Origin of the sequence: Serratia sp. root2 (genome assembly GCF_031931805.1) — a bacterium.
GTDB classification, from domain to species: Bacteria; Pseudomonadota; Gammaproteobacteria; order Enterobacterales; family Enterobacteriaceae; genus Serratia; species Serratia inhibens.
Window position 1 is genome coordinate 230,311 of the sequence record NZ_JAUJXB010000005.1, and the last position, 56,048, is coordinate 286,358.

The 56,048-nt window shown below is 57.6% G+C and carries 55 protein-coding genes and 1 other RNA gene (2 of these 56 only partly in view); 40 read left to right on the forward strand and 16 right to left on the reverse strand.

All coding sequences use genetic code 11. The features are described from left to right. Nucleotides 1–569, reverse strand: the 5' portion of a protein-coding gene (gene rhtB, locus QZQ97_RS20485; RefSeq protein WP_311994939.1) for a homoserine/homoserine lactone efflux protein. Its footprint begins 52 nt before the window's first position; the window shows 569 of its 621 coding nt (coding positions 1–569); it begins with the start codon at nt 567–569; its stop codon lies off the left edge, out of view. A gap of 217 nt (nt 570–786) precedes the next feature. On the opposite strand from rhtB, the gene pldB reads away from it, so the two are divergent. Together pldB and yigL are read left to right on the forward strand one after the other, a co-directional pair. Beyond that, nucleotides 787–1,824, forward strand: a complete 1,038-nt coding sequence (pldB, locus tag QZQ97_RS20490) for a lysophospholipase L2 (protein ID WP_311994940.1) — start codon at nt 787–789, stop codon at nt 1,822–1,824. 11 nt (nt 1,825–1,835) lie between these two features. Continuing rightward, nucleotides 1,836–2,636 carry a sugar/pyridoxal phosphate phosphatase YigL gene (gene yigL / locus QZQ97_RS20495; RefSeq protein ID WP_311994941.1) on the forward strand — a complete coding sequence of 267 codons (801 nt, stop codon included), beginning with the start codon at nt 1,836–1,838 and terminating at the stop codon, nt 2,634–2,636. Nucleotides 2,637–2,671: 35 nt separating this feature from the next. Here the strand turns inward: yigL and glpQ are convergent, their stop codons facing one another. Continuing rightward, nucleotides 2,672–3,751 (reverse strand): glycerophosphodiester phosphodiesterase, encoded by a 1,080-nt coding sequence (glpQ, locus tag QZQ97_RS20500; protein WP_311994942.1) that lies wholly within the window; start codon nt 3,749–3,751, stop codon nt 2,672–2,674. Nucleotides 3,752–3,841: 90 nt separating this feature from the next. Continuing rightward, nucleotides 3,842–5,197, reverse strand: a complete 1,356-nt coding sequence (gene glpT, locus QZQ97_RS20505; RefSeq protein ID WP_004950940.1) for a glycerol-3-phosphate transporter — start codon at nt 5,195–5,197, stop codon at nt 3,842–3,844. Between the two features lie 362 nt (nt 5,198–5,559). Here glpT and glpA point away from each other — a divergent pair, with 362 nt between their 5' ends. Genes glpA through glpC form a run of 3 tightly spaced genes read left to right on the forward strand, consistent with a single transcriptional unit; the run spans nt 5,560 to nt 9,660 of the window. Continuing rightward, entirely contained in the window at nt 5,560–7,203 is a 1,644-nt protein-coding gene (gene glpA / locus QZQ97_RS20510) for an anaerobic glycerol-3-phosphate dehydrogenase subunit A (RefSeq protein WP_311994943.1), read from the forward strand. Next, nucleotides 7,193–8,464 carry a glycerol-3-phosphate dehydrogenase subunit GlpB gene (gene glpB, locus QZQ97_RS20515; RefSeq protein ID WP_311994992.1) on the forward strand — a complete coding sequence of 424 codons (1,272 nt, stop codon included), beginning with the start codon at nt 7,193–7,195 and terminating at the stop codon, nt 8,462–8,464. Before glpA ends, glpB begins: the two co-directional genes overlap by 11 nt. After that, nucleotides 8,461–9,660 (forward strand): anaerobic glycerol-3-phosphate dehydrogenase subunit GlpC, encoded by a 1,200-nt coding sequence (glpC, locus tag QZQ97_RS20520; protein ID WP_311994944.1) that lies wholly within the window; start codon nt 8,461–8,463, stop codon nt 9,658–9,660. Before glpB ends, glpC begins: the two co-directional genes overlap by 4 nt. A 47-nt stretch (nt 9,661–9,707) precedes the next feature. Here glpC and QZQ97_RS20525 read toward each other — a convergent pair whose 3' ends face one another. From QZQ97_RS20525 to QZQ97_RS20535, 3 genes are all read right to left on the reverse strand, one after another. After that, on the reverse strand, nt 9,708–10,271 hold the full coding sequence (locus QZQ97_RS20525) for a DcrB family lipoprotein (RefSeq protein WP_311994945.1): 564 nt from the start codon (nt 10,269–10,271) through the stop codon (nt 9,708–9,710). A gap of 80 nt (nt 10,272–10,351) precedes the next feature. Continuing rightward, complete coding sequence (locus tag QZQ97_RS20530; protein ID WP_311994946.1) at nt 10,352–10,786, reverse strand: GNAT family N-acetyltransferase; 435 nt, start codon at nt 10,784–10,786, stop codon at nt 10,352–10,354. A 42-nt stretch (nt 10,787–10,828) separates the two neighbouring features. Further along, nucleotides 10,829–11,494 (reverse strand): 7-cyano-7-deazaguanine/7-aminomethyl-7-deazaguanine transporter, encoded by a 666-nt coding sequence (locus QZQ97_RS20535; protein WP_004950952.1) that lies wholly within the window; start codon nt 11,492–11,494, stop codon nt 10,829–10,831. A gap of 220 nt (nt 11,495–11,714) precedes the next feature. On the opposite strand from QZQ97_RS20535, the gene tusA reads away from it, so the two are divergent. From tusA to QZQ97_RS20550, 3 genes are read left to right on the forward strand one after another with little or no spacing between them, the layout of a single operon-like run. After that, nucleotides 11,715–11,960 carry a sulfurtransferase TusA gene (tusA, locus tag QZQ97_RS20540; protein WP_004950955.1) on the forward strand — a complete coding sequence of 82 codons (246 nt, stop codon included), beginning with the start codon at nt 11,715–11,717 and terminating at the stop codon, nt 11,958–11,960. A gap of 60 nt (nt 11,961–12,020) precedes the next feature. Then, entirely contained in the window at nt 12,021–12,218 is a 198-nt protein-coding gene (gene relB / locus QZQ97_RS20545) for a type II toxin-antitoxin system RelB family antitoxin (protein ID WP_311994947.1), read from the forward strand. Then, complete coding sequence (locus QZQ97_RS20550; RefSeq protein ID WP_311994948.1) at nt 12,219–12,482, forward strand: type II toxin-antitoxin system RelE/ParE family toxin; 264 nt, start codon at nt 12,219–12,221, stop codon at nt 12,480–12,482. Nucleotides 12,483–12,553: 71 nt separating this feature from the next. On the opposite strand, the gene QZQ97_RS20555 is transcribed toward QZQ97_RS20550, so the two are convergent. After that, nucleotides 12,554–14,869 carry a zinc/cadmium/mercury/lead-transporting ATPase gene (locus QZQ97_RS20555; RefSeq protein ID WP_311994949.1) on the reverse strand — a complete coding sequence of 772 codons (2,316 nt, stop codon included), beginning with the start codon at nt 14,867–14,869 and terminating at the stop codon, nt 12,554–12,556. 616 nt (nt 14,870–15,485) lie between these two features. Between QZQ97_RS20555 and QZQ97_RS20560 the strand changes: the two genes are divergently transcribed. Together QZQ97_RS20560 and QZQ97_RS20565 are read left to right on the forward strand one after the other, a co-directional pair. Beyond that, a complete protein-coding gene (locus tag QZQ97_RS20560; RefSeq protein WP_311994950.1) occupies nt 15,486–16,949 on the forward strand; it encodes a serralysin family metalloprotease in 1,464 nt (487 codons plus the stop codon). Nucleotides 16,950–17,001: 52 nt separating this feature from the next. Next, the gene (locus QZQ97_RS20565) at nt 17,002–17,379 is read left to right on the forward strand and encodes an AprI/Inh family metalloprotease inhibitor (RefSeq protein WP_311994951.1); all 378 of its coding nucleotides are present in this window, start codon (nt 17,002–17,004) and stop codon (nt 17,377–17,379) included. Nucleotides 17,380–17,416: 37 nt separating this feature from the next. On the opposite strand, the gene QZQ97_RS20570 is transcribed toward QZQ97_RS20565, so the two are convergent. Then, nucleotides 17,417–18,043 carry a lysoplasmalogenase gene (locus QZQ97_RS20570; protein WP_311994952.1) on the reverse strand — a complete coding sequence of 209 codons (627 nt, stop codon included), beginning with the start codon at nt 18,041–18,043 and terminating at the stop codon, nt 17,417–17,419. Between the two features lie 161 nt (nt 18,044–18,204). Here QZQ97_RS20570 and QZQ97_RS20575 point away from each other — a divergent pair, with 161 nt between their 5' ends. After that, complete coding sequence (locus QZQ97_RS20575) at nt 18,205–18,558, forward strand: DUF2500 domain-containing protein (protein ID WP_311994953.1); 354 nt, start codon at nt 18,205–18,207, stop codon at nt 18,556–18,558. Between the two features lies 1 nt (nt 18,559). On the opposite strand, the gene QZQ97_RS20580 is transcribed toward QZQ97_RS20575, so the two are convergent. Further along, a complete protein-coding gene (locus QZQ97_RS20580; protein ID WP_006317223.1) occupies nt 18,560–18,832 on the reverse strand; it encodes a DUF1145 family protein in 273 nt (90 codons plus the stop codon). Next, nucleotides 18,822–19,442, reverse strand: a complete 621-nt coding sequence (rsmD, locus tag QZQ97_RS20585) for a 16S rRNA (guanine(966)-N(2))-methyltransferase (protein ID WP_311994954.1) — start codon at nt 19,440–19,442, stop codon at nt 18,822–18,824. Before rsmD ends, QZQ97_RS20580 begins: the two co-directional genes overlap by 11 nt. A 345-nt stretch (nt 19,443–19,787) precedes the next feature. Between rsmD and ftsY the strand changes: the two genes are divergently transcribed. The 4 genes from ftsY (at nt 19,788) to rpoH (ending at nt 24,144) form a co-directional block, all read left to right on the forward strand. Beyond that, a complete protein-coding gene (gene ftsY, locus QZQ97_RS20590; protein WP_311994955.1) occupies nt 19,788–21,350 on the forward strand; it encodes a signal recognition particle-docking protein FtsY in 1,563 nt (520 codons plus the stop codon). Nucleotides 21,351–21,355: 5 nt separating this feature from the next. After that, nucleotides 21,356–22,027, forward strand: a complete 672-nt coding sequence (gene ftsE, locus QZQ97_RS20595; protein WP_004950974.1) for a cell division ATP-binding protein FtsE — start codon at nt 21,356–21,358, stop codon at nt 22,025–22,027. Beyond that, nucleotides 22,017–22,970 carry a permease-like cell division protein FtsX gene (ftsX, locus tag QZQ97_RS20600; RefSeq protein ID WP_311994956.1) on the forward strand — a complete coding sequence of 318 codons (954 nt, stop codon included), beginning with the start codon at nt 22,017–22,019 and terminating at the stop codon, nt 22,968–22,970. The genes ftsE and ftsX overlap by 11 nt, the downstream gene beginning before the upstream one ends. A 316-nt stretch (nt 22,971–23,286) precedes the next feature. Beyond that, nucleotides 23,287–24,144, forward strand: coding sequence for an RNA polymerase sigma factor RpoH (rpoH, locus tag QZQ97_RS20605; RefSeq protein ID WP_004950979.1), 858 nt, complete (start codon nt 23,287–23,289; stop codon nt 24,142–24,144). Nucleotides 24,145–24,209: 65 nt separating this feature from the next. On the opposite strand, the gene QZQ97_RS20610 is transcribed toward rpoH, so the two are convergent. Genes QZQ97_RS20610 through panM form a run of 3 tightly spaced genes read right to left on the reverse strand, consistent with a single transcriptional unit; the run spans nt 24,210 to nt 27,884 of the window. Beyond that, complete coding sequence (locus QZQ97_RS20610; protein ID WP_311994957.1) at nt 24,210–26,291, reverse strand: hypothetical protein; 2,082 nt, start codon at nt 26,289–26,291, stop codon at nt 24,210–24,212. Continuing rightward, on the reverse strand, nt 26,278–27,495 hold the full coding sequence (locus tag QZQ97_RS20615) for a DUF3142 domain-containing protein (protein WP_311994958.1): 1,218 nt from the start codon (nt 27,493–27,495) through the stop codon (nt 26,278–26,280). The genes QZQ97_RS20610 and QZQ97_RS20615 overlap by 14 nt, the downstream gene beginning before the upstream one ends. Next, entirely contained in the window at nt 27,492–27,884 is a 393-nt protein-coding gene (gene panM, locus QZQ97_RS20620; protein ID WP_006323076.1) for an aspartate 1-decarboxylase autocleavage activator PanM, read from the reverse strand. Before panM ends, QZQ97_RS20615 begins: the two co-directional genes overlap by 4 nt. Before the next feature lie 406 nt (nt 27,885–28,290). Between panM and QZQ97_RS20625 the strand changes: the two genes are divergently transcribed. The 13 genes from QZQ97_RS20625 (at nt 28,291) to QZQ97_RS20685 (ending at nt 40,983) form a co-directional block, all read left to right on the forward strand. Continuing rightward, nucleotides 28,291–29,406 (forward strand): branched-chain amino acid ABC transporter substrate-binding protein, encoded by a 1,116-nt coding sequence (locus tag QZQ97_RS20625; protein WP_006317237.1) that lies wholly within the window; start codon nt 28,291–28,293, stop codon nt 29,404–29,406. 241 nt (nt 29,407–29,647) lie between these two features. Further along, entirely contained in the window at nt 29,648–30,574 is a 927-nt protein-coding gene (gene livH / locus QZQ97_RS20630; protein WP_004950984.1) for a high-affinity branched-chain amino acid ABC transporter permease LivH, read from the forward strand. Beyond that, nucleotides 30,571–31,842, forward strand: a complete 1,272-nt coding sequence (locus tag QZQ97_RS20635) for a high-affinity branched-chain amino acid ABC transporter permease LivM (RefSeq protein ID WP_311994959.1) — start codon at nt 30,571–30,573, stop codon at nt 31,840–31,842. Before livH ends, QZQ97_RS20635 begins: the two co-directional genes overlap by 4 nt. Further along, the gene (gene livG, locus QZQ97_RS20640) at nt 31,839–32,606 is read left to right on the forward strand and encodes a high-affinity branched-chain amino acid ABC transporter ATP-binding protein LivG (RefSeq protein ID WP_065505713.1); all 768 of its coding nucleotides are present in this window, start codon (nt 31,839–31,841) and stop codon (nt 32,604–32,606) included. The genes QZQ97_RS20635 and livG overlap by 4 nt, the downstream gene beginning before the upstream one ends. Nucleotides 32,607–32,610: 4 nt before the next feature. Then, a complete protein-coding gene (gene livF, locus QZQ97_RS20645) occupies nt 32,611–33,312 on the forward strand; it encodes a high-affinity branched-chain amino acid ABC transporter ATP-binding protein LivF (RefSeq protein ID WP_004950991.1) in 702 nt (233 codons plus the stop codon). A 135-nt stretch (nt 33,313–33,447) separates the two neighbouring features. After that, the gene (locus tag QZQ97_RS20650; protein ID WP_311994960.1) at nt 33,448–34,635 is read left to right on the forward strand and encodes an aminotransferase-like domain-containing protein; all 1,188 of its coding nucleotides are present in this window, start codon (nt 33,448–33,450) and stop codon (nt 34,633–34,635) included. Nucleotides 34,636–34,825: 190 nt separating this feature from the next. Next, nucleotides 34,826–36,145, forward strand: coding sequence for a sn-glycerol-3-phosphate ABC transporter substrate-binding protein UgpB (ugpB, locus tag QZQ97_RS20655; protein ID WP_311994961.1), 1,320 nt, complete (start codon nt 34,826–34,828; stop codon nt 36,143–36,145). Between the two features lie 55 nt (nt 36,146–36,200). Then, nucleotides 36,201–36,276, forward strand: a non-coding RNA gene (locus QZQ97_RS20660) — sX9 sRNA. A gap of 80 nt (nt 36,277–36,356) precedes the next feature. Continuing rightward, a complete protein-coding gene (gene ugpA, locus QZQ97_RS20665) occupies nt 36,357–37,244 on the forward strand; it encodes a sn-glycerol-3-phosphate ABC transporter permease UgpA (protein ID WP_065505717.1) in 888 nt (295 codons plus the stop codon). Then, entirely contained in the window at nt 37,241–38,086 is an 846-nt protein-coding gene (gene ugpE, locus QZQ97_RS20670; protein WP_065505718.1) for a sn-glycerol-3-phosphate ABC transporter permease UgpE, read from the forward strand. Before ugpA ends, ugpE begins: the two co-directional genes overlap by 4 nt. A 16-nt stretch (nt 38,087–38,102) precedes the next feature. Then, the gene (locus QZQ97_RS20675) at nt 38,103–39,179 is read left to right on the forward strand and encodes a sn-glycerol-3-phosphate import ATP-binding protein UgpC (protein WP_311994962.1); all 1,077 of its coding nucleotides are present in this window, start codon (nt 38,103–38,105) and stop codon (nt 39,177–39,179) included. Next, nucleotides 39,176–39,922, forward strand: a complete 747-nt coding sequence (gene ugpQ / locus QZQ97_RS20680; protein ID WP_311994963.1) for a glycerophosphodiester phosphodiesterase — start codon at nt 39,176–39,178, stop codon at nt 39,920–39,922. The genes QZQ97_RS20675 and ugpQ overlap by 4 nt, the downstream gene beginning before the upstream one ends. A gap of 104 nt (nt 39,923–40,026) precedes the next feature. After that, a complete protein-coding gene (locus QZQ97_RS20685) occupies nt 40,027–40,983 on the forward strand; it encodes an AEC family transporter (protein WP_311994964.1) in 957 nt (318 codons plus the stop codon). Here QZQ97_RS20685 and QZQ97_RS20690 read toward each other — a convergent pair. Beyond that, on the reverse strand, nt 40,964–41,293 hold the full coding sequence (locus QZQ97_RS20690; RefSeq protein WP_311994965.1) for a hypothetical protein: 330 nt from the start codon (nt 41,291–41,293) through the stop codon (nt 40,964–40,966). The genes QZQ97_RS20685 and QZQ97_RS20690 overlap by 20 nt on opposite strands. A gap of 152 nt (nt 41,294–41,445) precedes the next feature. Between QZQ97_RS20690 and QZQ97_RS20695 the strand changes: the two genes are divergently transcribed. Continuing rightward, a complete protein-coding gene (locus tag QZQ97_RS20695; RefSeq protein ID WP_311994966.1) occupies nt 41,446–42,306 on the forward strand; it encodes a carboxylate/amino acid/amine transporter in 861 nt (286 codons plus the stop codon). Nucleotides 42,307–42,342: 36 nt separating this feature from the next. Here the strand turns inward: QZQ97_RS20695 and metR are convergent, their stop codons facing one another. Next, entirely contained in the window at nt 42,343–43,293 is a 951-nt protein-coding gene (gene metR / locus QZQ97_RS20700; RefSeq protein WP_311994967.1) for an HTH-type transcriptional regulator MetR, read from the reverse strand. 105 nt (nt 43,294–43,398) lie between these two features. On the opposite strand from metR, the gene metE reads away from it, so the two are divergent. Together metE and QZQ97_RS20710 are read left to right on the forward strand one after the other, a co-directional pair. After that, nucleotides 43,399–45,675, forward strand: coding sequence for a 5-methyltetrahydropteroyltriglutamate--homocysteine S-methyltransferase (gene metE / locus QZQ97_RS20705; RefSeq protein ID WP_311994968.1), 2,277 nt, complete (start codon nt 43,399–43,401; stop codon nt 45,673–45,675). 188 nt (nt 45,676–45,863) lie between these two features. Beyond that, on the forward strand, nt 45,864–46,724 hold the full coding sequence (locus tag QZQ97_RS20710) for an AraC family transcriptional regulator (RefSeq protein ID WP_311994969.1): 861 nt from the start codon (nt 45,864–45,866) through the stop codon (nt 46,722–46,724). A 34-nt stretch (nt 46,725–46,758) separates the two neighbouring features. Here the strand turns inward: QZQ97_RS20710 and QZQ97_RS20715 are convergent, their stop codons facing one another. Further along, complete coding sequence (locus QZQ97_RS20715) at nt 46,759–47,595, reverse strand: dienelactone hydrolase family protein (RefSeq protein WP_311994970.1); 837 nt, start codon at nt 47,593–47,595, stop codon at nt 46,759–46,761. Between the two features lie 508 nt (nt 47,596–48,103). Between QZQ97_RS20715 and udp the strand changes: the two genes are divergently transcribed. The 9 genes from udp to tatB form a co-directional block, all read left to right on the forward strand. Continuing rightward, nucleotides 48,104–48,865, forward strand: coding sequence for a uridine phosphorylase (gene udp / locus QZQ97_RS20720; RefSeq protein ID WP_311994971.1), 762 nt, complete (start codon nt 48,104–48,106; stop codon nt 48,863–48,865). Between the two features lie 218 nt (nt 48,866–49,083). Further along, entirely contained in the window at nt 49,084–49,866 is a 783-nt protein-coding gene (locus tag QZQ97_RS20725; protein ID WP_311994972.1) for a tyrosine-protein phosphatase, read from the forward strand. An 86-nt stretch (nt 49,867–49,952) separates the two neighbouring features. Beyond that, complete coding sequence (locus tag QZQ97_RS20730; protein ID WP_311994973.1) at nt 49,953–50,483, forward strand: DedA family protein; 531 nt, start codon at nt 49,953–49,955, stop codon at nt 50,481–50,483. A gap of 140 nt (nt 50,484–50,623) precedes the next feature. Next, complete coding sequence (rmuC, locus tag QZQ97_RS20735; RefSeq protein WP_311994974.1) at nt 50,624–52,171, forward strand: DNA recombination protein RmuC; 1,548 nt, start codon at nt 50,624–50,626, stop codon at nt 52,169–52,171. A 79-nt stretch (nt 52,172–52,250) separates the two neighbouring features. Continuing rightward, nucleotides 52,251–53,006 (forward strand): bifunctional demethylmenaquinone methyltransferase/2-methoxy-6-polyprenyl-1,4-benzoquinol methylase UbiE, encoded by a 756-nt coding sequence (ubiE, locus tag QZQ97_RS20740; protein ID WP_004951027.1) that lies wholly within the window; start codon nt 52,251–52,253, stop codon nt 53,004–53,006. 13 nt (nt 53,007–53,019) lie between these two features. Beyond that, a complete protein-coding gene (gene ubiJ / locus QZQ97_RS20745; protein ID WP_311994975.1) occupies nt 53,020–53,628 on the forward strand; it encodes a ubiquinone biosynthesis protein UbiJ in 609 nt (202 codons plus the stop codon). Next, the gene (gene ubiB, locus QZQ97_RS20750; protein WP_311994976.1) at nt 53,625–55,256 is read left to right on the forward strand and encodes a ubiquinone biosynthesis regulatory protein kinase UbiB; all 1,632 of its coding nucleotides are present in this window, start codon (nt 53,625–53,627) and stop codon (nt 55,254–55,256) included. Before ubiJ ends, ubiB begins: the two co-directional genes overlap by 4 nt. A gap of 79 nt (nt 55,257–55,335) precedes the next feature. Further along, complete coding sequence (tatA, locus tag QZQ97_RS20755; RefSeq protein WP_311994977.1) at nt 55,336–55,599, forward strand: Sec-independent protein translocase subunit TatA; 264 nt, start codon at nt 55,336–55,338, stop codon at nt 55,597–55,599. 3 nt (nt 55,600–55,602) lie between these two features. Further along, nucleotides 55,603–56,048: the 5' portion of a Sec-independent protein translocase protein TatB gene (gene tatB, locus QZQ97_RS20760; protein ID WP_311994978.1), read on the forward strand. It continues 133 nt past the right edge of the window; 446 of the gene's 579 nt are visible here — the first part of the coding sequence; the start codon lies at nt 55,603–55,605; its stop codon lies off the right edge, out of view.

A 56,048-nucleotide genomic window follows, 5' to 3' on the forward strand; every position in this document is an offset into this window, starting at 1 on the left:
CCGAAGATACGGTTCAGCAACTGCATTTGGCGCGGCGTCTTCAGCCAGCCGGCAATGCGGGTCGCCAGTGTGGCATAGCCAATCATCACCACAATATCCACCGCCACGGTGGTCACGCCGAGTACCAGATACTGCTCGGCCTGCGGCTGGTGGGGTAAAATAAACTGCGGGAACAGGGCGGCCAGGAACACGATGCTCTTCGGGTTGGTCAAATTGACCAGCACTGCGCGGCGGAACAAACGGCGGCGCGGCATGCTGCCCGCCAGGGTATGCAAATCCAGCGAGCCGGCGGCGCGCCATTGTTGGATACCTAGCCATACCAGGTAAGCGGCACCCAGCCATTTCAGCATTTCAAACGCCAGCAGCGACTGAGAGACCAGCGCACCGAGGCCGATGCCCACCAGCACGATATGCAGACTCAACCCGACCTGTAGCCCAGCGATGGATGCCGCCGCGCCGCGATACCCGTGGCTGATACCGGTGCTCATGGTGTTGATTGCGCCAGAGCCGGGTGACAGGCTCAGGATAAGGGTTGTCAGCAGATAGGTTAACCACCAGTCCAAGGTCATCGTAAAGCTCCCTGAAAGTACCAACTTGTGCCAAAATGGCTATACCCGTCGTCTTTCAAGCTGCAGCGTTGTTACCTGCACGCGTTCACCCAAGTCACTTACCGGAGTAAGCTCCTGGGGATGAACGAGCTGGGCGCCTAGCTGCAACTTGAAATCCATAGGGTATAGTAATATTTATCACATTTTTATAGGCACTTCCCCCGCTAAAAGGCATGTAATGACGTCGTTCACCCACAGCACCGATGACTGGTTAATGCGTGAAACGCAGTTCGCTGCTTTCGCTACCGGCCCGCTGCTGGCCTTTTGGCGGCTGCGTGAAGAAGGTGAGTTCATCGGCGTGGGTGGCGTGCCGATCCGCTTCGTGCGTTTTAGCTCTGCACGTCACCAGCGGGTGGTAGTGATCAGCCCCGGCCGTATCGAAAGTTACGTTAAATATCCAGAAGTTGCCTACGATCTGTTCCACTGCGGTTTTGATGTGATGATCCTCGACCATCGCGGACAAGGCCGTTCCGGCCGCTTGCTGGCTGATACGCATCGCGGTCATGTGGTAAACTTTGCCGATTATATTGACGATTTCGCCCAGTTTTATCAGCAGCAAGTGGTGCCGCACGGTTACCGGCAGCACTTTGCGCTGTCGCATTCGATGGGTGGCGCGATACTGGCGCAGTTTTTGGCGCGTCAGCCGCAGGCGTTTGATGCCGCCGCGTTTTGCGCGCCGATGTTCGGCATTCATCTGCCGATGCCGGGCTGGATGGCGAATCGCATCCTTAACTGGGTGGAGAAACACCCGACGGTGCACGATTACTATGCGATAGGCACTGGCCAGTGGCGGCCGCTGCCCTATGTGGTCAACGTTTTGACTCATAGCCGCGAGCGCTATCGCCGTTGTTTGCGTTATTACGCCGATTACCCCGAGTTGCAGGTGGGCGGTCCTACCTACCACTGGGTACGAGAAAGCATTCAGGCCGGGCGGCAGATTGTCGCGCAGGCGGCTAAAATCACCACACCGCTGTTATTATTGCAGGCCGGTGAGGAACGGGTAGTCGACAACCGTTCCCAACAGGCTTTTTGTCAGGCACTGTCAGACGCGGGGCACCCTTGTGAAGGGGGGAAACCGCGGGTTATCAAAGGCGCACGCCATGAGATCCTGTTCGAGCGGGACGCGATGCGCGCCGAAGCATTGAACGCAATCCTGCGTTTCTTTGCTAAACACTTAGGTGGCTCCCCTGCCGCCGACCACTCCATCAGAGGTTAGAACATACCCTTATGTATCACGTCGTCGCTTCCGATTTAGATGGCACGCTGCTATCACCTGACCACACCTTGTCGCCTTATGCCAAAGAGACGTTGAAGCTGCTGACCCAGCGTGACGTGCACTTTGTGTTTGCCACTGGCCGGCATCACATCGACGTTTCGCAGATCCGCGATAACCTCGAGATCAGCGCCTTTATGATCACCTCCAACGGTGCCCGCGTGCATAACACCGCCGGCGAGCTGATTTTCAGCCACAACCTGGCGGAAGACATTGCCCGCGATCTCTACGGCATGTTGCATGATGATCCGGACATCACCACCAATGTCTATCGCAACGACGACTGGTTCATCAACCGGGAAAGCCCGGAGCAGAAAGAGTTCTTCCGGGAATCGATCTTCCAGTATCAGCTGTTTGAACCGGGCCTGCTGGAAACCGACGGCGTGTGCAAGGTGTACTTCACCTGTGACGACCATGAAAAGCTGCTGCCGCTGGAAGATGCCATCAATGCGCGCTGGGGCGATCGGGTTAACGTCAGTTTCTCGTTCCCGACCTGTCTGGAAGTGATGGCGGGCGGCGTATCCAAAGGTCATGCGCTGGAAGAAGTGGCCAAAATCATCGGCTATTCGCTGAAAGAGTGCATCGCCTTCGGTGACGGCATGAATGACCTGGAAATGCTGGCGATGGCCGGCAAGGGCTGCATTATGCGCGATGCGCACCAGCGCCTGAAAGACAAGTTGCCGGAGCTGGAAGTGATTGGCTCCAACGTCGACGACGCGGTGCCGCATTACCTGCGCAAGATGTTCCTGGCCTGAGGCAAGAAGGGCGCCTTGCGGCGCCCTTGTCCGGGTTACTTGTGCTGGCCCTGCTTTTGCAGGAACTGCACGCCCTTGTCAGGGAAGTCGGTGAACACGCCGTCAACGCCTGCCTGATTGTAAATCACGTCATACAGCTGATTCACGTCGGTCACATAGTTTGGCAGCGCATCGGCGCGGATGGTGAACGGATGCACCGCCAGCTTGTTGGCATGGGCTTCCTTCACCATATCGGTCAGCACCACGTGGCCCGGTTTGGATTTCTCCGCTTCCACCAGCATGTGGTAGTCTGGCCCGATACCGTCGGCGTACTGGGCAATCTGCTTCATCGCGCCCGGCTTGAACATCCAGTCATAGTCGTATTCCACCCATTTGCCGTCGGCTTTCTGCTCATAGGTTTCCTGCCACTTGTTGTAGGCGATCAGTTGGATCAGCTTCAGATCCATGCCCATCTTCGGTTCCAGCTCGGTTTTAATCCGTTTCAGTTCGTTGGCGTCGAAGCATTGCAGATAAACATTGTCACCCTTGCCGGTGTAACCATACTGCTTCAGTACCGCCAGCACTTTGCTGGAGATATCCTTGCCTTCCTGCTTGTGGAACCACGGCGCCTTGATTTCCGGGTAAATACCGATGTTTTTGCCGGTCGAATGGTTCAGCCCCTGAACAAACTCGATCTCTTCCTGGAAGGTATGGACGCGGAAGTCCGATTTGCCCATCGGGAAGCGGCCAGGGTAGCCCTGCACCTTTTTACCGTTTTCGATCTCAAAGCCTTCCGTGAACTTCAGCGACTTGATTTCCGCCAGGGTAAAGTCGATGGCGTAATAGCGGCCGTCTTTGCGTGCCCGATCCGGGAAGCGTTCGGCCACGTCGGTAACGCGATCGAGGTAATGGTCATGCAGTACCACCAGCTCGTTGTCCTTGGTCATTACCAGATCCTGCTCGAGGAAGTCCGCACCCTGCGCGTAGGCCATCGCCTTCGCCGGCAGCGTGTGTTCCGGCAGATAGCCGCTGGCGCCACGGTGGGCAATTACCACCTTGTCCGCCGCCTGTACGGCGCTGACCATTGAGGTGGCCAGGATAATCCCCGTCAGCAGGGCTTTGACTTGAGTCCGCATTCCGTAATTCTCCATGTTGTAGGTGCAGGGTAATAAAGTAGTAAAAAGGCCGCAGCGCGGCCTTTAAATAATGCGAAATTTGTATGACGCTTAGCCGCGTTTGTTGGCTGCGATTTCCGCGTGGTGCTTTTTCTCGCTCAGCATGGTCAGCAACAGCAGCACTACCGCGCCGATACTGCCGCCAATCATCACCATAAAGCCGCCGTCCCAACCGAAGTAGTCCACGGTGTAACCGACGATGGCGCTGGCCGCAACGGAGCCGCCCAGGTAACCGAACAGACCGGTGAAGCCCGCTGCGGTGCCGGCCGCTTTCTTCGGTGCCAGTTCCAGCGCGTGCAGACCAATCAACATCACCGGGCCGTAAATCAGGAAGCCGATGGTGATCATACAGGCCATGTCGATGCCAGGATTACCGACCGGGTTGAGCCAGTAAACGACGGTAGCGATGGTCACCAGCGTCATAAAGAACACGCCGGTGGCGCCGCGATTGCCTTTGAACACTTTGTCCGACATCCAGCCGCACAGCAGGGTGCCCGGGATACCGGCATATTCGTACAGGAAATAGGCCCAGGAGGACTTATCCAGCGCGAAGTGTTTCACTTCTTTCAGGTAGGTCGGTGACCAGTCCAGAATGCCGTAACGCAGCAGGTAAACGAACACGTTGGCTACGGCGATGTACCACAGCAATTTGTTCGGCAGAATGTACTGCATGAAGATCTGCTTGGCGGTCAGCTCTTCTTCCGCTTTCTCGCTGTAGTCGTCCGGGTAATCGTTTTTGTATTCTTCGATTGGCGGCAGGCCACAGGATTGCGGCGTATCGCGCATCAGCGCAAAGGCGATCAGAGCCACCAGAATGGCGCCGAAGGCCGGCATATACAGCGCCGCGTGCCAGTCGTTGAACCAGGCCATGCCCAGCAGGAACAGCAGCGGCGGCAGGCCGCCGCCCACGTTATGGGCGCAGTTCCAGACCGAAACGATACCGCCGCGTTCCTTCTGCGACCACCAGTGCACCATGGTACGGCCACAAGGCGGCCAGCCCATGCCCTGGAACCAACCGCACAGGAACAGCAGCACGAACATGACCGCGATGCTCGATGTCGCCCAGGGCACGAAGCCCATGAACAACATCACTGCGGCAGCCAGAATCAAGCCGGCGGGCAGGAACACGCGTGGGTTGGAGCGGTCAGAAACCGACCCCATGATGAATTTGGAAAACCCGTAGGCGATGGAAATACCCGACAGCGCGAAACCGAGGTCGCCGCGGCTGAAACCCTGGTCGATCAGATAAGGCATGGCCAGGGTGAAATTCTTACGCACCAGATAGTAGGCGGCGTAACCGAAGAAAATCCCCATAAAAATTTGCCAGCGCAATTTACGGTAGAGCGGGTCGACTTTGTCGACCGGCACACGGGAAATGTGTGCTGCCGGCTTAAAGATACTCAACATGAGCGCCTCCGATGGCTTTTAGTTATCACATCAATATGATCGTCTACGTTCATTTGATGATTGAGCGGATAGATAATGTGGTGTTTTTTTGTTCCATAACGAGCGCCATCCTAGTCAAAACAGCCTGGTGTCGCTGTGATGAATGGCGCAAATGTTACACTTTTATGAAACTACGGCGGATTTTGAGCGATTAGTTAACGATATGAAATAGAAAAACGGCCAAAAATCGTGATTCTGATCACATTCATGGCTTTTTGTGGACATTTTGTTTTCGTTTTAAGTTCGTTATTGTTCCTTATCAAACAAAGACCCCAGTAACCGTGGCCCAATAGGGTAATAACCACGGATCCTGAGGAAGCGTAATGAGCAGCCATTCACCGGACAGCGAAACGGATGTGATAGTCATTGGTGGCGGTGCGACCGGGGCGGGTATTGCCCGTGACTGCGCGCGCCGTGGCCTGCGTTGCATACTGCTGGAGCGCCATGATATCGCCACCGGCGCCACCGGCCGTAATCACGGCTTGTTGCACAGCGGAGCGCGTTATGCGGTGACCGACGGCGAGTCGGCGCGTGAGTGTATAGAAGAAAACCTCATCCTCAAGCGCATCGCGCATCACTGCATCGAGCGTACCGACGGGTTATTCATTACCCTGCCGCAGGATTCGCTGGCCTACCAACAACAGTTTATTGCTTCCTGCCACAGTGCCGGTATCAACGCCGAAGCCATTGATCCGCAATTGGCGTTGCGCCTGGAGCCGGCGGTTAACCCGGCGCTGATCGGCGCCGTGCGGGTGCCGGATGGCACCGTCGACCCGTTCCGTCTGACCGCCGCCAATATGCTCGATGCCCGCGAGCACGGTGCGCAGATCCTTACCTATCACCAGGTGGTCGGTTTGTTACGCGTGGGCGATCGCGTGACCGGCGTGCGCGTTTTCGACCATCAGGCTGCACGCCGCTACGATATCCACGCCGAGGTGGTGGTCAACGCTGCCGGCATCTGGGGCCAGCAGATTGCGGAATACGCCGATCTGCGCATCCGCATGTTCCCGGCCAAAGGCGCCTTGCTGATCCTCGGCCACCGCATCAACAACATGGTAATCAACCGTTGCCGCAAACCGGCAGACGCCGACATTCTGGTGCCGGGCGACACCATCTCGCTGATTGGCACCACCTCCACCCACATCGACTACGACCAGATCGACAACATGGTGGTGACGCCGCAGGAAGTGGACATTCTGATCCGCGAAGGTGCGCTGCTGGCGCCGGAACTGGCGCAAACCCGCATTTTGCGCGCCTATGCCGGGGTGCGGCCGCTGGTGGCCAGTGACGACGATCCCAGCGGCCGCAACGTCAGCCGTGGCATCGTGCTGCTCGATCACGCCAGTCGCGATGGGCTGGAAGGATTTATCACCATCACCGGCGGCAAGTTGATGACCTATCGCCTGATGGCGCAGTGGGCGACCGATAAAGTGTGTGAAAAGCTTGGGCTGGATAGCCCATGCACTACCGCGGTGGAACCGCTGCCCGGCTCCCGGCAGACGGCGGAGGAAACGGTACGCAGCGTGGTGGCGTTGCCGGCCAGTATCCGCGGCTCGGCGGTGTATCGCCATGGCGATCGCGCCAGCCTGGTACCGACCGGCGATCGGCTGGACAACAGCCTGGTCTGCGAATGCGAGGCGGTCACCGCCGGCGAGGTACGCTATGCGGTAGACTCCCTCACCGTCAATAATCTGGTGGATCTGCGCCGCCGCACTCGTGTTGGCATGGGCACCTGCCAGGGTGAGCTGTGCGCCTGCCGTGCGGCCGGGCTATTGACGCGCTTTAACGTCGCCACCCCGCAGCAGTCGATCGATCAGTTGTCGCATTTCCTCAACGAACGCTGGAAGGGCGTACGCCCGATCGCCTGGGGTGACGCGCTGCGCGAAAGTGAGTTCACCCGTTGGGTATACCAGGGATTGTGCGGGCTGGATGCCCGGGAAAAACAGGAGGCGGATGATGCGATTTGACGTGGTGGTGATTGGCGGCGGTTTGGCGGGCATGGCCTGCGCCATCGCGCTGGCGGAACAGGGCAAGCGCTGCGCCGTGGTCAGCGCCGGCCAGAGCGCGTTGTATTTTTCATCCGGCTCGCTCGATTTGCTGGCGCAACTGCCCGATGGCACGCAGGTCGACGCACCGCTTATGGCGTTGCCTGAACTGGCGCGGCAGGCACCGCAGCATCCTTATTCCTTGATGGGTGCAGACCGGGTGGCGCAGTTGTCTGATGAAGCGACCCGGTTATTGAGGCGCTGCGGCCTGGATCTGCAAGGCAGCAATGCAAGGAATCATCTGCGCGTTACGCCGCTCGGTACGCGTCGGGCCACCTGGCTTAGCCCGGAGGCCATTCCGGTAACGCCGCTGTCCGGTACGCTGTCGTGGGAAAGCGTTGCGGTGATTGGCATTGAGGGATTTTTGGATTTTCAGCCGCAGTTGGCCGCCGATTCACTCATGCAGGCGCTGGGAGTGCGTACCGGGGTCGGCTGGTTGCATTTACCTGCGCTGGACCGGTTGCGCAACAATCCCAGTGAATTCCGGGCGGTGAATATCGCCAGAGTGCTGGATTTGCCGGAAAACCGGATGCCGATGGCGGACGAGCTGCGCCGGCTGGTCGGTGATGCCGAGGCGATTTTTCTGCCGGCTTGCCTGGGGCTGGAGGACGATGCCCCACTGGTGGCGTTGCAGGCGGCGGTGGGCAAACCGGTGCGTCTGTTGCCGACGCTACCGCCTTCGGTGCTGGGCATGCGCTTGCACCAGGCATTGCGCCAGCGTCTGCAACAGCTGGGGGGCATCTTTATGCCGGGGGACAGCGTGCTGCGGGCGGATATCGACGCCGGGCGTGTTACCGGCCTTTATACCCGCAACCACGGCGATATTCCGTTGCAGGCGCAGCAGGTGGTGCTGGCCAGCGGCAGCTTTTTCAGTAATGGGCTGGTGGCGGATTTTGACGGCGTGCGCGAGCCGGTGTTTGGGCTGGATGTAGAAAGCCGTGCGGATCGCGCCGACTGGAGCTGCAGCGATCTGTTTGCTCCGCAACCTTATTTGCAGTTCGGCGTACGCACCGATAGCCGGCTGCGTGCGTTAAGGCGCGGCGAGGCGCTGACCAACCTGTATGCCATCGGGGCGGTCACCGGCGGGTACGATCCGCTACAGCAGGGCTGCGGTGCCGGCGTTTCGTTGATCGGGGCGTTGCACGTCGCGCAACAGATTGCCTCAGAGGAGGAGCGACCATGAGTCTGCAGAAAGACACCAGCTTTGAAAACTGTCTCAAGTGCACCGTTTGCACCACCTATTGCCCGGTCGCCAAAGTCAACCCGCTCTACCCGGGGCCAAAACAGGCGGGGCCAGACGGCGAACGCCTGCGGCTGAAAGATCCGGCGCTGTACGATGAAGCGCTGAAGTATTGCACCAACTGCAAGCGCTGTGAAGTAGCCTGCCCGTCCGACGTCAACATCGGCGATATCATTCAGCGCGCCCGTGCCGATTACGCTCAGAGCAAACCGACGCTGCGCGACGCCATCCTCAGCCACACCGACCTCATGGGGTCGCTGTCGACGCCTTTTGCGCCGATAATCAACGCCGCCACCGGCTTGAAACCGGTGCGTGCGCTGTTGGACAAAGCGCTGAAAATTGACCATCGCCGCGAGTTGCCAAAATACTCGTTCGGCACCTTCCGCCGCTGGTATCGCCGGCAGGCGCAGGCCCAGCAGCGTTATGCCGAACAGGTGGCGTTTTTTCACGGCTGCTTCGTCAATTACAACCATCCGCAGCTGGGCAAGGATCTGATCAAGGTCTTTAACGCGATGGATATCGGCGTGCAGCTGCTGAAGCGCGAGAAATGTTGCGGCGTGCCTTTGATTGCCAACGGTTTTATCGCCCAGGCCAAAAAGCAGGCCAAAGTGAATGCCGAATCGTTGCATGAGTCGGTACTGGAGCGCGGTATTTCTGTGGTAGCCACCTCGTCGAGCTGTACCTTTACCCTGCGCGATGAATATCCGCACCTGCTGGGGGTGGATACCTCGGCGGTGCGCGAGCGGGTAGAGTTGGCGACGCGTTATTTGTATCGTCTGATCAACCAGGGCCGCACTCTGCCGCTGAAACGCACGCGGTTGCGGGTGGCCTATCATACGCCCTGTCATATGGAGAAAATGGGCTGGACCGCCTATACGCTGGAGCTGTTGCGGCAAATTCCGGGGCTGGAGCTGGTCGTGCTGGATTCGCAGTGTTGCGGCATCGCCGGCACCTACGGATTTAAATCGGAGAACTATGCGACTTCGCAGGGGATCGGTGCGTCGTTGTTTCGCCAGATAGAGGACAGCGGTGTGGATCTGGTGGTGACCGACTGCGAAACCTGCAAGTGGCAAATCGAGATGTCGACCAGCAAGCGCTGCGAACATCCGATCACCCTGCTGGCACAGGCATTGGCGTAATCGGTAATGGGGGCGCTAAACGGGGCCGGCGTGCCGGCCCCTTGGGATTACGGCTTCAGTTTCAACGTGTTGATGATGCCTTCGGCTTCACTTTGCGCCTGCTGCTGGTTATCCGCCGGCAGCGTGACCTGAATGGTCAGCATATTGTTATCCAGTGTGCCGATCAGGATCGAAGAATAGGCTTTTTCGCCGCCGCTGGTGATGATGCTGTCCAGCTGACGCAGAGGGACGCCGTTAATCTCGATGGCTTTGTTGGTAATTACCTGCAGATTGGCGTCACGCGAGCGCTGGGTGTCTTCCAGACGTTTGGCCAGGGTTTCCAGGTTGTCGGCGGTCTTGTCGCCGAGGATCACGATCACCGCGCGCTGGCCGGTGCTGTCGGCGTAAACGTGCATGTTGTTCGCCTGGTTGCCCAGCTTACCGCTCTGGTCCGCCATGCCGACCGGCAGAGTGAACGCCAGTTTACCGTCCAGTAAACTCACCTGTTGCCCGGCCGGTGCGCTGGCCGCAGTACCGTCCGTCGGTGCCTTGGTGTCTTTGGTGTCGCCGTCACAGGCCGCCAGGCCAAGCACTAACAGGCTGATACCCATCAATTTTGCTACTTTACGCATTGGGCTTCCTTCTTCCTTTCAGGTAGGTTTTTACTGCCGTATCGCAACCTATTCCACGTTGAAATGCAAGGCAGATGTTGTCACAAGGTTTTTTCAAGTAATAGCCGATAATCAGCCACTTCGCCTTTCTTTTCCAGCTGAACAATCCGATAGTGATTGCCGATGAGCATCATTAGCATCGGCTGGAACCGATTACGTGTTTTTACCCTCACCTGGCGATAGCCCTGAGCCTGTGCCCAGCGTTCCTGTTCAGCCAATAAGGCCTGCGCCACGCCGTGGCGGCGAAAGGCCGGCAGCACGCCGCCCAGCCAGCTGTAAAATACCTTTTCTTGCGTCTGATAGCCCAGCTTGAAACCGGCGGGTTGGCCGTCAATCTCGGCGAGCAGCAGGTGGCAGGCGGACGGCCCGATGCGTCGCTGTAAATCGGCCAGGCTATGCAGGCCACCGAATTCGGGGATTTGCTGGTACAGGGTGTGGATTTCTTTGAGGGTGGCGTGGCGGGTCATTACTGTCATTGGCGGCCTCCGTAGGGTGCAGGCCACCAATGATAACACGGGTCAGTTCGCTTGCAGGCCGCCGTCATTGCGGCGGACGGCAATGCGCTTAAGGAGCATGTTCAGCAGTACGCCGTACATCGGCAGGAAGAACAGCAGGCAGATCAGAACCTTGAAGCTGTAATCCACCAGGGCGATCTCCACCCAGTTATTGGCCATAAACGCATCGCTGCTCTTATAAAACGCAATAAAGAAGAACGACAGGGTATCGCTGATATTGCCGAGGAACATTGCCGCGGCAGGAGCAACCCACCAGGCGCTGCGTTGGCGCAGGCGGTTGAAAACGTGTACATCGAGGATCTGACCGAGCACGTAAGCCATAAAGCTGGCGATGGCGATACGTGCCACAAACAGGTTAAAGCTGCCCAACGCGGCAAAGCCCTGCCATTCGCCCTGATAGGTTACGGTAGAAATCACGTACGAGATAAACAGCGCCGGGACCATTACCGAAAGAATGATACGCCGTGCCAGCGGGGCACCGAAAATACGCACCGTCAGATCGGTTGCCAGGAAGATGAACGGAAAGGTAAACGCGCCCCAGGTGGTATGGAAGCCGAAAACGGTAATCGGCAACTGCACCAGGTAGTTACTGGAGGTAATGATGACAATATGGAACAGCGATAGCCAGACCAACGCGGTGAGGCGCTGCTGAGCGGTAAACGAATACATGTTGTAGCCTTTTTAGTCGTGGGGTGAGGGAACCCAGAGTTTCTTGTCGCAACAGCAAAATGCGCTGCGCGGCGGCATGATACGCGTTTGCGCAACCAATGCAATGGTTAAATTTAACGCAAACGTTAACGCATCTTGCGCAGAAAAACTACCGGCGTAAACTAGGCGCCAATGAGATGCGGCGGGCGTTCGCCGATCGCTTTTGATCGAGAAAAATTGCATGACTGACTTATTTGCCCAGGCAGACCAGACGCTCGATGCGCTGGGGCTGCGCTGTCCGGAACCGGTGATGATGGTGCGCAAGACCGTACGCCATATGGATGACGGTCAAACCCTGCTGATTATTGCCGATGATCCGGCCACCACCCGCGACATTCCGGGCTTCTGCCGCTTTATGGAGCACACGCTGGTGGCGCAGGAAACCGACAAGGCGCCGTACCGCTACCTGTTACGCAAGGGCGTATAGTTTTTGACCGCTTTGTGCGGTAGGCTGCTTGAAAGGGGCTACAGGAAAAAGGGGTAAGCAATGATTATCTTACGCTCGCCTGTTGTCTCAGAATATGAGACACAAGAGCAGACGGAAATCTACGATCGCTGGTTTCGGGAAAAGGTTCGGGAAGCCATGGATGATCCCCTGCCTGGCATTTCCCATGACGAGGTAATGGCCGAGATGGATGCTCTTATCGCTGTAGCGGAAGCAAGGAAGAAAACCAAGCAGGTATAAATGCTCGTCATCGAATGGAGTCGATCTGCTCGCCAGGACTTGGCGGATATACTGCTTTTCATTGCCAATGACAATCCTCGGGCAGCCAGAAAAATGAAGGTGTTAATTTCAGAAGCAATGCTTCCTGCCGCTGAACATCCTCATATTTTTCGCCGTGGCAGGGTTGATGGCACGCACGAAATCATTGTTCATCCCAATTATCTTCTGTTCTACCAAGTGGTTGCCGATCGTATCCGGGTGATGCGAGTCCTGCATGCACGCTGACGCTATCCCTGAAGGCACTGTCGCTGATGAAAGTAGCGCCGGAGCCCAGGGATGGGCTCCGGCGCAGAGCATCACTGACGTTTCTTCAGCAAGCGCAGTGCGTTGGCGGTGACCAGCGCGGTAGCGCCCGAGTCCGCCAGCACCGCCAGCCACAACCCGGTCATCCCCAGCAGCGTGGTGATCAGGAATACCCCTTTCAGACCCAGCGCAATGGTGATGTTTTGCCGAATATTGGCATGTGTGGCGCGCGAGATGCGGATCATCTCCGCCACACCGATCAGCCGGTTATGGGTCAGTGCCGCGTCTGCGGTTTCCAACGCCACGTCGGTGCCGCTGCCCATGGCGATACCGATGCTTGAGGCTTTCATCGCCGGTGCATCGTTGATGCCGTCACCGATCATCGCCGTCGGGCGCAGTTCGCTCAGTTCGGTTACCGCTTTCACTTTATCTTCCGGCAGCAGCCCGGCTCGGTAATCGATCCCCAGTTCCGCGGCAATCGCCGCTGCCGCACGCGGGTTATCGCCGGTCAACATCACCCCGTGGATCCCCAGCGCGTTCAGTTCGGCAATGGCCTGTTTGGCGTCGCTACGCAACGTATCACGCAGTGCCAGCAGGCCGATCGCTACGCCGCTTTCCAACACCACCACCGCCGTTTTGCCGGCGTTTTCCAGTTTTTCTACCTGGCTTTGCAACAAGGCGTCGAGCTGACCTGCCGCCAGTTTACCCGGCGCGCTGATCAACAGAGTTTTGCCGTCAACCACGCCTTCCACCCCAACCCCCGCCAGAGCGCGACGCGCCTGTGCCGGTGGCAGAGGTGCACCATATTGCTCGGCCCGTTTGACAATCGCCTGCGCCAGCGGATGATGAGAGCCGGTTTCTACCGCGGCAGCCAGGGTCAGCAACTGCTGTTCGCTGATACCGTTGATCGGCAGTACATCCGTGACCCTGGGTTTGCCTTCCGTCAGCGTACCGGTTTTATCGAAGGCGATGGTTTGCACCTGGCCCAGCTGTTCCAGCGCCGCACCGCCTTTAATCAGGGCGCCGCGCCGAGTGGCCGCCGCCAGCCCGGAGGTAATCGCCGCCGGGGTGGATATGACCAGCGCACAAGGACAGCCGATAAGCAGCAGGGTCAGGCCGCGGTAAATCCAGATATCCCAGGGCTGTGACAGCAGCAGCGGCGGCACCAGGATCACCGCAACGGCCAGCAGCATAATCGCTGGCGTGTAATAACTGCTGAACCGGTCAAGGAAACGTTCGATAGGTGCACGGCGTTCTTCGGCCTCTTCGATCAACTGCAGAATGCGGTCGATGGCGTTTTTGCCCGGCTCGGAAATCACCTTCATCTGCGCGGCCTGATCGACCGACAGGCTGCCCGCCGCGACTTTCTGGCCCTGCTGACGTTCGACCGGCACCGATTCGCCGGTCAGGGCGCTTTCGTCGAAACTGGCGAACGGGTTGAGCAGTTCGGCATCAGCCGGAAGGCGGCCGCCGGGGGCAATCTCAATCACATCGCCGGGGCGCAGGCTGGCGACCGGCACGCGTTTACGCTCCGAGCCTTGCAGCAGCAGCGCATCTTCCGGCACCAGCTCCATCAGTGCCGTCACGCCACGGCGGGCGCGGTTGGCGGCGTAGGATTCCAACAGCTCACCAACCATAAACAGCAGCAGCACCATGGCCGCCTCGGCGGTGGCACCGATAAACAGCGCGCCTATTGCCGCCACGCTCATCAGCGTTTCAATGGCAAACGGCGTACCGGAGCGGATCAGCCGCAGCGCTTTGGTAGCGACCGGCGCCAGACCGACCAGCGTGGTGGCGATAAACGCAATGCGGCCCAGTTCGGGATTGACCATATCGAGCACCCAACTGACCACCATCAGCGTGGTGAGCAACAGCAGCGGGCCGAATTCCTTCAGGCGCGATGCCTGGGGTGACTCGGCTTTGGTTGCCTGGGTGCCGAGCAGGGTAAAGCCGGCCTGTTGCACTGCGTCCTGGATGCGCAGGCTGACATCGGATTGGGCATCGACCACCAGTTTTTCAGTGGCGAACAGCACGCGAGCGTTGTCTACGCCGGGAATGCCCGTCACGGCGTTCTCTATTTTTTTTGCGCAGCTTGGGCAGTCCATGCCGGTGACTTTCCAACTGTAACGTCGGCTGCCGGAAGGAGGGGCGTCAGCCAGCCTGTCGCTTTCCTCATCCGGATCCTCATGATTGTCCGTGCTGCAACAGCTGGCGCCATGATCGTGCGAGTGAGCATGATCGGCTTCGGTGGCTGGGTTTTTTTGCTCGCTGCTGCAACCGTGCTGGGTTTTACCGTGGCTGTGATTGCAGCCGCAGGCACCTTCTGCAGGGTTATGTTCCTGATGATTATGGTTTTGATGGGTATGCATAACGTCCCCCTCCGGGCAGTTAATGATATTCATTGCGCCGACTCTACACCCTAGAGTCAACTCCAGAGTCAAGCGCCGGGATGAGAATTATTGCTAACTGTGAGGTGGGCATCATCGCGGGTGGCGCAAGGCCGTTAGAGCAAATAGGAAAATGTTATTTCTATACAAACTAAAAAGTCTCGCCTGCTAATAATAAAGAGTTATTAACCTATAACTCTTTAACTAAATTTACCTTTTTGGCACCTAAATGCCAGCACGATCCGCTTGCATCTGCAGGCCGCATTTTTGTTGAAGTTTGTTGCTGACTTGTGATTATTAAGTTTAATTTACATTGTAAGGATCGCCAAAAACCAGCACAAGTCTCCTTCGTTACATGAATATATAGCTGATTATTTCATGTTCAGTTTTTGAGTGTCTGCCTATAATTGGAATCGATTACCATTTATGGAGGTAATCTTATCTATTGATATATATGCATTAATTCTATCTAACACACTGCCGGAAACGGCGCATAAGCCCCTTCCTGTTAGCTGGCGGATCGTTATCCATGGCTGACTGGCAGGTTATGTCTATCTGTCTGATTGATAACAATCAGCTAATGAGTGGAATCGAACCAATGCAATCTACCAAAAAGGCAATTGAAGTTACTGAATCCAGCCTCGCAGCAGCAGGATCCGGCTACAATGCTGTAGACGATCTGTTGCATTACCACGAGCGTGGCAACGGGATTCAGGTTAATGGCAAGGACTCATTTTCTACCGAACAAGCTGGGTTGTTTATTACCCGTGAGAACCAAACCTGGAACGGTTATAAGGTTTTTGGTCAACCGGCCAAATTAACGTTCTCTTTCCCCGATTATAAATTCTCTTCTACCAACGTTGCCGGCGATACCGGGCTGAGCAAGTTCAGCGCCGAACAGCAGCAGCAGGCTAAACTGTCGCTGCAATCCTGGTCCGACGTGGCGAATATTACCTTCACCGAAGTTGCCGCCAACCAGAAGGCCAATATTACCTTCGGCAATTACAGCCAGGATCGCCCCGGCCATTACGACTACGATACTCAGGCTTACGCTTTCCTGCCGAACACGATTTATCAGGGGCAGAATCTGGGCGGCCAGACCTGGTACAACGTCAATCAATCCAATGTTCAACATCCGGCCAGCGAAGATTACGGTCGTCAGACGTTCACTCATGAAATTGGCCACGCGTTGGGCCTGAGCCACCCGGGCGATTACAACGCCGGGGAAGGCAACCCAACCTACAACGATGCCAGCTATGCCGAAGACACTCGCGAGTTCAGCCTGATGAGCTACTGGAGCGAAACCAATACCGGCGGAGACAACGGCGGCCACTATGCCGCGGCACCGCTGCTGGATGACATTTCCGCCATTCAACATCTTTATGGCGCTAACCTGTCTACCCGCACCGGCGATACCGTGTATGGCTTCAACTCCAATACCGGCCGCGATTTCCTCAGCACCGCCGGCAACGCGCAGAAAGTGATCTTTGCGGCCTGGGATGCGGGCGGCAATGATACCTTCGACTTCTCCGGTTACACCGCCAATCAGCGTATCAACCTGAACGAGAAGTCCTTCTCTGACGTGGGTGGGCTGAAAGGCAATGTGTCTATCGCGGCGGGCGTCACCATTGAGAACGCCCTTGGCGGTTCGGGTAATGACGTTATCGTCGGCAACGCGGCCAACAACGTGCTGAAGGGCGGCGCGGGCAGCGATATCCTGTTCGGCGGCGCAGGTGCTGATGAGCTGTGGGGCGGCGTTGGCAAAGATACTTTTGTTTTCGCCGCCGTCAGCGATTCCAAGCCGGGCGCTTCTGACTGGATCCGCGATTTCCAGAAAGGTACCGATAAAATTGACCTGTCGTTCTTTAATCAAGGGGCGCAGAGTGGTGATCAGATCCACTTCGTCGATCACTTCAGCGGTGCAGCGGGCGAAGCCTTGCTGTCTTACAATGCGTCAAACAACGTCAGCGATTTGGCACTGAATATCGGCGGCCAGCAGGCGCCGGACTTCCTGGTGAAGATCGTGGGGCAGGTAGACGTCGCCACTGATTTTATCGTGTAACAGTGAGGGTAACGCCCGGTGCTGCCTGGCCGGGCGTTATGCAGGAGCCGAGATGAAAGGCAGCTTAGCGCGTGCCGCCGTCATGGCGGGGAACATCATGGTTACGGGGGCAGTTATGGCCGGCAGTTTGGTTCTTCCTTCCGCAAAGTCACTGGCGGGGCAATGGTCGATCGCCGACGCCGAACAACAGTGTCAGATTGAATTTTTGGCTGTCGAACAAAGCGAAACCAATGGCTATCGGCTGGTGGATCCTCAGCACTGTCTGAAAAAGGTGTTTACGGCAGAGGTCGTTGGTTGGCGTCCGGCACCGGATGGCATCGCTTTGTTGCGGGCCGATGGCAGTACGCTGGCGTTCTTTTCGCGTGACGGCGAGAGTTACCGCAATCAACTCGGGGCGGATGATGGCCTGACTCTGAAGGCGCTGACATAATAAAACGGGTTCGGTAGCCCGAACCCGCCTTGGACATTTACAGGTACAACGAGCGTACGATCAGGAAATGGCCGGAGAAATAACAAAACGCCACCACCGCATCCGCCGCCCTGAAGCTAAAGCGGTAGCGGTTAAGCAGCCATACCACGTTGGCTAACAGCAGCAGCGAGGTGCCCGCCAACAGCGAGAAACCAAAATCGGTGCTGCGCATAAAGTAATGCTCACCCGCCAGCCACACCATCAGTAACGTCATCGCTACGTAGGTGGCGATTGGCCAGCGCATTTCCTCCAGCCGCGTCCAGATCGTCGCCAACAGCAACACACCGATAATCAGCAGCGCCAACGGCAGCGGCCAAAACAGGCTGAAAGTCATCTGGCTGGCGAAGCTCAGAGTATAAAGCAGGTGCGAAAGGAAAAATGCGCCGATGGCGTACAATACACGCTCACGCGGCAGCAGCAGCAAGGCGTCGGCGATCAGCGTTGCCACCAGCCCGAGGACGATCAGATAGCCTGCGGCCCCCAGCACCGGCGCTTGCCAGGCCAGCAGCAACAGCAGCAGCAGAGTAAGCGGTTTGAATACCCAACGCTGCCAGCGTGGCCCGCGATAGGAGGCGTCTACGAACAGCCAACCGGAAAAGAATACGGCAAGGAACGGCCAACTCATTGTGTCTTCCTTATTCATTATGGGAGCCGCAGAGCCCGGCTCCAAATTGTCACCAGTGTCACTTCCTATGTGCAGTGTAGGCAGCGCGCCTGCAATCGACAATGCTTTCTTGAGAATGCTATGTTTACGCTGATTTAGCCGCGAAAGGAATGGGAATAAGGATGAGTAAGCCGCCGCTGTTTTTTGTCGCCGTGATTGCGCTGATCGCCGTGCTGGCGACACACCGTTACTTCAACCAGCGCCGTGCCGAGGCGGAAAATGACCGCGCGCCGGTGCGCAGTCTGCAGGTCAAGGTCAGCGACAAGCGCGAATTTCCCGTGGCGACCACCCGTTCGCGCCAGCGCGAACAGGGGGTCAATGAGCCGATGCATTATGAGGTGGTGTTCAGCCCGCTGTCCGGCGGCGAGGACATCCGGCTGCGGCTGAAACAATGGCAGTACAACCCGATCGAAAAGGGCGCACAGGGTACGTTGAGCATGCAGGGCACAAGATACGTCTCATTTACCGCGCAATAACCTATTTTCTTTTAATGGGCGGCTGTTTTTTCTGCCAGGCCAGCAGTTCGAATACGCCAAAGATGAAGATCTTGGCTTCCTGCCAGTAGCTTATCGGCTGATCTTTCGGCTGGGTGGACTTCAGTAACACCAGTTGCAGCCCGTGCATCACCACCATAAAGAACAGCGCCACGTCGATGAAATACTTCAGCGGCTTGGGAAAAGGGTGGAACAGATTGGAGAGCAGAAAGCCCCATACGCACAGCATCAGCAGGCGGCCCAGATTAATCAGCATTGTTGGTTTTCTCTTGCGAACGAATATAAAGCCGGTAAGCGACCTGACCGGCGACTTTTTCCCGGTGTAATTGCCAGTTGGCCGGCACGTCAGCCGCAGCGCTTTCCGCCTCGGCCTCTACGTAAATCCAGGCCTCATCGGCCAACCAGCCCTGCTGTTCCAGCAGGGTGACGGTTTCTGCCAGCAGCCCTTTGCGGAACGGCGGATCGAGAAACACCACGTCAAACGGCTGGCCGTTGCCCGCCAGCCAGTGCAGCGTGTTGGTGTTGACCACCGTGCCTTTACCCTGCAGCAGTGCCAGGTTTTTCTCCAGTTGCTGTGCCACTGGGCGTTCAAATTCCAGTAGCGTGGCGCTGCCGGCATAGCGTGACAGCGCTTCCAACCCCAGTGCACCGCTGCCGGCAAAACAGTCCAGGCAGCGTGCGCCCTGAATGACCGGTGCCAGCCAGTTGAACAAGGTTTCGCGGACGCGATCGGTGGTCGGACGCAGCCCCGGGCTGTTAGGCACCGGCAGTTTACGCCCGCGCCATTGGCCTCCGATAATGCGGATCTGCCCGGCTGCGGCCTGGGGCGGTTTTTTTGCCGACGCCCGTGGCGTGAGTCTTGTCATAGGTTTGCTTTATTTCTTTCTCTGGCCGCGAGGCCGCACGAGTTAACGAAAGGTTGCCTCTATTCTACCGGTGAGACGCGCCGGGGGGAACGGTAAAACTTTGTTGCCTGATTTCACAGTGGAAAGCATACCGGATGCGTGTTGCTGCGCGAGGGAAAGTGTTAGACTCGGCGGATTATTGTCAGCATATACCCAAAATAATTGGAGTTGCATCAAGGCGGCAAGAGCGGAAGTCCTCAGGAGCTTACTTAAGTAAGTGACTGGGGCGAGCGCGCATAGCCAACGCTGATTGCGGCTTCAAGTATGAAGGGCAAGCAAGCCTTCGGTACGGAGTAGAGTCATAACATGGCAAAAGATAAGAAACGTGGGTTTTTCTCCTGGCTGGGCTTCGGCCAGAAGGAAGAAGAGCAACCGCAACCTGAAGCGTCGGTAGAGCAGACGGACAATCAGGCCGTGGAGACGCCGGCCGAACCGGTTGCCGCCCCGCTGGACGACAAGCTCCCCGCTCAGGAATCTGAACCTGCCGCCTCCGTTGATACCCCAGGAGAATGGGACGGCAGCCTGACCGGCGAACACATCGCCGAAAGCGTACCTGCCGTCGCTGAGCATTCCACCCCGGCGCAAGCGTTGGCGGAAGAGGTTGTCACCCTCACCGAACAGGTGGCGGCACAACAGCAACCCAGGGTTGAAGAGATCGTTGAGCCGGTGGTGGTCATTGCACCGGAGCCTGAACCTGAACTCATCGCGCCTGTGCCTGCTGTCGAGCCTGAGCCGATGGTTGAACCTGAGCCGGAAATGATTGAGGCGTTGGTTGAGCCAGAGCCAGAGCCAGAGCCAGAACCAGAAGCAGAGCCTCTGCCGGCCAGTGTTGCGCTGGAGCCGATTATCATTGCCCCAGCCATTGTTGAAACAGAAGAACAAGAGCCCGAATCGGCGGAAGGCGATCTGCCGGCCCCGGCGGTAACTCAAGAGCAGGAGCGTCCGACCAAAGAAGGCTTCTTTGCCCGCCTGAAGCGCAGCCTGGTGAAAACCAAGCAGAACCTGGGTTCCGGTTTTATCGGCCTGTTCCGTGGCAAGAAAATCGACGACGATCTGTTTGAAGAGCTGGAAGAACAGTTGCTGATTGCCGACGTCGGCGTGGAAACCACCAGTAAAATCATTACCTCCCTTACCCAGCACGCCAGCCGTAAGCAGTTGAAAGACGCCGAGGCGCTGTATGGCAAGCTGAAGGAGGAAATGTCTGAAATTCTGACTAAAGTAGAACAGCCGCTGGATGTTGGCGGTAAAAACCCCTATGTCATTTTGATGGTGGGGGTGAACGGCGTGGGTAAAACCACCACCATCGGCAAGCTGGCCCGTCAGTTCCAGGCGGAAGGCAAATCGGTGATGCTGGCGGCGGGGGATACTTTCCGTGCGGCGGCGGTGGAGCAATTGCAGGTGTGGGGCGAGCGCAACCGTATTCCGGTGGTGGCGCAGCATACCGGCGCAGACTCCGCTTCGGTGATCTACGACGCGGTGCAGGCTGCCAAGGCGCGTGGCATTGACGTGCTGCTCGCGGATACCGCCGGTCGCTTGCAGAACAAGGCGCACCTGATGGAAGAACTGAAGAAGATCGTCCGCGTCATGAAAAAACTGGACGACCAGGCCCCCCATGAGGTTATGCTGACTCTTGATGCCAGCACCGGACAGAATGCTGTCAGCCAGGCGAAATTATTTAATGAAGCCGTGGGCTTAACCGGCATCACGCTGACTAAACTGGACGGTACCGCCAAGGGCGGGGTGATCTTCGCCATTGCCGATCAGTTCGAAATCCCGATTCGCTACATTGGCGTTGGGGAAGGTATCGAAGATTTGCGGCCATTTAAGGCTGACGATTTTATTGAGGCACTTTTTGCCCGAGAGGATTAATACGGATGATTCGCTTTGAACAGGTCAGTAAAGCTTATCTGGGCGGACGGCAAGCGCTGCAGGGGGTAGATTTCCATCTGCGCCCGGCGGAGATGGCGTTTCTGACCGGCCATTCCGGCGCGGGGAAGAGTACCCTGCTGAAACTGATTTGTGGTATCGAACGACCAAGCGCCGGCCATATCTGGTTTGGTGGCCACGACATCAGCCGGTTGAAAAACAGCGAGGTGCCGTTTCTGCGTCGTCAGATCGGCATGATTTTCCAGGATCACCACCTGCTGCTGGATCGCACTGTCTATGACAACGTGGCTATGCCGCTGATCATCGCCGGTGCCAGCACCGAAGACATCCGCCGCCGCGTTTCCGCCGCGCTGGACAAGGTCGGGCTGCTGGATAAAGCGAAAAACTTCCCGATTCAGCTGTCCGGCGGTGAACAGCAGCGCGTGGGCATCGCCCGTGCGGTGGTGAACAAACCGGCGGTGCTGCTGGCGGATGAACCCACCGGTAACCTGGATGATGCGTTGTCGGAAGGCATTCTGCGCCTGTTTGAAGAATTTAACCGGGTTGGCGTTACCGTACTGATGGCCACTCACGATACCGGGCTTATCGCCCGTCGCAATTACCGCATTCTGAGCCTGAGCCAGGGCCGTATGGCTGGAGGAGCGCATCATGGCGAATAACGTAAAAACCGCCAAGAGCAAGGCGCTGCGCGGCGGCTGGCGCGAACAATGGCGCTATGCCTGGATGAACGCCATCAAGGATATGCTGCGTCAACCGTTGGCGACTCTGCTGACGGTGATGGTGATCGCCATCTCCCTGACGCTGCCGAGCGTGTGTTATATCGTCTGGAAAAACGTCAGCACTGCAGCCACCCAGTGGTATCCGACGCCGCAGCTGACGGTGTATCTGGATAAATCTCTCGATGATGACGCCGCGGTGAAAGTGCTCGACGCCATCAAGGCGGAAGCTGGCGTAGAGAAGGTGAATTACCTGTCGCGCGAAGAGGCGCGGGGCGAATTCCGCAACTGGTCCGGCTTCGGCGGTGCGCTGGATATGCTGGAAGAAAACCCGCTGCCGGCCGTGGCTATCATCACGCCGAAGATGAGCTTCCAGAGCTCGGATACCCTCAATACCCTGCGCGATCGCGTGACGGCGGTTCAGGGGGTGGACGAGGTACGGATGGATGACAGTTGGTTTGCTCGCTTGGCGGCGCTGACCGGGCTGGTGGGGCAGGTGGCGGCGATGATCGGCATTCTGATGATTGTGGCGGTCTTCCTGGTGATCGGTAACAGCGTGCGTCTGAGCATCTTCAGCCGCCGAGACACCATCAATGTGATGAAGTTGATTGGCGCGACCGACGGCTTCATTCTGCGGCCGTTCCTGAATGGCGGGGCGATGCTCGGCTTTTTCGGCGCGCTGCTGTCGCTGTTGCTGTCCGGGGCGCTGGTGTGGAAACTGGGGTCGGTGGTTACCGACGTGGCAAAAGTGTTTGGGACTACCTTTACCCTGCATGGGTTGGGGTGGGATGAGGCGCTGTTGCTGCTGATTATCTCCGCGATGATTGGCTGGATCGCCGCCTGGCTGGCGACGGTGCAACATTTACGCCGATTTACACCACAATAAAGTTTTTTTGGTATACTCTTCTCCTGCTGCTCCGAACGTGTTGCGGGAGAAGAGTTACCGGCAGTAAAGCAAGCACCACTCAGTCTCTTCTTAGCGCACAAATTCCCTATCGGTCTCCACCTTCGTCACGTATTGTCATCTGCAATGCGATCGAAAAACAGTGAACTTATAGGGCGGAACACGGTCAAAATTTGCAGCAAAATGTTAGGGTGCCCGGCGTGTGGACCGCTTTTGCAACAGCAACTGCCGTAAAATCAATCTTTTCCCCGCCGTGAGTCATCACCTGCATGACCTGTTTTCTCAAGAGAGGGTTTGAATGACCAAAGAAATGCAAACTTTAGCTTTAGTGCCCCAGGGCAGTTTGGAAGCCTATATCCGGGCCGCCAACACCTATCCGATGCTGACGGCAGAGGAAGAGCGGGAGCTGGCTGAACGGCTGCATTATCAGGGCGATCTGGAGGCCGCTAAGCAGCTGATCCTGTCTCACCTGCGCTTTGTCGCTCATATTGCCCGTAATTACTCTGGTTACGGCCTGCCGCAGGCAGACCTGATTCAGGAAGGTAATATTGGCCTGATGAAAGCTGTACGCCGCTTCAATCCGGAAGTTGGGGTGCGCCTGGTGTCCTTTGCTGTGCATTGGATCAAGGCAGAAATTCACGAATACGTGCTGCGCAACTGGCGTATCGTCAAGGTCGCTACCACCAAAGCGCAGCGCAAGCTGTTCTTTAACCTGCGTAAAACCAAGCAGCGTTTGGGCTGGTTCAATCAGGACGAGGTGGAACTGGTGGCTCGCGAGTTGGGCGTGACCAGCAAAGACGTGCGTGAGATGGAGTCTCGCATGGCGGCGCAGGATATGACCTTCGATCCCACGCCGGACGACGATGCGCGCGACGGTCAGTCGATGGCACCGGTTCTCTACCTGCAGGACAAAAGCTCGGACTTCGCCGAAGGCATCGAGGAAGATAACTGGGAAAGTAACGCCGCAGACAAACTGGCCTACGCGCTGGAAGGTCTGGACGAGCGCAGCCAGCATATCATCCGCGCCCGCTGGTTGGATGACGACAACAAATCCACCTTGCAGGAACTGGCCGATCAGTACGGCGTTTCCGCCGAGCGTGTGCGCCAGTTGGAAAAGAACGCCATGAAGAAACTGAAAATGGCGATCGAAGCCTGATCCCGCTTAAGCGTTAAAAAACCCGTTCAGCAATGAACGGGTTTTTTTGTGCCTGAAATTCGGTGTTACTGGCCTGCCGCGGCAAAATCCGGCACCGGGCAGTCGTAGCCAAACTTGCTGGCCCAGGGATAACGGGTGCCGGTGTTGATATAGCGCTGATACAGCGCCTGGCCGGTTTTCGCGTCGCGTTTAATAACCCAGCCGGCGGCATTGCACAGCACGGCAGCATACGCCTGGCTTTTGGGCGGCAACAAATCGGCGGCCTGCTGGGCAAGGTCGACCGCCTGCCAGCGATAATGCAGGAAGCGATTGTCTTGTGGCGGCAGCGCCGCTTTGGCCCGCGCCGCCTCGGCGCTGCTGATCCAACTCTTGTGTTTCAGCTCGCGGGTATCAAAGGCATCCCCCAGATACGAATAACCTGCGTCATAAATGGCGTAATCCGGCGTCATCTCGTAGCCGGTGAAGGTTAGCCCCTGCGTGCGCAGCAGCGTCGCCGCCTGATAATAGGCTTTGGCCCGCACCAGTTTGTCGGCGGTTTTGTCCTGCGCAGTTTTCAGCGTATCGGCATACCCTTGCGCCACCTGACGGTAGTTCGGAATATCAAAGTAGTCCATCGCCTCCTGGGCCCGCCCTGCGCGCATCAGCCGCCGCGCCAGCAATTCCCGCAGTTGGATATCCGGCGTGATTTGCTGGCCGTTGTACTCATCGGGATTGACGGGTTTCAGCGGCGTTGCCGGTGCCGGCACATGTTTATCAACGAAGTCTTTCAGTTCGTCGATCGTCAGCACCCGCTCGGCCACGTCGGCGACATCCGCCCAATAAATCTCTTTGCCGCGATACAGAAAATCCATCGCCTGCAGGTAGTCGCCGCGATCCAAGGCAAGGATCGCCTGCTCCCCGGCCACCCGGCATTCGGGCACGATGGTTTCCGGCGTAAAGTCCGCATTGCGCTGCTCGCCCCAGCTTTCACTGGAGGGGAAGGCAGCGGCCGCTTTGGCATAAGCGGCGGTAGCGGCCTTAACATCCCCATCGCGTAGCGCCATCTTGGCGCGTAGCCACCACGCCAGCCCACTGTCACCGGCATGTTTTAACAGGCTGGCCGCCATGGGATATTGCCCGGCGCGATAAGCCAGCGCCGCTAGCCGGTCGCTGCCGCTGAAGCCACTTTTCACCGAGTCGTTCAGCAGCGTCAGAATTTGGCTGACTATCTGTTTCGAACGGGTACCGGCGGCATCGGTATCCGACATTTGCAAATTGCTGCCGCGCGCAAAGAGTTCGACGGTCACCAACTGTTGGATCAAGGGATCGCTAATGGCTTGTTTCAGCGCTTCTAAGTGGTCAGGATTGACCAGATAGCTGGAGACGTACTGTAACGACAGCCCACCGTTTTGATCGCCCTGTGCCGCCTGCTGGGCGTACAGTTGTGCTGCCGGAGCGATGTTGCCCAGCCACAGTTGGATGCGCGCTTGCTGCCCCAGGCTGCTCAGCGCCAGTTGATCAGGATCGGTCGCGCCGGCTTTCACCCGGTCAATTACCTGTTGGAAAGCCGCCAGCGCCTGCTCTAGCTGCGATTTCGCCGGGCGTTTAATCGCCGGGGCCGGTGCGCCGGATTCATTTTCCGGCGTGCCGTGGTCATCCATCAGAAGCCGTCCGAGTGAATACTGCGCCCGCAGTCCCCAGTCGCCCTGCTGTGCTGCGGGCAGCGCCAGGACCTGCTGGAAATACTCTGCGGCGCGCGGATCAGCACCGGCAAAGGCTACGGCACCCAGTTGATAAAGGCGTGCGGCGTCCGACAAGCCCTGAGAATTGACCGCATCGGCCTCCTCGACGGTCTTGGCGGCGCGCATTTTACCGATAATGATTGTCTCCGGTGAAAGCGGCATCGGTTTCGGCGGCGTTGCCGGTGGAGGCGCTTTCCACAGCGGCAGTTGGTTATCGACCGCGACCAGGCGACTGGCCTCAAAGGCAAAATTGCCTTCCGGCATATACAGCAGGGTACCGTTACGATCGGTCAGCAAGCGGTTGGGAAAGTCCGGCCCGCAGGCGAAACCGTTAATGGGCATCGCCAGCGCTGAGCCGATCAGGGCAGCGAGTGGGAGATACCGACCGTGGCGGTTGCGTACCGCGTGTGCATCAGGGTATGACAAGAGTGCCTCCTGGCGTCAATTGTTGGCAGCGCAGCCAGCCCAGCGGCCGGGATTGGCCGGCGCGCAGTTGATCGTCGCTGATAAGGACAAAGCGCTGGCGCTGAGGCCCGCTTTCCAACCGGTAGTTGCCCGCCGCATCCGCCGCCAGACAGTCCGTGGCGGCGACGGTTATTTCACGAGGCAGCGGGGCATCAACCGGTCCGTTATTATGAATTATCAGATCATACAGCCCATTTTGCTGTGGCTGAGGGCTAAATTTTACCTGCCAGCTGACGTTAAGCGGCTGCCGCTCTATCACCGCCCGCAGCGTATTGAGCGACCAGGCACGGCGATCGTCCGCCAGCGGCAGCCGGAACCAGATAATACCGCGCAGATGCGGTACCGCCTGTGTATCCAGTTGCTGCAGAAAATCGGCCACCTGTTGCGGCGCTACCGTCAGTTCGCGGGGATTGCCCGCCACGCGCAGTGAGGCTTCGCTCTCGACCCGTGCGCCCTGTGCATCAACGCCCAGCAGGCCCATACCGTAGGCCGGCAATGCCACCCTGAAAGGTTTGGACGTAATTTTTGCATACTGTTTTACCCAGCGCAGCGCCAACGGGGCGGCGAACAGCCCCTGCTGCGGCGAGAGCACCGCATGCACCTGCAACACCGAGCTGTCTGCCTGTTGCAAGACGCCGGGCAGCGCCGGTGAGCCGATCCAGGCCGGTAACGCGGTAATTCCGAGTTGCAAGGAGGAAGGCAGTTGTCGGCGCAGTTGTTGCAAGAAATAGTGATAGTCAGGCAGGCGAGCGGTGGCGGCGTCATGATCTATTTCGATGCCGATCACCTGCAACCCTGCGGCCTGCCATTGCAAAACCTGTTTTACCAGGCGTTGACGAATAGTCGATTCATCGAGCTGCGCCAATTGGCCATCCAAACGGGCTACCAGCCACAGCGGGCGGCCGTCCTGTTGCAGCTGCGGCAGATTGACCGGGATTTCGCGCCAGCCTTCGCGCGGATGCACCTGCGCACCCAACACGCGCAGGGTGGAGAACAGGTCACGGCTTTGCGCCAGCGCAGTGGCGTGTTGCGGTGTCCAGACCCGTTGCCAGATATAAACCTGGCTGTCCCGGGGCTGTAGTAGCTGCAGCGCCTGGTGACGGCCGCCGAACCAGGCCGTTAACGCCAGCGCCAACAACAGCAACGCCATCAGCCCGCGTTTCATTTTTGCCAGAGATCGCCTTGCTGAGTGAAACCGCAGGCGCGCATAAAGTTATCCACTTCACCGCGTTCGCGCGGTGTCAGGCCGGCGGTAGAAAGCTGCCAATGCGCTACCTGGGGCAGTTGGCGCTGTGCATCCTGCACCAGATACAGCCCGACGCCGCGACGGCGCGTCACTTCGCGCACCAGCAAATCCTGCAGTTGAGCGTTATCGCCATCCAGCGCAATTTTCACCGCGCCCAGCAGCCGTTCGTTAAAACGGGCGGCGAACAGGGCTTTATCGCCGTCCAGCCAGCTCTGCCACTGTTGCGGCTGTTGTTGCGGCCAAATTTTACCGAGGTCGATAAGATCTTGCGGGGACAGTGTGGTTAATCGCTCAATAGTCAGTTTCATGCAGAATTTCCGAACGGCTAATCGATGCCGACAGTGTAATAGATCTCGCACAGAGCGTTGTGTAAGTTTTTCTGTACGATTACTGCGCAAAATGTTTTTTGCATGACGCATTTTCCGAGTAAATAGATTGTTAATGGATCGATAACCAGCATAACGCGCTGCGCCTGATGCAAAACAGCGCAGATTTAATCCGGATTTTATCCTGTTTACACCGCTTGTTTCTGATTGTGCAAGTTGATTTGCAGCAGAAAATTCCTGTTTAATGGCATGAAAAATAAAGTCTTATTAGAAAATATTGCCACGAAAACACCTAAATCATTATTACTTATGAATAAAAGCAGTAAATAAGGGTCAGGTGCAGGCAAACACAACAGGTACGTTCACAACGACAGATGGGGATTTGCGGATGAAATTAACAAAAGGTAAGGCGCTGTTGGCGGGTTGTATCGCGATGGCGATCGGCCATTCTGCAATGGCGAAAGATATCAAGGTGGCGATCGTGGGCGCAATGTCCGGCCCGGTCGCGCAGTATGGCGATATGGAGTTTACCGGTGCCCGCCAGGCGATTGCCGATATCAACGCCAAAGGCGGCATCAAGGGCGATAAACTGGTTGGCGTGGAATATGACGACGCCTGTGACCCGAAACAGGCGGTTGCGGTTGCCAACAAGGTGATTAACGACGGCATTCGCTATGTGATCGGCCACCTGTGCTCGTCCTCCACTCAACCGGCTTCCGATATTTATGAAGACGAAGGCGTGATCATGATTACCCCGGCGGCCACCAACGCCGATCTGACCACCCGTGGTTACAAGATGATCATGCGCACCACCGGGCTGGATTCCGATCAGGGCCCGACCGCGGCGAAATACATCCTCAGCGAGATCAAACCCAAACGCATTGCCGTGGTTCACGACAAGCAGCAGTATGGCGAAGGTCTGGCGCGCTCGGTACGCGACAGCCTGAAAAAGCAGGGTACCGACGTGGTGATGTTTGAAGGTATCACCGCCGGTGATAAAGATTTCTCCACACTGGTGGCGCGCCTGAAGAAAGAAAACGTCGATTTCGTTTACTTCGGCGGCTACTACCCGGAAATGGGGCAGATCCTGCGTCAGGCAAAACAGGCTGGCCTGACAACCCGCTTTATGGGGCCAGAGGGCGTGGGCAACTCCTCGCTGTCCAACATTGCCGGTGCCGCCTCAGAAGGTATGCTTGTGACCCTGCCTAAACGCTACGATCAGGTGCCTGCCAACAAACCTGTTGTGGATGCACTGAAAGCCAAGAAGCTGGATCCGACCGGGCCGTTCGTCTGGACCACTTACGCAGCGCTGCAATCTCTGACTACCGGGATGGAGCGCAGCGGTAGCCAGGAGCCGGCCGATATCGTCAAGGATCTGAAAACCGGCAAGCCGGTTGACACCGTGATGGGGCCGCTGAGCTGGGATGATAAGGGCGATCTGAAAGGTTTCGAATTCGGCGTGTTTGAGTGGCATGCGGACGGCACATCAACACCGATTAAATAATATACCCGTCATACTTGAAGCTGCCTCTGTGTTGGCTGCGCCCGCGCACCCCAGTCACTTAGTTTACTAAGCTCCTGGGGATTTACGGCCTTGCCGCCTTGATGCAACTCCAATTATTTAGGGTATACCCTTGTCTTTCACGTTGTCTCGTTGTTGGTTGCAGCGTGAAATTCATTGGGTATAAGCATCTTTAATGGTTTTCATTCCAGGTTGCGATAAACATGCAGCCAAGGGTTCGAGTATGTCAGAGCAGGTTCTCTATTTTCTGCAGCAGATGTTCAACGGCGTTACGTTGGGCAGCACCTATGCATTGATTGCCATCGGTTACACCATGGTCTACGGCATTATCGGCATGATCAACTTCGCCCACGGCGAGGTGTATATGATCGGCAGCTATGTTTCCTTTATTGTTATCGCCGCCCTGATGATGCTTGGCATCGACGTCGGCTGGCTGCTGATTGGCGCCGCGTTTTTGGTGTCGATCGTGATCGCCAGTGCCTACGGCTGGAGCATCGAGCGGGTGGCCTACAAGCCGGTGCGCAACTCCAAGCGCCTGATCGCGCTGATTTCCGCCATCGGCATGTCGATATTCCTGCAAAACTACGTCAGCCTGACGCAGGGCTCGCGCGATCTGGCATTGCCAAGCCTGGTCACCGGCCAGTGGGTGCTGGGTGAAAGCAATGGCTTCGCCGCCACCATCAGCACCATGCAGCTGATTATCTGGGTCGTCACCTTCCTGGCGATGCTGGCGTTGACGCTGTTTATCCGTTATTCCCGTATGGGCCGCGCCTGCCGCGCCTGCGCGGAAGATTTGAAGATGGCCAGCCTGCTGGGCATCAATACCGACCGGGTGATTTCACTGACCTTCGTGATCGGCGCCGTGATGGCGGCAGTGGCCGGCGTGCTGCTAGGTCAGTTCTACGGCGTAATCAATCCGTACATCGGCTTTATGGCCGGCATGAAAGCCTTTACTGCGGCAGTACTGGGCGGCATCGGCAGTATTCCCGGCGCGATGATCGGCGGCCTGGTGCTGGGAGTGGCAGAAGCGCTGACCTCGGCCTACCTGAGCACCGAATATAAAGACGTGGTGTCGTTCGCGTTGCTGATCGTGGTGTTGCTGATCATGCCAACCGGCATCCTTGGGCGGCCGGAGGTTGAGAAGGTATGAAACTCAATCTGCTTAATGCGCTGATAGCTTCGGTGGTGTTGTTTGTCATGGCGTCGTTCCTGATGGGCATGCAACTGAGCCTGGACGGGACCAAGCTGGTGGTCCACGGCGCGGCGGAAGTACGCTGGATGTGGATCGGCATCGGCTGCGTCATCGTCTTCTTCTTCCAACTGTTGCGTCCGCTGATGCAGCAGGGGCTGAAAAAACTGTCCGGCCCCGCTTTTGTCTTACCGAGCTTTGATGGCACCACTCCACGTCAGAAGCTGTTGGCGGCGGCGATTATTGTCGCTGCGATCGCCTGGCCATTTCTGGTGTCGCGCGGCTCGGTGGATATCGCCACCCTGACGTTGATCTACGTGATGCTCGGCCTGGGCCTGAACGTGGTGGTAGGGCTGTCCGGCCTGCTGGTACTGGGTTACGGCGGCTTCTACGCCATCGGTGCCTATACCTACGCGCTGCTGAATCACTATTACGGCCTTGGCTTCTGGGAAAGCCTGCCGCTGGCGGGTATCGTCACCGCCATCTTCGGTTTCCTGCTCGGTTTCCCGGTGCTGCGTTTGCGCGGTGACTACCTGGCGATTGTGACGCTGGGCTTTGGTGAGATCGTACGTATCCTGTTGCTGAACAACACCGAGATCACCGGCGGGCCGAACGGCATCAGCCAGATCCCGAAACCGACCTTTTTCGGCCTGGAATTCAACCGCAGCGCGCGTGACGGCGGTTGGGATACCTTCCATAATTTCTTCGGCCTGAAATACGATCCGAGCGATCGCATCGTGTTCTTGTATCTGGTGGCGCTGCTGCTGGTGGTGGTGACGCTGTTTGTGATCAATCGCTTGCTGCGCATGCCATTGGGTCGTGCCTGGGAAGCGCTGCGTGAAGATGAAATCGCCTGCCGCTCGCTGGGCCTGAGCCCGACAAAAATCAAACTGACCGCTTTTACCATCAGCGCCGCCTTCGCCGGTTTTGCCGGTACGCTGTTCGCCGCACGCCAGGGCTTCGTGAGCCCGGAGTCATTCACCTTCGTCGAGTCGGCCTTCGTGCTGGCGATTGTGGTGTTGGGCGGCATGGGGTCGCAGTTCGCGGTGATCCTGGCGGCTATCCTGCTGGTGGTATCGCGCGAGATGATGCGTGATCTGAACGAATACAGCATGCTGTTGTTGGGCGCGTTGATGGTGTTGATGATGATTTGGCGGCCGCAAGGGCTGCTGCCGATGAAGCGCCCGCAGTTGAAATTGAAAACGGCCGGCAAGGGGGAACAGGCATGAGTATGCAACCTCTGCTGAAAGTAGAAGGGCTTTCGATGCGTTTCGGCGGCCTGCTGGCGGTAAATAATGTGGCGCTCGAGTTGAACGAAGGCGAAATTGTTTCGCTGATCGGCCCGAACGGCGCGGGAAAAACCACGGTGTTTAACTGCCTGACCGGCTTTTACCGCCCCACTGGCGGCACCATCAAACTGCGCGATCGCCATTTGGAAGGGTTGCCTGGCCAGACGATTGCCCGCATGGGCGTGGTACGCACTTTCCAGCATGTGCGGCTGTTCCGTGAAATGACGGTGATTGAGAACCTGCTGGTCGCCCAGCATCAGCACCTGAAAAGCGGCGTATTCGCCGGGCTGCTGAAAACCCCTGCCTTCCGCCGTGCCGAAGCCGACGCGTTGGAACGTGCTTCCGTGTGGCTGCAACGCGTTGGCCTGCTTGAGATGGCTAACCGTTCGGCGGGCAATCTGGCCTACGGCCAGCAGCGGCGGCTGGAGATTGCGCGCTGCATGGTGACCCGCCCCGAGCTGCTGATGCTGGACGAGCCCGCGGCCGGCCTGAACCCGAAGGAAACCGACGAGCTGGATCACTTGATCGTCGAGCTACGCAACCAGCATAAAGTGTCGGTGTTGCTGATCGAGCACGACATGAAGCTGGTGATGGGCATTTCCGATCGTATCTACGTGGTGAATCAGGGCACGCCGTTGGCGCAGGGCACCCCGGCGGAAATTCGTAACAACCCGGACGTTATCCGGGCCTATCTGGGCGAATAATACTATGTTGTCATTTAATCAGGTTTCCGCCCATTACGGCAAAATCCAGGCGCTGCATCAGGTCAGCCTGAACATCAAGCAGGGTGAGATAGTCACCCTGATCGGCGCCAACGGTGCCGGTAAAACCACGCTGCTCGGCACGCTGTGCGGTGAGCCGCGCGCCACCGAAGGCAGCGTTACCTTCCTCGATCAGGATATTACCCAGTGGCAGACCTCGCGCATTATGCGTGAAGCAGTGGCGATAGTGCCGGAAGGGCGCCGGGTATTTTCGCGCATGACGGTGGAAGAGAATCTGGCGATGGGCGGCTTTTTTGCCGATCGTCACCAGTACCAACAGCGTATCGAACGGGTGTTCGGCCTGTTCCCGCGCCTGCTGGAACGTCGCAACCAGCGCTCCGGCACCATGTCCGGCGGTGAACAGCAGATGCTGGCGATCGGCCGCGCGCTGATGAGCCAGCCGAAGCTGTTGTTGCTCGACGAGCCGTCCCTCGGGTTGGCGCCGATCATCATCCAGCAGATTTTCGACATTATTCAGCAACTGCGCGAAGAGGGTATGACCATCTTCCTGGTGGAGCAAAACGCCAATCAGGCGCTGAAATTGGCGGATCGCGGTTATGTACTGGAAAACGGGCGCGTGGTGTTGGAAGATACGGGAGCCGCATTGTTAGCAAACGAAGCAGTAAGGTCGGCGTATCTGGGCGGCTAAATACCCGTCGTCTTTCAGGCTACAGCGTTGTTGGCTGAAATCACTTTCCTGTAGGGACGAATAGAGTCTTCCCGACTAGCCTGGTCGCCGTGTACCGCGCCCCTACAAAATTTATAACGATTACGAGAATAAGAAATGAAGACAGAAGGGTTACTCGCGCAGCGCATCGTCAACGTAAAAAGCTCGGCAATCCGTGAATTGCTCAAGCACAGTAAGATGGAAAACGTCATTTCGCTGGCGGGCGGCATCCCCTCTGATGCCCTGTTTGATTTTGAAGGGCTGAGCATTGCCACCCATCAGGCGATCACCGAACAACCAAAAAGCGCCTTCCAGTACGGTCTGACCGAAGGCAGCCCGTTGCTGCGTGAACGCATTTGCGAGCTGTGCGCCGAGCGCGGCGTGTCCGCCACGGCCGAAGAAGTGATGGTGACCGCCGGTTCCCAGCAGGCGCTGGATCTGGTGATGCGCGCTATCGTCAACCCAGGTGACGTGTTTGTGGTGGAGCGCCCGACCTATCTGGCGGCGCTGCAGACGCTGGAACTGGCGGAAGCCAACATCATGTCGGTGTCATCCGACAGCGACGGCATGGTGGTTGAAGAGCTTGCCGAACTGCTGAAAACTCAGCGCATCAAGGGCGTGTACGTAGTGCCGAACTTTGGCAACCCAAGCGGCCTCACGCTGAGCGCCCCGCGCCGCGAACTGCTGGTGAAACTGGCGGCCGAGTACAACTTCCTGATTATCGAAGACGATCCGTACGGCGAGCTGCGCTTTACCGAAGAGCGCAATGCCACGCTGCATCAGGTTTCACAGCAGGTGCTGGGCCATACCGATAACATTATCTACACCTCGACCTTCTCCAAGATCCTGGCGCCGGGCTTGCGCCTGGGCTGGGCTATTTTGCCTGAGTTTCTGCTGCATAAAGTGGCGATCATCAAACAGGCGGCGGATCTGCACGCCAGCGCGTTGTCGCAGAGCATCGTCGAATGCTACCTGGGTCTGGATCGTCTGCCGGCGCAGATCGAAAAGATCCGCGCCGCCTACAAGCAAAAGGGCGAGATCCTGGCCGGGCTGGTGGAGAAAGAGTTGGGCGACCATATCACCTTCGATATGCCGAAGGGCGGCATGTTCCTGTGGGCGCGTTTCCGTCAGCCGTTCAACGCCACCGAATGGCTGAAAACCACCCTGCAGCAGGGCGTGGTATTCGTGCCGGGGGAATATTTCTTCTCCGATAACCCGGATCGTTCGACCTTCCGCCTGTCGTTCGCCACCGCCACTGAACAACAGATGCAGGAAGCGGTCGCCCGCCTGCGTCGTTCACTGTAATCCCCGCGGCGGCGGGGAGATTTTCCTCGTCGCCGACATCAAACCGCAATCTGCACTTCACCTCGCTGTCACCTTGCTGTCATTTTTTAGTTATTTTTCTGTCATCCGAGCATGGCATGTTAGCTTCCGAACAAAAAACTGATTCTTTTCGCTCACGCGCTTATTACACCAGCTTTTTCAGGAGTTAGGCATGCTCACCTACGCTATTCGCAAAACTACGCTGTGCGTCGCGTTGACCCTGGCGGTCAGCACTCAGGCACTGGCGGCGACCGAGATCCCGTTCTGGCATTCGATGGAAGGTGAACTGGGTAAAGAAGTGGATTCTCTGGCGGACCGCTTTAACCAGTCGCACAGCGACGTCAAAATCGTTCCGGTTTATAAAGGCAACTACGAACAGAACCTGGCGGCGGGCATTGCGGCTTACCGTTCCGGCAAGGCGCCGGCGATTTTGCAAGTTTATGAAGTGGGCACCGCCACCATGATGGCGAGCAAAGCGATCAAACCGGTGTATCAGGTGTTCAAAGATGCCGGGATAAACTTTGACGAATCGGTGTTCGTGCCGACGGTGGCCGGTTACTACACCGACAACAAGAGCGGCCATCTGCTGTCCCAGCCGTTCAACAGCTCCACCCCGGTACTGTATTACAATAAAGACGCGTTCAAAAAAGCCGGCCTGAACCCGGACCAGCCGCCAAAAACCTGGCAAGAGCTGGCGGCGGACACCGCCAAACTGCGCGCAGCAGGCATGAAGTGCGGCTACGCCAGCGGCTGGCAGGGCTGGATCCAACTTGAGAACTTCAGCGCCTGGCACGGTGTGCCGTTCGCTACCGAAAACAACGGCTTCGGTGGTGCCAGCGCCAAGCTGGAGTTCAACAAACCCTTGCAGGTCAAACATATCCAGCTGTTGGCGGACATGAACAAGAAGGGTGATTTCACCTACTTCGGCCGTAAAGACGAATCGACCGAGAAGTTCTACAGCGGCGACTGCGCCATCACTACCGCCTCTTCCGGTTCGCTGGCGGATATCAAGCACTATGCCAAATTCAACTATGGCGTGGGCATGATGCCTTACGATGCCGACGCCAAGAATGCGCCTCAGAACGCCATCATCGGCGGCGCCAGCCTGTGGGTGATGAACGGCAAAGATGCCGCCACCTACAAGGGTGTAGCCGAGTTCCTGCAGTATTTGGCGCAACCGGAAATTGCCGCCGAATGGCACCAGAAAACCGGCTACCTGCCCATTACCACTGCCGCGTACGATCTGACCAAGCAACAGGGCTTCTATGACAAGAACCCGGGCGCCGACGTTGCGACGCGCCAAATGCTGAACAAGCCGCCATTGCCGTTCACCAAGGGCCTGCGTCTGGGCAATATGCCGCAGATCCGCAGCGTGGTGGATGAAGAACTGGAAGGCGTGTGGACCGGCAAAAAAACGCCACAGCAGGCGCTGGACGCTGCCGTACAACGCGGTGATGTACTGCTGCGCCGCTTCGAATCTTCGACGCAATAATCCCATTTGACTACTGCGCTTGCCGTCTTGGGATTGGGCAGTGCTCGGACTCCTCACGTACTACGTGTACGCTCCGGGTCCTGTGCGCTGTCCGCACCCAATCTGGCGGCGCTCGCTACGTCAACTGGAATTATTGAAGTCATGATTTTTGGCAACCGCACTTCGCCTCGTTTCGAATTGCCCGTCTTTTGCCTTACATGAGTCCCTGATTATGAGCTCACATCGTCCCGGTTTCGGCTGCAGCTGGCTGCCCTATGTGTTGGTGCTGCCGCAGTTGCTGATAACCGCAATATTCTTCCTGTGGCCCGCCGGCGAGGCGCTGTGGTATTCGGTGCAGAGCCTCGACCCCTTTGGCCTGTCCAGCCAGTTCGTCGGGTTGGATAACTTTAGCCAACTGTTCCAGGATCCGTACTACCTCGATTCTTTTTACACCACGCTGATTTTCAGCTTCCTGGTGGCGGGTATCGGGCTGGTGGTGTCGCTGTTTTTCGCCGCGTTGGTGGATTACGTGCTGCGCGGCAGCCGGATTTACCAGACGCTGATGATCTTGCCCTACGCCGTGGCCCCCGCGGTGGCGGCGGTATTGTGGATCTTCTTGTTTAACCCCGGCCTGGGGCTGATCACCCATTTCCTTGGCGGACTGGGTTACAACTGGAACCATGCGCAAAACAGCGGGCAGGCGATGTTCCTGGTGGTGCTGGCCTCGGTGTGGCAGCAAATCAGCTATAACTTCCTGTTTTTCCTGGCGGCGTTGCAATCGATCCCGCGTTCGCTGGTGGAAGCGGCGGCTATCGACGGCGCCGGCCCGGTGCGGCGTTTCTTCAACCTGGTGTTGCCGTTGATCACCCCGGTGAGCTTCTTCCTGCTGGTGGTGAATCTGGTGTACGCCTTCTTCGATACCTTCCCGGTGATTGATGCCGCCACCGGCGGTGGCCCGGTACAATCCACCACCACGCTGATCTACAAGATCTACCGCGAAGGCTTTGCCGGTCTGGATCTGTCCAGCTCAGCGGCGCAGTCGGTGATCCTGATGCTGTTGGTGATTGGCCTGACGGTGATCCAGTTCCGTTTTGTCGAACGTAAGGTGCGCTACCAATGATTGAGAACCGACGCGGGCTGGATATCTTCAGCCACGTAATGCTGATTATCGGCGTGCTGGTGGTGCTGTTCCCGCTGTACGTGGCCTTTGTCGCCGCTACGCTGGACGACAAGCAGGTGTTTCAGGTGCCAATGACCCTGATCCCGGGCGGCCATCTGTGGGAAAACATCCGCAATATCTGGCAGGGCGGCGTGGGCAACCTCAAGGTGCCGTTCTCGCTGTTGCTGCTGAACAGCGTGATCATGGCGCTGGCGATTACCTTCGGCAAAATCCTGGTGTCGGTGCTGTCGGCCTACGCCATCGTGTATTTCCGTTTCCCGCTGCGCAGCCTGTTTTTCTGGCTGATTTTCCTCACCCTGATGCTGCCGGTAGAAGTGCGTATTTTCCCGACGGTAGAGGTGATCTCCACCCTGAACCTGCTGGACAGCTACACCGGCCTGACGCTGCCGCTGATGGCCTCGGCGACAGCCACCTTCCTGCTGCGCCAGTTCTTCATGACGCTGCCGGATGAGCTGCTGGAAGCGGCGCGCATCGATGGTGCCGGCCCGATGCGCTTTTTCTGGGACATCGTGTTGCCGTTGTCGAAAACCAATCTGGCGGCGCTGTTTGTCATTACCTTTATCTACGGCTGGAACCAGTATCTGTGGCCGATCCTGATCACCAGCGACGCCTCGATGGGCACCGCGGTGGCGGGCATCAAGAGCATGATCTCCACCTCCGGCGCGCCGACCCAGTGGAATCAGGTAATGGCGGCGATGATTCTGACCTTAATTCCACCGCTGACGGTGGTTCTTCTGATGCAGCGCTGGTTTGTGCGCGGTCTCGTCGACAGCGAGAAGTAACGAGAGAAATGTTCACATGGCAGGTTTAAAACTACAGGCAGTTACCAAATCCTACGACGGTAAAACGCCGGTGATTAAGCAAATCGATCTCGACGTGGCGGACGGCGAGTTTATCGTGATGGTCGGCCCTTCAGGCTGCGGAAAATCGACGCTGCTGCGCATGGTGGCCGGGCTGGAACGCACCACCAGCGGCGATATCTATATCGACAGCCAGCGCGTGACCGATATGGAGCCGAAAGATCGCGGCATCGCGATGGTGTTTCAGAACTACGCACTGTATCCGCACATGAGCGTGTATGACAACATGGCCTACGGCCTGAAGATTCGCGGTTTCGGCAAACAGCATATCCAGCAGCGGGTGGAAGAAGCCGCGCGCATTCTGGAGCTGGAGCCGTTGTTGCAGCGCAAGCCGCGCGAGCTTTCCGGCGGGCAACGCCAGCGGGTGGCGATGGGGCGCGCCATCGTGCGTGAACCGGCGGTATTCCTGTTCGATGAACCTTTGTCCAACCTGGATGCCAAGCTGCGCGTGCAAATGCGTCTGGAATTGCAGCAACTGCATCGTCGGCTGAAAACCACCAGCCTGTACGTCACGCACGATCAGGTAGAGGCGATGACGCTGGCGCAGCGGGTGATTGTGATGAACAAGGGCGTAGCGGAACAGATTGGTACCCCGAGCGAGGTTTATCAGCGCCCGGCGTCGCTGTTTGTCGCCAGCTTTATCGGCTCTCCGGCGATGAACCTGCTGCCCGGCACGTTGAGCGCCGACGGCAGCCAACTGTTGCTGGCCGGCGGGATGACGCTGAATTTACCTCAGGCCAAAACACAGTGGGGCGGTCGCTCGTTGACGCTCGGCATCCGTCCGGAGCATATTCGGCTGACCACCCTTGAACAAGGCGGCGTGCCGCTGGAACTGCAAACGCTGGAGCTGCTGGGCGCAGATAATCTGGCGCACGGGCAATGGGGTGGCCACGGCGTGATTGCGCGGTTGTCGCATGAAACTATGCCGACGGCGGGCAGCACGCTATATTTGCAACTGCCTGCACAGGCGCTGCACTTTTTTGATTCGAACAGCGGATTACGGATGGAACAATGACCACAGCCTGGCCTTATCCTCATATCGTCGCCCACCGCGGCGGCGGTTCCCTGGCACCGGAAAATACCCTGGCGGCGATCGACGTTGGTGCGCGACACGGCCACAAAATGATTGAGTTCGACGCCAAGCTGGCGCAGGACGGGCAGATCTTTTTGTTGCATGACGATACCCTCGATCGCACCAGCGACGGTTGGGGCGTGGCGGGCGAGCTGCCCTGGGACAAGCTGGTGCAGCTGGATGCCGGCAACTGGTACAACGCCGCCTACAAGGGCGAGCGTCTGCCGTTGCTGTTGGAGGTCGCAGAGCGCTGCCGGCAGCACGGCATGATGGCGAATATCGAAATCAAACCCACCACCGGCACTGACGATGAAACCGGCCGCGTGGTGGCGCTGGCAGCACGGCTGTTGTGGCAAGGCCAGACCGATCCGCTGCTTTCTTCGTTCTCGGTTGAGGCGCTTGAGGCGGCACAGCGTACGGTGCCGGACCTGCCGCGCGGCTTGTTGCTGGATGAATGGGATGACAACTGGCAGGCGCTGACGGAGCGGCTGGGCTGCGTGTCGCTGCATATCAACCACAAAGAGCTGACCGCTGAGCGGGTCGCGGCGCTGAAGGCGGCCGGCCTGCGCATTCTGGTGTATACCGTTAATCAGCCGGCGCGTGCGCGCCTGTTGTTGAACTGGGGCGTTGACTGCATTTGTACCGACCGGATAGATTTAATCGGCCCGGATTTCCCCAACGAATAAACCTCCGTTGCTACGGGCGCAGTCTGCTGCGCCCGTGAATTCGCCGGCGCCTGTTGATTCTTGCGACGTCAGCCCCTTGCCGCCGCGCTAACGGAAGGGATGTGATGTCTGTCTTTATTGTTTCTCTGTGGCACCAGATAGCGCTGTCTTTACCGCTATTTGTTCTTATCGTGCTGGGATATGGCCTTGTCCGTTGGGGTAAGTGGCCGGCCACCATCACCGACGGTTTGACCCGTTTCGTCTTCTCCCTGGCGTTGCCCGCCATGTTATTTCGCATGATGTGCGATTTCTCGCAACGCCCGGCGGTGGATGCCCGTTTGCTGATCGCTTTTTTCGGCAGTTGTCTGATCGTGTTCGTGATGGGCCGCATCACCGCGCGCCGGCTGTTTAAACTGGATGGGGTATCCGGTTCGGTGTTCGCGCTGGGGGGGATTTTCTCCAATAACGTGATGCTGGGCCTGCCGATCGCCAGCGTGATGTTGGGTGAGGCCGCGATCCCTTCGGTTGCCCTGGTGCTGGTATTCAACGGGCTGATCCTCTGGACGCTGGTAACCATCTCGATCGAATGGGCGCGCAACGGCTCGCCTACCCTGCACGGCTTTATCAAAACCGCGCGCAGCGTGCTCACCAATCCCCTGATTATCGGCATTCTCTCCGGCACGCTGTTCAGCCTGACCGGGCTGCCGTTGCCGACGTTTGTCGATCAGCCGGTCAGTATGCTTGGCCAGGTGGCGGCGCCCCTGTCGCTGGTGGTGCTGGGAATGGGGTTGGCGGAATATCGCATCAGCGAGGGGTGGCAGCTGAGCAGCGCCATTTGTTTCTTCAAGCTGATTGTCCAGCCGCTGATCATCTGGCTGCTGGCCTGGATGATGGACCTGCCGCCAATGGAAACCCGTGTGGTGGTGCTACTGGGTTCAATGGCGGTCGGGGTCAATGTTTACCTGATGTCACGCCAGTTCAATGTACTCACCGGCCCGGCCGCCACCAGTCTGGTGATGTCCACCGCGCTGGCGGCAATCACTACGCCGCTGATCCTCACCATTATGGGTGTGCGGGTGTAGCCGGCATCTGGGTTTGCGGCACCATCGGTGACGTGCGGTTAAACGGATTGCGCGGTTGGTTGCCGTTTGGCAGCAATTGCCTGTCGTTTGGCGCATTTCGCAGCAATTTTTGCTGATTTTGGTCGAATTGCCGCTGTTGTTGCAGGCGACGTTGATCCAACTGCTGGTTATTCAGCATGCGTTGTTGCTGCATCTGCTGATTGCGCTGGTTAAGGAACTGCTGTTGCGAACTGAGCTCGGTTACGCCATTGGCCGCCGTTGCCAGCCCGGACAGCAACAGCAGGCCGTACAGAATGCGATAACTCTTCATGATATTTATCCTCGCTTTTAATTAAGCCTAACCCACCGGCGAAAAATTGCCGAAAAGTTTATATTTTGCACAGCTGTAAACCGCCTTTTCATCACGCAGCATTTCGCCTTCCGTTACAATCGCCTTTTCTGATTGTTTAGGGTGAACCCGACGTGCTGCTTCTGGTGATTACTACCGTCTTATGGGCGTTCTCTTTCAGCCTGATTGGCGAATATCTGGCGGGCCAGGTCGACAGCTGGTTCTCGGTGCTGATGCGTATCGGGCTGGCGGCGTTGGTATTCCTGCCTTTCCTGCGCTGGCGCAATATCAAACCGAAAGTGATCCTGATGTACATGCTGGTGGGTGCCTGCCAACTGGGCATCATGTACCTGTTCAGCTTCCGTGCCTACATGTACCTGACGGTACCGGAATTCCTGCTGTTTACCGTGCTTACGCCGCTGTACGTCACGCTGATTTACGACCTGATCAGCGGTCAACGCCTGCGTTGGGCCTATGTGTTCAGCGCGTTGCTGGCGGTACTGGGCGCGGCGATCATCCGTTACCATCAATTGAGCGAGCATTTCTGGTGGGGGCTGTTGCTGGTGCAGGCGGCGAATATCAGCTTCGCTATCGGCATGGTCGGTTACAAGCGTCTGATGGAGGTGCACCCGTTGCCGCAACACACGGCGTTTTCCTGGTTCTACCTGGGGGCGCTGGTGGTCGCGGTGGTCGCCTGGTGCCTGTGGGGTAACCCGCAAAAGTTGCCGACGACCCACCTGCAATGGGGCATTCTGGTGTGGCTGGGCGTGGTGGCTTCCGGGCTGGGCTATTTCATGTGGAACTACGGTGCAACTCAGGTGGATGCCGGGACGCTGGGTATCATGAACAACATGCACGTGCCCGCCGGGTTGCTGGTGAATTTGGCTATCTGGCAGCAGCAACCGCACTGGCCGAGTTTTATTATCGGCGGGGCGGTGATTGTCGCTTCGCTGTGGGTGCACCGCCGCTGGGTGGCAGCAAAGCCGGCTAATTGAGACTACGGGCTACCCAAGCGCAGGCAGCCCGCAGCATTAGGCTTGTGAAGCCAGCGGTTTGATGCTGGCGGCAAGGGTGCCCGGGCGCGCAGCGTCGCGTACGAACGGCAGGTGATTGCAGGCGTGTTGGCGCGCCGAGCGGATAAACGCTTCCGTCACTGCCTGGCGCTGCTCTCCGTCGCGTACCGCGGCGTACAGGCGGCTCCACAGGCCATCGCCCAGAGTTTTTGTCACCACCAGCCCCTGGCGTTCAAAACTTTCGACTACCCAATGCGGCAGCGCCGCAATCCCCATCCGTGCCGACACCATCTGGATCAGCAGCAAGGTGTTATCGACGTTTTTCAGCGCCGGGCTGATGCCGGCCGGTTGCAGGAAATGACGCCATATATCCAGCCGCTGGCGCTGCACCGGATAAATCATCAGCGTCTCATCGCTCAAATCTTCCGGCTCAATATGCAGTTTTCCGGCCAGTGGGTGATCCGGCGCCAGCACCAGACGTACCTCGAAATCAAACATCGGCGAATAGTGCAGGCCGCTACGCGGCAGGATGTCTGAGGTCAGCACCAGATCCAACTCCCCCTGCTGCAGCGCCGGTTGCGGATCAAAAGTGACGCCGGACTTAAAGTCCATCACTACCTGCGGGAAGCTCTGGCGGAAGTTGTCCAACGCAGGCGTCAGCCACTGAATGCAGCTGTGGCATTCGATGGCGATGCGCAGCGTGGTTTGATGCGGTTCGTGGCACGCCTGCAACGCCTGCTGGATTTGCGGCAGTACCTGTTCTGCCAGCTGTAACAGGATTTCTCCCTGCACGGTAAAGCGCAGCGGTTGGCTTTTTCGAACGAACAGTTTGAAGCCCAGACGCTGCTCCAGATCGCTGAACTGATGCGACAGGGCCGATTGCGTCTGATGGAGTTGGGCCGCGGCAGCCGCCAGAGAGCCGGTGTTGCGCAGAGCCTGCAGCGTCCGTAAGTGTTTCAGTTCGATCATGAGAGTCCTTCACAGTGACAGTGAATAAATTGCGCTTGTGGTTGATACAGTACCTGCGGATTATGGATGTGTAAACATCTGGACGGCTAAATGAGGAATATGACGATGGCAATTCTAAATCACACTCTGGGTTTTCCACGCGTTGGGCTGCGACGTGAACTGAAAAAAGCTCAGGAAAGTTACTGGGCAGGCAACTCAACGCAGGAAGAACTGCTGGCGGTTGGCCGCGAGCTGCGCGCTCGCCATTGGCAACAGCAACAGCAGGCCGGGGTGGATTTGGTGCCGGTCGGCGATTTCGCCTGGTACGATCATGTATTGACTACCAGCTTGCTGCTGGGCAACGTTCCTGCACGTCATCAAAATGCGGATGGCTCAATCGATCTGGACCAGCTGTTCCGTCTGGGCCGTGGCCGCGCACCGACCGGTGAACCGGCGGCGGCGGCAGAAATGACCAAGTGGTTTAACACCAACTACCACTACATGGTGCCTGAATTCCAGAAGGGCCAGCAGTTCAAACTGGGCTGGACTCAATTGCTGGATGAAGTTGACGAAGCGCTGGCGCTGGGCCACAAAATCAAGCCTGTGCTGCTGGGGCCGGTCACTTACCTGTGGCTGGGCAAAGTGAAGGGCGAGCAGTTTGATCGACTGTCGTTGCTGAAGGACATTCTGCCGGTTTACCGGCAGGTTCTGGCCGAACTGGCGAAGCGCGGCGTAGAGTGGGTGCAGATCGACGAACCTGCACTGGTGCTGGAGCTGCCGCAGGAATGGCTCGACGCCTTCAAACCGGCTTACGACGCGTTGCAGGGCCAGGTAAAACTGCTGTTGACCACCTATTTCGACAGCGTCGGTCACAACCTCGACACTATCCGCGCATTGCCAGTACAGGGCCTGCATGTCGATCTGGTTGCCGGTCACGACGATATCGCCGTATTGAACAAGGCATTGCCAAAAGAGTGGCTGCTGTCGCTGGGCGTCATCAATGGCCGTAACGTCTGGCGTGCCGACCTGAGCAGCTGGTTCGACCGCCTGCAACCGCTGGTTAACAGCCGTCCGTTGTGGATTGGCACCTCTTGTTCTCTGTTGCACAGCCCCATCGATCTGAGCGTGGAAACCCGCCTGGATGAAGAAGTGAAGAGCTGGTTCGCCTTCGCTCTGCAAAAATGCGCCGAAGTGGCTTTGCTAAGCGCGGCGCTGAACGCGCCGGGTGCAGAAAAGCAGGCAGAACTGGACGCGTACAGTGCGCCAATCCGCGCTCGTCGTCAGTCCAGCCGCGTACATAATGCGCAGGTAGGCCAGCGTCTGGCCGCCATTACCGCGCAAGACAGCGAGCGCCAGAGCCCTTACGCTCAGCGCGCTCAGGCGCAGCGCGATCGCTTCAATCTGCCGGCCTGGCCGACCACCACTATCGGTTCATTCCCGCAGACCACCGAGATCCGCGGCCTGCGCCTGGACTTCAAACAGGGACGTCTGGACGGCAATAATTACCGCACCAGCATTAGCGAGCACATCAAACAGGCGATCGTTGAACAAGAACGTCTGGGCCTGGACGTGCTGGTGCACGGCGAAGCCGAGCGTAATGACATGGTGGAATATTTCGGCGAGAACCTCGACGGCTTCGTCTTCACTCAAAATGGCTGGGTACAGAGCTACGGTTCACGCTGCGTAAAACCGCCGGTGATCATTGGCGACATCAGCCGTCCTGAAGCCATTACCGTTGAGTGGGCGAAGTATGCGCAATCGCTGACCGACAAACCGGTAAAAGGCATGTTGACCGGCCCGGTGACCATCCTTTGCTGGTCGTTCCCGCGTGAAGACGTGACCCGTGAAGTGATCGCCAGGCAGATCGCCCTGGCGCTGCGCGACGAAGTGGAAGATCTGGAAAAAGCCGGTATCGGCATCATCCAGATTGACGAACCGGCACTGCGTGAAGGGTTACCGTTGCGTCAATCCGACTGGGCCGCTTACCTGGACTGGGCAGTGGATGCCTTCAAACTGAACGCCGCCGTAGCGCAGGATGACACGCAGATCCACACCCACATGTGTTACTGCGAATTCAACGACATCATGGATTCCATCGCGGCGCTGGATGCCGATGTGATCACCATCGAAACCTCGCGTTCCGATATGGATCTGCTGGAAGCCTTCAAAGAGTTCGAGTATCCAAACGAAATTGGCCCAGGCGTGTACGATATCCATTCGCCAAACGTGCCAAGCGTGGAATGGATCGAAGCGCTGCTGCGTAAAGCGGCGCAGAACATCCCGGCGGAACGCCTGTGGGTTAACCCGGATTGCGGCCTGAAAACCCGCGGCTGGCCGGAAACCCGTCAGTCGCTGGCCAACATGGTGTTGGCGGCACAGCACCTGCGCGAGCAGCAAGCCTGACCGGAGTGCGCGCGGCCATCGAGGCTGGCGCGCAATCAATAATATTGGTGTGATTATTTTGGGGCGCTTCGGCGCCCTTTTTCGTGGCTCAACCGCAATCGTTCATTTTTTGCCCTGCCGCAGATTTTTCCCTTGGTCGATTGGTTATCATCTGGCGTTATCTTTTCCGGGTTGGAGGATCATCGCTGATGAAACATCCGCTGCTGACGGTGTTGGCGCCGTTACTGGATGACGCGCAGGGGATCAGGCAGGTTTATTTTGCCGATAACCGGCACCCTGCGCCGGACCTTTCTTCTTTGGTCAATTATCCGCGTATTGAGTTGGTGCTGGCCGGGGAGCAAAACGTGGCCTGGATGGGCCATCAGGGGGAGCGCCAGCGACAGCTGTTACTGCCCGGGGATGCATTGTTTGTCCCGGCGCAGGGGTGGCACTGCCCGCACTGGCAGCGGCCGGTCACCACGCTCAGCCTGCGGTTCAACAAGCAGCAACTCGGCTACAGCCTGCTGAAATGGGATGGCCGCGATCCTATCCCTCAAGGGAAGGATAGCGTGGCACGACGTGGATCGCGCGTGGGGGCTTTTACGCTGCAGGCCCTGAGCGAACTGGCGGCGCATCACAACGATCAGTCAACGGCACGCTTTCTGGTGAAGGGCCTGCTGAGCCATGCTCTCGATCTGTTCGGCTCGTCGGCACCGGTGGCATCACGCAGTCAGACGTTGTTTGTGGCGGTGCGGGATTATCTTGAAGCGCATTTCCGTGAGCCTTTAACCCGCGAGTCGGTTGCGCAGTTTTTTTGCATTTCCCCCAATTACCTTTCGCATTTGTTCCAAAAGTCGGGCGGCAGGGGTTTTAACGAGTCACTGAACCATGTCCGGCTGGAACAGGCCAAACGGCTGCTCAGGGACGAAAATATGAAGGTAAAGGATGTAGCGCAGGCTTGCGGCTTCGTTGACAGCAATTATTTTTGCCGCCTGTTTCGCAAGAATAACCGATGTTCGCCTTCGGTGTACCGCAGCCGGCAACGCAGTGAGGCGGCGGTGGACGAATAGACCGGGCGCAGTTGGCAGCGCGCCCGTGGGAGAATTATTTGACGCCGGCCACACCGTGCTGGGCGAACCATGCCAGCATGCGTTGCCAGCCGTCCGTCGCCGCTTCGGCATCATAGCTTGGGCGATAATCGGCGTTAAAGGCATGACCCGCTTCGGGGTACACCACGATCTCGGCATTGGCGTTAGCTGCGCGAATCGCCTGGCGCATGGTCTCCACCGTTTCCAGCGGGATGCCGGTGTCCTGGCCGCCGTATAATCCCAGCACCGGCGCAGAGAGCTGCGTTGCGACGTCGACCGGGTGTTTGGGGGAATTCAGCGTTTTTTCGCCCACTAATTTGCCGTACCAGGCCACCGCTGCCTTCAACTGCGGGTTATGTGCCGCATACAGCCAGGTAATACGGCCGCCCCAGCAGAAACCGGTAATCGCCAGCTTGCCGGCGTCGCCGCCATGACGGGTGGCCCAATGGGCTGCGTGGTCGAGATCGGCCAGCACCTGACTGTCCGGCACCTTGCTCACCAGTTTCTGGAACAATTCGCCTATGTCGGTGTAATCCCTGGCATCCCCCTGGCGGAAGTAAAGCTCGGGCGCTATCGCCAGGTAGCCCTGTTTCGCCAGGCGGCGGCACAGATCCTGAATATGCTCGTGAACGCCAAAAATCTCTTGTACCACCAGCACCACCGGGAAGGGGCCGTCGTGGTTCGCCGGCTTGGCAATATAGGCCGGCAGGTTGTCACCCTGTGAGGGTATGGTGGTTTCCCCGGCATGAATACCCTGCTCGTCGGTATGAAGAGTGGAAGCGGCCAACGGTATTACGGCCGGGGCGAATCCCCCCTGAGCCTGTTTTAATGTCATCACATGGTCGGTTTTCATTGCGGTCTCCGTGCAATAGAAAAAAGCGCTGAGAATAACTATAGGTAAGATTACCCGTTATTGGCACCCGGTTGAGCATTTTCGGTCAAGTCTGTAAAAAACGATTAATTATCTGGCTTTAGCGCGTTTTTCTTATCTTTTTATCAGGGTATTGCGCATTTTGGCCTGCTTTAGCGCCATAAGGTGTGTTAGCCACATTTTTTGTTGCTAAGTCCCCGATAAAATAAGGCTATTTTTCGGTGGTGCCGTAAGTGGCCTCATAGCGGGAAAAGGGGCTTTGCGCCAAGGGAGAGGCGGTAAACGGCGGGCTGTGTTGTCGGCTAGACTTGTGGCAGGTGCGGCATTCATAGAAGCCCTTTGGCTAATTTTGTGACTTAAATCACAAAAATTATGTAGATTGCTATCTGTTTCTTTATTCATGGTGATGGTCGTCACGAAATTGGGTGGCGATTTTCAGTAGAGTACTTTTTTGTTCCTCCCAATAAACATGATCTATGAGGAGTCTCGTATGTCTCAATCTGACGTTTTTCATCTCGGCCTCACTAAAAACGATTTACAAGGGGCCCAGCTTGCCATCGTTCCGGGCGATCCGCAGCGCGTAGAGAAAATTGCCAAGCTGATGGAAAATCCGGTGCACCTGGCTTCCCATCGTGAATTTACTACCTGGCGTGCAGAGCTGGACGGCAAGGCAGTGATCGTCTGCTCCACCGGCATCGGCGGCCCGTCTACCTCGATCGCCGTTGAAGAACTGGCGCAACTGGGGATCCGTACCTTCTTGCGTATCGGCACTACCGGGGCGATTCAGTCGAACATCAACGTCGGCGACGTGCTGGTCACTACCGCGGCTGTTCGCCTCGACGGTGCCAGCCTGCACTTTGCGCCGATGGAATTCCCGGCAGTGGCCGACTTCGCCTGCACCACCGCACTGGTCGAGGCGGCCAAGGCCAGCGGTGCCAACACGCACATTGGCGTGACCGCGTCTTCTGACACTTTCTATCCTGGCCAGGAACGTTACGATACCTATTCCGGCCGCGTCGTCAGCCGCTTTAAGGGCTCGATGGAAGAATGGCAGGCGATGGGCGTGATGAACTATGAAATGGAATCCGCCACTCTGCTGACCATGTGCGCCAGCCAGGGCCTGCGTGCCGGTATGGTTGCAGGCGTGATCGTCAATCGCACCCAGCAGGAAATTCCAAACGCAGAAACCATGAAAAACACCGAAAGCAAAGCGGTACAGATTGTGGTTGAAGCGGCACGCCGCCTGCTGTAATTGCTTCTCCCTTCAACGGGCCGCCAACGCGGCCCGTTTTTCCATTCAGCCTTAATCTGTTACGGTTATACCCACGCCTTGCAAATTGCGGCTGGCCGCAACGTAAAAGCCAGGGTGTATATAGCCATCAGCGCCATCCTTTCGGCCGCCTCTTTATCCGTTGATTTCGGTTTTGCCGTTCAGGTTGCGCCTTTTAGACAATAACTACGAGGACGTCTATGACCGCCCAGATTCTGCTTCATCCTTCACTTGCTCCGCTTGATGGTGGCATTAACTTCCGCGATCTAGGCGGCAACAGCGTCGCGGATGGTCGCCGTATCAAACGCGGTCTGCTGTTCCGTTCCGGCTCGCTGGATCGCCTGACGGAAAACGACTGCGCCTTCCTGGCAGGCGTACCGGTGCGCTCGGTGCTGGACTACCGCGATGCCGATGAAGTGCAGGGCAAGCCTGATATTCTGTGGCGTGGCGCCGATTATCATCATGTTCCGGCCAACCCATTGAGCAGTGATGTTAACGCTAACCTGGAAAAGCTGACCAGCCAGACGCTGGCCGGTTTCGACGCGCAGGCGTTTATGCTGGAGCTGTATCGCCGGCTGCCGTTCGGCAATCCTGCGTATAAACGGCTGACCCAACTGCTGAATGCCCCCGATAGCGGCGCTATCGTCCAGCATTGCGCGGTGGGCAAGGATCGCACCGGGGTGGGGGCGGCGCTGGTGTTGTTTGCCCTGGGGGCTGACGAGACGACGGTGGTTGAAGATTACCTGCTGACCGAAACCACGCTGGCGACCTTTCGTGAGCACATGCTGGATCAACTGTCGATTCGCCTGAACGCCTCGGCGTTGGGCCAGTTCACCTACGTGCTAAGCGTTCGCGAAGAGTTCCTTATGACCGCCCTGAGTTGTATTCGCGCTCAATACGGTTCCACCGATCGCTGGCTGGAGGCAGAATATGGCCTGGGCCCCAGTCAGCGTGAAACGCTGCAGGCGTTCTACCTCGAGTAAACCGCTACACGTTTAGCCGGGGTTTAACCTGCCCCGGCCGGCATTGCGTATCCTTGGCACAGAAAACCCCGCATCAGGAGCCTGCATTGAGCCTCAACGACATTATCAACTGGGTCAGCGACGCCGTGCGTCAGCACGAAGGCTGGGCCATCCCCATTATTTTCTTCCTGGCATTCGGTGAATCGCTGGCGTTCTTGTCCCTGTTGTTGCCGGCCACGGTGATCCTGTTGGCGTTGGGCGCGTTGATTGGCGAGAGCGGCATCGCTTTTTGGCCTATCTGGGCCGCCGCCGCCATAGGGGCATTTTTCGGCGACTGGCTTTCTTATTGGATCGGTTACCACTATCAAGACCGCGTGGCGCACATGTGGCCGCTATCGCGTAATCCGCAGTTGTTGGACCGCGGACATAGGTTTTTTGAACGCTGGGGCGTGTTGGGGATTTTTATCGGCCGTTTCTTCGGCCCGCTGCGCGCGGTGGTGCCGCTGGTCGGCGGTATTTGCGGCATGCCCCAACGTTACTTCCAACTGGCGAATATCACTTCAGCGATGATCTGGGCGTTCGGTATTCTTGCGCCGGGGGCGTTTGGCATCAAGTGGCTAAGCCAATGGTTTGGTTAGTTCTGGCCTGACTTGCGCGACATTTCGCAATATTGCGTTACCGGTGCAAAATCAGACTGGACATCCATACAGCCTCCCCTTAACGTGACGGGCAACAGGCGCATTAAACGCAGGAACGGCAAGGTGTAACAGGAGGCAGGGTGGATACCAGTTTGGTTTACGGTGTGGGCGGGGTAGCGATCGGCATACTGCTGGGGTGGTTGATCGCCAGCCTGCGTGTGCAGCAAGCCCATGCGCAGCATGAAACCGAGCTGCGGCTGCTGGAACAGTCGTTGCAGCAGGCACAGCAGGAAACGGCGGCCCGGCAGGAAATTCTACAGAGAAATGAGCAGCAAACGCGGCAAACCGATTTGGAACTGCGCAATTTGCACAGCCAATTGGCGGCCGGGCACGAAAAATTGCAGCAGCTCAATCACTGGCGTAACGAATGTGAACTGCTTAATCAGGAGCTGCGCGCCCAGCGTGAGGTCAACAGCGCTCAGGAAGCCGAACTGCGTGAAGTGACCATCCGCCTGGAAGAGACCCGCATGGCGGCGGAAGAGAAGCAGCGTCTGTTGATCAACAGCGAACAGCGGCTCACCACCCAGTTTGAAAACCTGGCCAACCGTATCTTCGAACACAGCGGGCGCAAGGTGAATGAGCAGAACCAGCAAAGCCTGGATCGGTTGCTGCTGCCGTTGCGCGAGCAACTGGACGGTTTTCGCCGTCAGGTGCAGGACAGCTTTGGCCAGGAGGCTCGCGAGCGCCATACCCTGACCCATGAAATACGTAACCTGCAGCAACTCAACGCACAGATGGCGCGTGAGGCGATTAACCTTACCAAGGCGCTGAAAGGCGATAATAAAACCCAGGGCAACTGGGGTGAGGTGGTGCTCAGCCGGGTGCTGGAAGCCTCGGGTTTGCGCGAGGGGCACGAGTATGAAACTCAGGTTAATGTGCGGCTGGATCATCAGAGCCGTATGCAGCCTGACGTTATTGTGCGTCTGCCGCAGGGCAAGGACGTCGTGATTGATGCGAAAATGTCGCTGGTCGCCTACGAACGTTATTTCAACAGTGAAGATGAATCGGAACGCGAGGCGGCGCTGAGCGAGCATATCGCCTCGCTGCGCGGCCACATTCGCTTGCTGGGGCGTAAAGATTATCAACAGTTGCCCGGCCTGCGTTCACTGGACTATGTGCTGATGTTTATTCCGGTGGAGCCGGCTTTCCTGCTGGCCATCGACCGGGAGCCGGAATTGATAAGCGAAGCGCTTAAACACAATATTATGCTGGTTAGCCCGACCACGCTGTTGGTAGCGCTGCGCACCATCACCAACCTGTGGCGCTATGAGCACCAGAGCCAGAACGCACAGCGCATTGCCGACCGGGCGGCGCGGTTGTATGACAAGATGCGGCTGTTTGTTGACGACATGTCGGCGTTGGGGCAGAGCCTGGACAAGGCCCAGGGGAGTTATCGCCAGGCGATGAACAAACTGAGCGAAGGCCGTGGTAATCTTATCGGCCAAACCGAAGGGTTCCGCGCGCTGGGGGTTGAGGTGAAACGGCCGATCAATCCATTGCTGGCACAGCAGGCCGGCGCGCAGCATGATGAAAACGATGAGGCGGCGGATGACGATGACGTCAACGCGCTGCCGCAGGCGGAAGACGACGATTCCGCCGAAGAACCACGCTCCGCTTCACAGGCATGACAGACGCCGCGATGTGGGGTATTCCGTGGGGTTCTGGTACACTCGACCACACAAAATTGACTGAATAGCAGGCAGGACAATGGCAGATCAATCGCAGGAAACCACAGATTTCGGTTTTCGCACCGTAGCTAGAGACGAGAAACAGGCCATGGTGGCAGACGTTTTTCATTCGGTAGCGGCAAAGTATGACGTGATGAACGACTTGATGTCGTTTGGCATCCACCGTATCTGGAAGCGGTTTACCATTGATTGCAGCGGCGTGCGTCGTGGGCAGCGCGTACTGGATCTGGCCGGCGGCACCGGCGATCTGGCCGCCAAGTTCTCCCGCATGGTCGGTGAGCAAGGGCAGGTAGTGCTGGCGGACATTAACGACTCCATGCTGAAGATGGGGCGCGAGAAGCTGCGCGATCGCGGCATTATCGGCAACATCAGTTATGTGCAGGCTAATGCTGAAGCGCTGCCGTTCCCGGATAACTATTTTGACTGCATCACCATTTCCTTCGGCCTGCGCAACGTCACCGACAAAGACAAAGCGCTGCGTTCGATGTTCCGCGTGCTGAAACCAGGTGGCCGCCTGCTGGTGCTGGAGTTCTCCAAACCGCTGCTGGCCCCACTGAGCAAAGCCTATGATGCCTATTCGTTCCACGTGCTGCCGAAAATCGGCGAGTTGGTGGTGAAGGATCCGGAAAGTTACCGTTATCTGGCCGAGTCAATCCGTATGCATCCCGATCAGGAAACGCTGAAGGGCATGATGGGAGCCGCCGGTTTTGACAACGTGACCTATTTCAATCTGACCGGCGGTATTGTGGCCCTGCATCGTGGCTTCAAGTTCTGATATGGACATGCCGATGCTGTTAACCCCCTTGTTGACCGGCGCGTTGGAGACATCGCTCAATAGCCTGCTGTTCCGCGATCGCAGTATGAAGGCCGCCCGTCTGCGGTTGGCCGGGAAAATACTGCGTATTGAGTTGCAGGAGCTTGCTTCGCCGTTGGTGTTGATATTCAGCGAACAGCGGGTGGATGTGCTTGGTCAGTCTGAAGATGACGCCGATTGCACGGTACGCAGCCGGATATCGGTGTTGTTGAAGCTGCGCGATCGTCAACAGCTTTCGCCATTGATGCGCAGCGGCGAGTTGATCGTCGAGGGCGACATTCAGGTGGTGCAACAACTGGTGGGGCTGCTTGATCTGGCGGAGTGGGATCCGGCGGAATGGCTGGCGCCCTATATCGGTGATATTGCCGCGCAGAGTATCACCCAGGTTCTCGGTAAAGGCGCAAGCCTGTTGAGATCGGGGTTGCAGCGTCAGCAGCATTACGTGGCGGAAACCCTGACGGAAGAGTGGCGCGTGGCGCCGGGGCCGCTGGAGGTGGTGTGGTTCAACGAGGAAGTTGACGCCACCGTCCGCAGCGCCGAAGCGCTGATTGCCCGTATGGACAAGTTGGAGGGTAAACGATGACCCTTGGCGAACTGCGCCGCCTGTATTTGATTGTCCGCGTTTTTCTCAGCTATGGCCTGGATGAACTGATCCCCAAGATGCGCCTGACGCTGCCGCTGCGTTTTGGCCGCCGCCTGCTGTTTTGGATGCCCAATCGCCACGCAGACAAACCTCTGGGCGAGCGTTTGCGTCTGGCTCTGCAAGAGCTGGGACCGGTATGGATCAAATTCGGCCAGATGATGTCCACTCGCCGCGACCTGTTCCCGCCACAGATTGCCGATCAACTGACCTTGTTGCAGGATCGGGTTGCGCCATTCGACGGCGCATTGGCGCGCAAGCACATTGAATTGGCGATGGGTGGCCCGCTGGAAACCTGGTTTGATGATTTTGACCAGCAGGCGCTGGCATCTGCATCGATAGCACAGGTACATACTGCGCGGCTGAAAACCACCGGGCAGGAAATTGTATTGAAGGTCATTCGACCGGATATCGGGCCAATCATCAAGGCCGATGTTCGCCTGATGTATCGTCTGGCGGCCTGGGTGCCAAAACTGATGCCGGATGGCCGTCGCTTGCGACCGCGTGAAGTGGTGCGAGAGTACGAAAAGACTCTGCTGGACGAGTTGAATCTGTTGCGTGAAGCGGCAAACGCCATCCAGCTGCGCCGCAATTTTGATGGCAGCCCGATGCTGTACGTGCCGGAGGTCTACTCCGACTATTGCCGTGAAAGTGTGCTGGTGATGGAACGCATTTACGGTATACCGGTTTCGGATATCGCCACGCTGGAAAAGCAGGGCACCAACATGAAGTTGTTGGCCGAGCGTGGGGTACAGGTGTTCTTTACCCAGGTATTCCGCGACAGTTTCTTTCATGCGGACATGCATCCCGGAAATATTTTTGTCAGCTACGAGCACCCTGAAGATCCCTGCTATATCGGCATTGACTGCGGCATCGTCGGCTCGTTGAACAAGGACGACAAACGCTATTTGGCGGAAAATTTTATCGCCTTCTTCAACCGTGATTACCGCAAAGTGGCAGAGCTGCACGTTGATTCAGGCTGGGTACCGCGTGATACCAATGTGGAAGACTTCGAGTTCGCCATCCGCACCGTGTGCGAGCCGATCTTCGAGAAGCCGCTCGAGGAGATTTCGTTCGGCAACGTGTTGTTGAATCTGTTCAATACCGCGCGCCGTTTCAATATGGAAGTACAGCCGCAACTGGTGTTATTGCAGAAGACCTTGCTGTATGTTGAAGGCTTGGGGCGGCAGCTCTATCCGAAGCTGGATTTATGGACTACCGCCAAGCCATTCCTTGAGAGTTGGATGCACGATCAGGTCGGCATACCGGCGGTGATTCGTGCCTTGAAGGAAAAGGCGCCGTTTTGGGCGGAGAAACTGCCTGAATTGCCTGAATTATTTTACGATAGCCTGCAACAGCATAAACGGTTGCAACAAAGCGTTGATAAGCTGACCAATCAGATGCAGGCCCAACGCGTTCGTCAGGGGCAATCGCGTTATTTGCTCGGCGTTGGCGCTACACTGTTAGTAAGCGGTACGATTTTGCTGTTAGGGAAGGTCGAGGTTTTCCCTGCGTGGCTGATTGCTGCCGGCATCGTATCCTGGGTGATCGGCTGGAAGCGCACCACCTGAATTGATTCAAAACTCTGGTAAAAACTGCTGTATGATGCGGCAGATTTTGAAAAACCCTGTAAAAATAGAGGTAATTGCAATGGGCGGTATTAGTATTACGCAATTGTTGATCATCGCGGTGATCGTGGTGCTGCTGTTCGGTACCAAAAAACTCCGTACGCTGGGCTCCGATCTCGGTGCGTCAATCAAGGGTTTTAAAAAGGCGATCGGTGACGACAATCCACCACCGACCAACACGGCTGAGAAAAGCAGCCTGGATGATGCTGACTTCGCGGCAAAGCCTATTACCGATAAGCAGCCGGAAGTGAAAGCGGAAGAGTCGAAGAACAAAGAGCAGGTATAAACCGTGTTTGACATAGGGTTTAGTGAACTGCTGCTGGTTCTGGTCATTGGCCTGGTGGTACTCGGGCCAGAACGGTTGCCGGTAGCGGTTAGAACAGTTTCGGGTTGGATCCGTGCCCTGCGTTCGTTGGCGGCTTCGGTGCAGAATGAACTTTCTCAGGAACTGAAGCTGCAGGAACTGCAAGACAGCCTGAAAAAGGTTGAGAAGGCGGGCCTGCAGAATTTGTCGCCGGAACTGAAGGCGTCAATGGATGAGCTGAAAGACGCGGCGGAATCGTTGAAGCGTTCCTATCATGGCGAAGACAAAGACGAACCGGCGCACACGATCCATAACCCTCTGGTCACCGACCCGGAAGCCATTCATGACGGCGTGACCCCGGCAGAGGCTGCGACCACCGCCGCCTCACCGGCGGCTGTACCGAAACCGGTAGCGCCGGAACCTGTCGTTGC

Excerpts from the sequence above, each read along its gene's own strand:
- pldB (WP_311994940.1), top strand. The coding sequence starts at position 787 with ATGACGTCGTTCACCCACAGCACCGATGACTGGTTAATGCGTGAAACG.
- yigL (WP_311994941.1), top strand. The coding sequence starts at position 1,836 with ATGTATCACGTCGTCGCTTCCGATTTAGATGGCACGCTGCTATCACCT.
- glpQ (WP_311994942.1), bottom strand. The coding sequence starts at position 3,751 with ATGCGGACTCAAGTCAAAGCCCTGCTGACGGGGATTATCCTGGCCACC.
- glpT (WP_004950940.1), bottom strand. The coding sequence starts at position 5,197 with ATGTTGAGTATCTTTAAGCCGGCAGCACACATTTCCCGTGTGCCGGTC.
- glpA (WP_311994943.1), top strand. The coding sequence starts at position 5,560 with ATGAGCAGCCATTCACCGGACAGCGAAACGGATGTGATAGTCATTGGT.
- glpB (WP_311994992.1), top strand. The coding sequence starts at position 7,193 with ATGCGATTTGACGTGGTGGTGATTGGCGGCGGTTTGGCGGGCATGGCC.
- glpC (WP_311994944.1), top strand. The coding sequence starts at position 8,461 with ATGAGTCTGCAGAAAGACACCAGCTTTGAAAACTGTCTCAAGTGCACC.
- QZQ97_RS20525 (WP_311994945.1), bottom strand. The coding sequence starts at position 10,271 with ATGCGTAAAGTAGCAAAATTGATGGGTATCAGCCTGTTAGTGCTTGGC.
- QZQ97_RS20530 (WP_311994946.1), bottom strand. The coding sequence starts at position 10,786 with ATGACAGTAATGACCCGCCACGCCACCCTCAAAGAAATCCACACCCTG.
- QZQ97_RS20535 (WP_004950952.1), bottom strand. The coding sequence starts at position 11,494 with ATGTATTCGTTTACCGCTCAGCAGCGCCTCACCGCGTTGGTCTGGCTA.
- tusA (WP_004950955.1), top strand. The coding sequence starts at position 11,715 with ATGACTGACTTATTTGCCCAGGCAGACCAGACGCTCGATGCGCTGGGG.
- relB (WP_311994947.1), top strand. The coding sequence starts at position 12,021 with ATGATTATCTTACGCTCGCCTGTTGTCTCAGAATATGAGACACAAGAG.
- QZQ97_RS20550 (WP_311994948.1), top strand. The coding sequence starts at position 12,219 with ATGCTCGTCATCGAATGGAGTCGATCTGCTCGCCAGGACTTGGCGGAT.
- QZQ97_RS20555 (WP_311994949.1), bottom strand. The coding sequence starts at position 14,869 with ATGCATACCCATCAAAACCATAATCATCAGGAACATAACCCTGCAGAA.
- QZQ97_RS20560 (WP_311994950.1), top strand. The coding sequence starts at position 15,486 with ATGCAATCTACCAAAAAGGCAATTGAAGTTACTGAATCCAGCCTCGCA.
- QZQ97_RS20565 (WP_311994951.1), top strand. The coding sequence starts at position 17,002 with ATGAAAGGCAGCTTAGCGCGTGCCGCCGTCATGGCGGGGAACATCATG.
- QZQ97_RS20570 (WP_311994952.1), bottom strand. The coding sequence starts at position 18,043 with ATGAGTTGGCCGTTCCTTGCCGTATTCTTTTCCGGTTGGCTGTTCGTA.
- QZQ97_RS20575 (WP_311994953.1), top strand. The coding sequence starts at position 18,205 with ATGAGTAAGCCGCCGCTGTTTTTTGTCGCCGTGATTGCGCTGATCGCC.
- QZQ97_RS20580 (WP_006317223.1), bottom strand. The coding sequence starts at position 18,832 with ATGCTGATTAATCTGGGCCGCCTGCTGATGCTGTGCGTATGGGGCTTT.
- rsmD (WP_311994954.1), bottom strand. The coding sequence starts at position 19,442 with ATGACAAGACTCACGCCACGGGCGTCGGCAAAAAAACCGCCCCAGGCC.
- ftsY (WP_311994955.1), top strand. The coding sequence starts at position 19,788 with ATGGCAAAAGATAAGAAACGTGGGTTTTTCTCCTGGCTGGGCTTCGGC.
- ftsE (WP_004950974.1), top strand. The coding sequence starts at position 21,356 with ATGATTCGCTTTGAACAGGTCAGTAAAGCTTATCTGGGCGGACGGCAA.
- ftsX (WP_311994956.1), top strand. The coding sequence starts at position 22,017 with ATGGCGAATAACGTAAAAACCGCCAAGAGCAAGGCGCTGCGCGGCGGC.
- rpoH (WP_004950979.1), top strand. The coding sequence starts at position 23,287 with ATGACCAAAGAAATGCAAACTTTAGCTTTAGTGCCCCAGGGCAGTTTG.
- QZQ97_RS20615 (WP_311994958.1), bottom strand. The coding sequence starts at position 27,495 with ATGAAACGCGGGCTGATGGCGTTGCTGTTGTTGGCGCTGGCGTTAACG.
- panM (WP_006323076.1), bottom strand. The coding sequence starts at position 27,884 with ATGAAACTGACTATTGAGCGATTAACCACACTGTCCCCGCAAGATCTT.
- QZQ97_RS20625 (WP_006317237.1), top strand. The coding sequence starts at position 28,291 with ATGAAATTAACAAAAGGTAAGGCGCTGTTGGCGGGTTGTATCGCGATG.
- livH (WP_004950984.1), top strand. The coding sequence starts at position 29,648 with ATGTCAGAGCAGGTTCTCTATTTTCTGCAGCAGATGTTCAACGGCGTT.
- QZQ97_RS20635 (WP_311994959.1), top strand. The coding sequence starts at position 30,571 with ATGAAACTCAATCTGCTTAATGCGCTGATAGCTTCGGTGGTGTTGTTT.
- livG (WP_065505713.1), top strand. The coding sequence starts at position 31,839 with ATGAGTATGCAACCTCTGCTGAAAGTAGAAGGGCTTTCGATGCGTTTC.
- livF (WP_004950991.1), top strand. The coding sequence starts at position 32,611 with ATGTTGTCATTTAATCAGGTTTCCGCCCATTACGGCAAAATCCAGGCG.
- QZQ97_RS20650 (WP_311994960.1), top strand. The coding sequence starts at position 33,448 with ATGAAGACAGAAGGGTTACTCGCGCAGCGCATCGTCAACGTAAAAAGC.
- ugpB (WP_311994961.1), top strand. The coding sequence starts at position 34,826 with ATGCTCACCTACGCTATTCGCAAAACTACGCTGTGCGTCGCGTTGACC.
- ugpA (WP_065505717.1), top strand. The coding sequence starts at position 36,357 with ATGAGCTCACATCGTCCCGGTTTCGGCTGCAGCTGGCTGCCCTATGTG.
- ugpE (WP_065505718.1), top strand. The coding sequence starts at position 37,241 with ATGATTGAGAACCGACGCGGGCTGGATATCTTCAGCCACGTAATGCTG.
- QZQ97_RS20675 (WP_311994962.1), top strand. The coding sequence starts at position 38,103 with ATGGCAGGTTTAAAACTACAGGCAGTTACCAAATCCTACGACGGTAAA.
- ugpQ (WP_311994963.1), top strand. The coding sequence starts at position 39,176 with ATGACCACAGCCTGGCCTTATCCTCATATCGTCGCCCACCGCGGCGGC.
- QZQ97_RS20685 (WP_311994964.1), top strand. The coding sequence starts at position 40,027 with ATGTCTGTCTTTATTGTTTCTCTGTGGCACCAGATAGCGCTGTCTTTA.
- QZQ97_RS20690 (WP_311994965.1), bottom strand. The coding sequence starts at position 41,293 with ATGAAGAGTTATCGCATTCTGTACGGCCTGCTGTTGCTGTCCGGGCTG.
- metR (WP_311994967.1), bottom strand. The coding sequence starts at position 43,293 with ATGATCGAACTGAAACACTTACGGACGCTGCAGGCTCTGCGCAACACC.
- metE (WP_311994968.1), top strand. The coding sequence starts at position 43,399 with ATGGCAATTCTAAATCACACTCTGGGTTTTCCACGCGTTGGGCTGCGA.
- QZQ97_RS20710 (WP_311994969.1), top strand. The coding sequence starts at position 45,864 with ATGAAACATCCGCTGCTGACGGTGTTGGCGCCGTTACTGGATGACGCG.
- QZQ97_RS20715 (WP_311994970.1), bottom strand. The coding sequence starts at position 47,595 with ATGAAAACCGACCATGTGATGACATTAAAACAGGCTCAGGGGGGATTC.
- udp (WP_311994971.1), top strand. The coding sequence starts at position 48,104 with ATGTCTCAATCTGACGTTTTTCATCTCGGCCTCACTAAAAACGATTTA.
- QZQ97_RS20725 (WP_311994972.1), top strand. The coding sequence starts at position 49,084 with ATGACCGCCCAGATTCTGCTTCATCCTTCACTTGCTCCGCTTGATGGT.
- ubiE (WP_004951027.1), top strand. The coding sequence starts at position 52,251 with ATGGCAGATCAATCGCAGGAAACCACAGATTTCGGTTTTCGCACCGTA.
- ubiJ (WP_311994975.1), top strand. The coding sequence starts at position 53,020 with ATGCTGTTAACCCCCTTGTTGACCGGCGCGTTGGAGACATCGCTCAAT.
- ubiB (WP_311994976.1), top strand. The coding sequence starts at position 53,625 with ATGACCCTTGGCGAACTGCGCCGCCTGTATTTGATTGTCCGCGTTTTT.
- tatA (WP_311994977.1), top strand. The coding sequence starts at position 55,336 with ATGGGCGGTATTAGTATTACGCAATTGTTGATCATCGCGGTGATCGTG.